This is a genomic window from Pseudobutyrivibrio sp. LB2011, assembly GCF_000701765.1.
GTDB lineage: Bacteria > Bacillota > Clostridia > Lachnospirales > Lachnospiraceae > Pseudobutyrivibrio > Pseudobutyrivibrio ruminis.
The window spans coordinates 1-57,671 of record NZ_JNJS01000008.1 but is presented as its reverse complement, the minus strand read 5'-3'; the positions used below and the strand labels follow the sequence as shown (position 1 = coordinate 57,671).

Here is a 57,671-nt window from a genome sequence, read left to right as displayed (position 1 = left end):
TCTTGGCACAGTCCTCGGCTTATATATTGGAGGCTATTGGCTATTTGTTCGGCCAGTTTATTGGCTAGTTACAGGTTTTACTGGTGGTACCCTTACAGCCGGCAATTTAATAATAAACGTTATCATATTGCATCCACCATTGGAGGAGGTATTTGGTGTGTATGTGATATTATTGCAGGGCATTTTAGGGACGATCCTAGAGATGATTGATTTTTGGGGATTATTGCAGCGCTAGCTGTTGATAATAAATCATGAAACTTAAATGATTGGGGGTAAAATGTAATGACTGGAAACGTAATTGTGGGACAATCAGGCGGACCGACCGCCGCAATCAACTCTTCATTAGCAGGAGTGTTCAGAACAGCAAAAGACCGTGGTGCTGGCAAAGTATACGGCATGCTCCACGGAATCAAAGGTCTGATGGAAGAGGATTATATCGATCTTTCTGATTTCATCAAAAACGATTTGGATGTTGAGCTCTTAAAGCGAACTCCAGCTGCGTATCTTGGTTCATGTCGCTTCAAACTTCCTGAAATTCACAAAGACATGGCAACCTATGAAAAAATATTTTCAATTCTTAACAAGCTCGAAATTGAGGCGTTAATTTACATTGGTGGTAATGATTCTATGGATACCATCAAGAAGCTCTCTGATTACGCCATTCTTACAGGTTCCGAAATTAGATTTATAGGATGTCCTAAGACTATCGATAATGATTTAGCACTTACTGACCATACACCTGGATTTGGTAGTGCTGCTAAATATATTGGTACATCAGTTAAAGAGATTATCCGCGATGGCCACTGCCTTGAATATGACAAGGGTCTTGTTACAATTGTGGAAATCATGGGACGTAATGCTGGCTGGCTTACAGGCGCATCTATTCTTGCAAAAGGAGAGGATTGCGAGGGACCAGATTTAATTTATTTACCAGAAGTACCTTTTGACCTTAATAAGTTTAAGGAAAGAGTTGTAAAACTTCTTAAAACACAGTCATCAGTAGTTGTATGTATTTCAGAGGGTATTCATACAAAAGAAGGTAAATATGTATGTGAGCTAGGTGATAATGTTGAATTCGTAGATGCATTTAATCACAAACAGCTTACAGGAACAGCTGCTTATCTTTGCAATTTTATTGGAAGGGAGCTTGGCTGCAAGACTAGAGCTATTGAGCTTTCTACACTTCAGAGAGCTGGCTCACATTTAGCTTCACGTGTAGATATTCTTGAAGCATATCAGGTTGGTGGTGCTGCCGTTCTTGCTGCAGATGAGGGGGACACAGGCAAGATGGTTACACTTACTCGCCATTCAGATGATCCTTATCAGTGTGGTACAGAGGTTAAGGATGTTCACAAGATTGCTAATGACGAAAAGCTTGTACCTAGAAATTGGATTACACATGATGGCACATATGTAACAGAAGCCTTTATTACATATGTTAGACCACTGATACAAGGAGATGTATCACCTATCATGGTAGATGGTATTCCAAGACATATTTACAGACCGGTTAAAAAATAGTTAATGAGGGGTATGGAGGAGAAAAATGCAGGTATTTCATGGAACAATAATCACTTGTGATGAAAACAATACAATTGCTAATTACTTGGTTGAAAGGGAAGGACGTATTGCTTATATTGGCAATACATTACCAACTCAGTATGAGGTGGTTCCTCCTATCGAGTTAGGCAAAAATGTTGCTTTGCCTGCATTTGTAGATACCCATACACATTATTCTGGCTTTTCTGTATTGCATAAGATGTTTCCAATAAATGATACTGATTCCAATGCGAAGATATTGGAGCAGTTGGAGAAATATGCAAAAGAATCAAGAGAAAGTATTATCGTAGGCTTTGGTGCAACAGAGTTTTCTGTTTCAGAAGGATATTTAATTCTTAGAGAACAGATGGATACGGCTTGTCCTGAAAAGGCCGCATTTATCATAAAACATGATGCCCATTCAGGTGTTGCTAATAGTCTTTTTATTGAGGCTGTTAAGTCTAGGGCAGAAAATCTTAGAGGATTCAATCCTGTTACAGGAGAATTGAAACAGGAAGCTTTTGCTGCCGCCTGCGAATTTATAACTCATGGCCTATCTACTAAAAAAGTCATTGATTCTATGATGGAGACAGCAGATTTCCTTGCAAGCAGAGGCGTTGGATTGATTTGCTCAGCTAGTGGATTAGGATTTATACGTGACTATGATTTTGATATGGAGCGTTCAGTAGCAAAGGGTCTTGATAATGGTATGCAATTGCGCATTGCACATCAGTGTTCAAATGTGGATAAGATTACTAAAAAAGATGTGAATCGTGTAGTATTTGCAGATTTGGATGGTACTTTCGCTAATCTAGATGCAGCCTTAATGGATGACTATGCTACTGTAAAAAATAAAGGCGTTTCATATTATGACGATGTGGATGTTCAAAAATTCTGTATTAATGCCAACAGAGCAGGCTACCAAATAGCTTTACATGCGGTTGGTGATGCTGCCTTTGAGCAGGCGGTAAATGCCATTGCATTGGCGCTGGAGGATTATCCACGATACGACCACAGACACATAATTTTACATGGTTCACTTCCAACAGAGCGTGCCTTAAAGACCTGCAAGAGATACAACATTATGATTTCAGCTAGGCCTTCTATGTTGTCGCATATCTCTGGAGTTGATGAATTTGTTAAAGAGATGCTGTCGGATGAGAGATTTTCAAGAATTAATCCGCTTAAGACAATCAATGACTTGGGAATAAAGGTGTGCTTCAATTCAGATGCACCAGCATCTGATCCAAATCCAATTATGTGGATTCATGATGCTTGTAACAACAGAAATCCAGAAGAGTCTGTGTCTGTTTTTGATGCCCTTAGAATGGCTACATATAATGGTGCCTACTCTTTATTTGATGAGAAAGAGAGAGGGTCATTGGAGATGGGCAAAAGCTGTGATATAGTTATTCTTGATTCAAATCCATACGAGGTTCCAGTGGAAGAATTAAAGAATATTAGTGTTGCAGAATTATATTTGAAGGGAAAGCCATACCAGAGATCTAGAATGGGATCTATGGCAACCATGCTGCGTGGTATGTTCCCTCAATAATCACTAGGAGTAATAATGTCATTATCATTAATAATTGGTAACTCGGGTAGTGGTAAATCCACTACCCTTTATAAAAGAATAATAAAAGAAGCTATGGCAAATAAAGACAAGAATTTTCTTGTTATAGTTCCAGAGCAGTACACTATGTCCACCCAAAGACTTCTTGTTTCTATGCACCCTAACAAGTGCATTATGAACATCGATGTTTTATCCTTTAATCGATTGGCATACCGAGTGTTTGAAGAGCTTGGGGCTGGCGTAAACGCTGTTTTGGATGATACAGGAAAATCTCTTGTAATTCGCAAGCTGATAAACTCAAATATCAATGACATAAAGACTTTAAGGAATAATATAACAAGAATCAGTTATATTACTCAGGTAAAGTCTTTGATTTCAGAGCTTACTCAGTACAATATCACTCCAGATAAGCTTAAGGAGATGATTGATACACCTGCAATGTCAGAAAGCTTCAAAAGAAAAGCCTCGGATTTGTTAGTATTGTACGAGGCTTTTTTAGATTTTATAAATGGTAAATACGTTACCACTGAGTCTATTTTATCTACGTTAAATGATATGTTGGATAGCTCAGAAATAGTAAACGGTTCAACAGTTGTATTAGATGGATTTACGGGCTTCACCCCAATCCAGTATCAGCTTGTGGAACATATGCTTGCAATATGCGATGAGGTAGCAGTTACAATTACAGCAGACGAAGATACACCTCTTTTAGAAAACCTTGCAGATGATGAGTTGTTTTCAATGTCATCTGAATTTGCAATAAGAATGAACAAAATCGCCAAGAGAGCTGGCGTAACAATAAATAAACCTACCTATATTTCCAGGGAAAATGGCTGGCTTTCAGACAATGAGATACTCAGCCATCTTGAAAAGAATATTTTCAGGGCGAAGCCACAGAAATACGCAGGTAAGGAACAGCCAAACAGTAATATAGTACTGACTAGTCTCAGAAGTCAGCGTGATGAACTACAGTATGTTGCTATAGAAATTAATAAACTAATCCGAGAGGGAATGCATTACAAGGATATTGCAGTTGTTGCACCTAACCTGGAGGAATATAGATATTTAGTTTCGGGGATATGGAACAATTATGATATCCCTTACTTTGTTGATGCCAAAACAGAAATCTTATTCCATCCGATGACAGAAGCAATAGATGCGTTGTTTGATATTTTCGATAATGACTTCAGAAGAGAAGATGTATTTAGATTCTTAAGAACCAATCTTACAGATTTAACATTTGAGGAAATGGATTACCTGGAGAACTATCTTATTTCTACAGGAATCCGTGGCAAGAAAAAGTATTTTCATCCTTTTGCAATTCGTTCTAATTCATATTCCAAGGATGAGGATTTACTTAGGGTAAATGAAATTAGAGAAAAGTTTATTGCCCCTTTCAAGGCATTTGATAATCAAATTTCCCAAAAATGTTCAGTAAGAACAATTGCTACTGCTTTATACGAGATTATTTGCTACTTCGATTTTGAAGGACAAATTAAAACAAGAGAAAAATTATACGAAGATGGCAATCAGCCAGTTAAGGCGAAAGAGTATAGCCAGATTTATCCGGTTATAATGGATATCCTTGATAAGTTGGTGGGAATTCTTGGGGATGAAGAAATGGATTTGGAAGAATTCCATGATATTTTTGAAGCGGGCCTATCGGCAGCCTCAATTGGTGTAATTCCTCCTGCCAATGATAGCGTGATTTTAGGAGATATTGAGCGTACACGTTTGTCAAATATCAAGGTGTTGTTTTGTATTGGAGCATCTGATGATGCTATTCCAAAGAAGGTGGAGAATGGAGGTATCCTTTCTCAGCTAGAAAGAGAACAGCTTCTAGCCCAAGGTTTTGAGCTGGCTCCATCAGATAGGCAAAAGTCATTTAGACAGCGATTCTATCTATATCTGATGCTTACAAAGCCAAATGAGAAGCTTTATATTACAATGCCAAGAGTAGATTCTGCTGGTAAAGCTGTAAATCCATCTTATCTAATGGATTTATTAAGAAATATGTTCGAAGATCTGTCCTTAAAGGAGATAGAGAGCTTTGGTATAGAGGATAGACTGCTATCAAAGAAAAGCTCATTGGAGTACATGATTGAGCTTGTAAATAAAGCTGCTACCTTTGGTTTAGAGGTGCTGACTAATCAGGAGAAAGCTGTATTAGAAGAGCTTTTAAACTGGGCAAAGGAAGATAGTTCAGATGAACTGGATATTCTCTTAAACGGAGCCTTTTTCCAACATAAGCGAGAAGACTTTTCCGATGATATTATGTTAGCTGTCAATGAGGCTTTAAATTCAGACGAGACCATTAAAGGTTCAGTATCCAGATTTGAGTTATACAATGAATGCAGCTATAAATATTTCCTGACATACATTATGAAGCTTCAGGAGAGAGAGAAGTTTGAATTATCCAGCATTGATATGGGTAACTTTTATCATGAAGCGATTCAAAGATATTCTGATAGCTTAAAGGCAGATAATAAAACCTTTAAGGGAGTAACAGAGGAAGAACGAGAAGCATATATTGAGACAGCTATTTCCCAAACCTTCCAGTCTATGGCAAAGGTTGCAACTCTGGAGGATTCTACTCAAAGATACATAGTAGAATCCATGAAAGCGACTCTAAGACACGTGGTAGAGATAATTACAACACAGGTATCAAGAGGAGAATTTGAGCCTGAGCTTTTCGAGGAAAAGATTCAATCTGAAATAATTAATCCTGTCAGTGGCGAAGTTGTTGCAAACTTAAATGGTAAGGTCGACAGAATCGATATGACAGATGGTGACGACAGAGCGGTAAGAATTATCGATTATAAATCAAGCGGTCATAAGCTTGATTTGGATGAGTGCTATTATGGCCTATCAATGCAGCTGCCTATTTATATGGGAGTTGTTTTAGATAAGCTTAAGGACAAATATCCAAATTCTACTATGCATCCATCAGCTATGCTCTATTATGAAATGGCTAATAAATTCCTGGAGCTTAGCAGTAGTGGAGAAAACTTTAAAGAAAAACAGTTAAAGCTTAGCAGAATGGAAGGCATCCTTTCATCCGAGCCAGAGGATTTGGCTGCAAATGATAGCACAGTTGGAATAGAGGATTGGCAGACAAAAGAATCATCTATTGTTCCATTCGGTGTAAAAAAGGACGGCGAGCTTTTAGCTTCTGCTAATGCAATCAGCCGAGATGATATGAGAACAGTTATAGATTATGCAGCTTTATCGGCAGCAAAGACTGCTGAGGGTATAATCAATGGCCAGTTTGAACCATCACCTGCAAAGCTTGGAACACAGATAGATGCTTGTAGATACTGTGGCTTCAAGAGTGTATGTCATTTTGATGAAAACGAGCCAGGATATCAGGCTAGAAATTTGGAAAAGCGAAAAAGCAAGTCTGATGTATTGGAGTTAATGAAGGAAGAATTAGGAGACAAGGATAGTGGCACTAACTAAAGAACAGCTATTAGTGAAGGATACGAGAGGCAAGAACATGCTTGTTAGCGCTGCCGCAGGTAGTGGAAAAACCTTCGTATTAGTTGAACGAATAATATCTGAAATTCTTGATGAAAAAAATGGAATAGATGTGGATGAAATTCTGGTTGTTACATTCACTACTGCAGCTGCTGCGGAAATGAAAGATAGAATCCGACGTGCCATTGATAAAGCCATTGCAAATAATGGTGCGGACGCTAGAATCAGGGCACAGGCCACACTTATACATAACGCCCATATTAGAACCATAGATAGCTTCTGTAGCTGGGTTGTAAAAAACTATTTCTATGAAATCGATATGGATCCAGCCTTTAGAATAGGAACATCGGGAGAGCTCAAAATGCTTTGCGATGAGGTGTTCAGTGATCTTTTGTCAAAGTATTTGGAAGCGGATGATGAAGATTTTAAACTTTTGGCAGACGCTTATATTTCGGGCAGAAGAACAGACACTCTAAAGGAAATGGTCTTTGCAATACATGATAAAGCAACTAGCTTTGCATGGGTAGATGAATGGTATGACAATGCGTTAAATCTTTACAATATTGGTAGCGTAGAAGAATTAGAAAATTCCCAGTTGATAAAACAGATTATCGCATATACGGATTTGTATGTAAGTGGACTAATAGATTCAGTTGCAAAGCTTTTGGATTTATATGATTCCGATTGTGATTCTAAGGATAAACACATCTTCTCAAATGAGTTGGCTCAGCTTAGAGGTATAGCTGAAGCTTCCACTTTCAAAGACAAATATAGTGCTGTTATGGGTGCTGATTTTTCAGAAAGATTTGGAAGCAAAGGCACATCTTTAAATGAGGATGATTTAGCTAGAGCGAAAGCGCTTAGAGCAAAATACAAAGATGTGGTAGGCGAATTAAAGGAATCATACTATTCATCCAGCTTGGAAGATATGTTTTCTGATTTGATGTATGTGAAAAAACAGGCATCAGCATTAATCAGATTTACAAAAGAATACACGAAAAGCTTAAACAAAATAAAAGCAAAGAAAAATATATACGACTTTAATGATATTGAACACATGGCTCTTGAAATCCTTAGAAATAAGGACTCTAAAGAACATGAAAAAAGACCTGTAGCAGTTGAGCTGTCACAGCATTTCAAAGAGGTCATGGTAGATGAGTATCAGGATTCCAACGAGTTACAGGAACAGATTCTTACTGCTATCAGCAATGGAAGCAACTATTTCACAGTAGGTGATGTTAAGCAGTCTATCTATGCTTTTAGACAAGCTAGCCCACAGTTGTTTATTGATAAGCTTTACACTTATCCAACTGATGATACTGGCAATGATATCCGAATTGATTTGGATAACAACTTTAGAAGTAGATGGCAAGTTCTTGATTTTTGTAATCAGGTATTTGAGCCTCTTATGCAGATGGACGTTGGCGGGGTTGCCTATGATGAGAAGGCGGCTTTAAAGCTTGGAGATAAAAGCTTTCCTGGTGAAGGAAAGGATTATGAATCAGAGATTATAATTGCAACTCAGAATTCTGATTCAATGCAAGAGCTCAATATCGAAAATGGAGATGAGCTTGAGGCACTTGTTGTAGCAAAGCGCATTAAAGAGTTGATGGCATCAGGCTTCCAGGTCAGCGGTAAAAACGATGAGGGACGATATCTTAGAGATATGCGTTTATCAGATGTTGTTATTCTCATGAGAGGTACAAAAGGCCATGCTGACAAATACATTTCCACATTAAAAGATTATGGCATACCAGCATATGTTGCTGAGGAGACTGGATTTTTTGATAGAGAGGAAATTGAGACAGTATTATCAATGCTTACTATTATCGATAATCCTTTTAATGATATTCCTCTTGCGGCAGTATTACATTCTCAGATGTTTGGTTTTTCTTCTGAAAGACTTGCCCAAATTAGAACAATTAACACTGAGGAATCTTTATATGGATGCCTTCTTGAGTGGAACAAGACAAAGTCCACAAAGGATGTTTCTGAGTTCCTTGATACATTAAACTATTTCAGAGAGCAGGCTATAGATACACCTATACATGAAATAATAGAAAACATCCTGGAATATACCAAATATGGAATGTACTGCAAGGCACTTCCTAACGGCAAGATGGCTTCTGCAAACCTGGATAAACTAGTGGATGAAGCTGTCAATTTTGAGAGTACTAGCTTCAAAGGTTTGTCTCGATTTGTAAGCTATATTGAAAGCCTTAGAACATATGATGAGGATCTAGGACTTGCTAAGACAGTTGGTGAAAATGATGAGGCTGTCAAAATAATGACTATTCACAAAAGTAAGGGTTTGGAATTCCCTGTAGTATTTGTTTGTGGATGTGGCCGTGGATTTAGAAGTGACACAAGCAATTTTTCATATGATGCAACACTTGGTGTGGCATTGAATTATCGAAATCCTGAAACAAGGATTACCTACAAGACACCATTTTTTAATCTGATTCATGCAAAAGCTGCAGCTGAGGAAAGAGGAGAATACTTACGAATTCTCTACGTAGCACTTACTAGAGCTGTTGACAAACTGATTATTACTGGTGCAATAAAACCATCAAAAGATAAAAGCGTTGTTGATAAGTTAGAAGAGTTTAGTGGGGATGGAAGTAAGCTCAGCTTCCCTACTAAGATAGGAGCATCCACAAGTATAGAACTGATAATTCGTGCTTTGAATGCATCTGGAAGAGATTACAACAGACGTATTATAGATTGTCAGGAATTGTTCATTGATCAGGTTGAAAAGGGAATTGTAAAGGAACAGGTAAAGAAAGCCATTGAAAGCATTGTCCAGTCAGGCAGTACTGCGGATAACACTATCGCAAATACGTTATCATTTAAATACAATGGCCTTGCAGATAGCAAATATAAAAGCAAGTATTCTGTTTCTGAAATCAAACATCAGGCAATGGAAAATACCTTCAAGTTCAATGAAGATGCAGCACCTGCATTTATTCAAAATGAAGAGGAAAGCTACATACCTCAGTTCATGCGTACCGCTACGGAAGGAAATGACAAAGAAAGCAAGGTTCCTTCAGGTGCTTTATATGGAACTGCCATGCATAGATTTATGGAATGCTTTGATTTTGCTAGAGACGATTACCAGTCAAGCTTTGATGAGCAACTGAAATATATGGAGGCGACTAAGAGCTTATCAGATGATGAATTTGCAAGAATCAATCATAGAAAGCTTCAGGTATTCTTAAACGACAACTTGTCTAATCGTATGTCAAAGGCAGCTATGAATGGAAAGCTTTACAAAGAAAAGCCTTTTGTTTTTGGAAGCGATGCAAAGGAATTGTTTGACGATGAAGATGTTACGGATGAGATGATTTTAGTGCAGGGAATTATTGATGTCTTCTTTGAAGAGGATGATGGAATAATTCTTATGGACTATAAGACTGATAAGGTGGACGAAGACAAGGACTTAGTGCTAAGATATGAAAAGCAATTAAAGCTATACAAAGATGCAATAGAGCATGCTTACGATGTTCCTGTTAAGGAAGTGCTCATTTATTCATTTGCACTTGAAAGGAGTATAAATATATGTACGACAAATTAGTAGTTGAAACATTTTTGGAGAAACAGTTACAGTTATTTCCTGAAAAGGTAGCTGAGTCTTACGATGAGGCAGTAGAGTTTTTAGAGGACGTATGTGCCACAGTCTGCAAGAATAAAAAAGAGGTACTTGAATATCTTGAAGACGAAATGGATATTACAGGCATGAGTGAAGAAGAAATCTTATCAGCCGAAGAAGTATTTTCTATTTCTGATGGAAGATATCTTGTTGTAGAGGGTTAATATGAAGTTTTATAAGAAGTTATTACCTATCGCATTTGCGATATGTCTAGCGGTTAATTTTACTGGTTGTACAGTAGGAGACAAAGTAGTTTATTTCGATACATCTAGTGGATACAACACTGTATTTAAAATCGGAGATTTTAAATGCTCCAAAAAAGAAGCTCTTGTTTATCTATTAAACGAGAAAAACATTTACGGATCTGTAGATGGGGTAAATCTTTGGTCAGAGGATTATGATACTGATACAATGACAAGCTCAATAAAAGATTTAACAATGGAGCATTTAACAAGGGTATACATTCTAAATGTATATGCAAGTGAGCAGGAAATCGAGCTTACAGAATCAGAAAAGAAGGCTTGCTCTGACGCAGCAGAAGAGTACTACAAATCATTAAATTCAACAGAAAAAAGTTTTACAAAAGCAAAGAAAAAAGATATCGAAAAAATGTATATGCGATATACTTTAGCTTCTAAAGTATACGAGGAATTAATGAACTCTGTTGATGAGGAAGTATCCGAAGATGAGGCCCGCGTTATGGAAGCTTTTGTACTGTATGTTTCAGATGAATCTACAGCAGAGACTATCCAGGGAATGATAGATTACGGTTACACATTTGAGAGACTTGCATCAACATACACAGAACTTGATTCTTATCAGGTTACCTTCGCAAGAGGAGAGTATCCAGAGGAAGTTGATGATGTAGTTTTCAATCTTGATACAGATGAAGTTTCTTCAGCAATTGCTGCTGATGGTGGTTACTATTTCTTCCAGTGTTTGGACAAGTATAACGAAGAGTTATCAGAAGAAAACAAAACTGTAATCATCGAGAACCGCCGTAAGCAAGTGCTTGAAGACATCGTTTCTGATTTAGAAGATAGATATTTCTCTGACATGAATACAAAGCTTTGGGAGTCTATAGATTTTCCAGAGGATTCTTCGGAATTAACAAGTGATAGTTTTTTTAAAACATTAAATGACCATTTTTAGACAATTCAAAATATAATCAACTTTCTATATATAATTGCAATTTGTACTAAAAAGAATTGATAATTTTTATTTTATTAGTGATTTGGTAGAAAATTAATTGAATGTACTAGTAATTGCGTGAGTAAATGACTATAATATAGGGCATATAAAAAATAATAATTGTTTGCTCATATAGGAGGGTGAAAAAATGGTAACAAATGCAAAGGTTACAGTTGATGATGTAAAGAAGTCAGCTGCATCTGCTGCTACAACTGTAAAGACTGCAGCAGCAAGCGCTAGTGAAGCAACTAAGAAAGCAGTTGCAGAAGTAAAGAAGGAAGCTACAGCAGCTAAAAAGACAGCTACAAAAGCTAAGGCAACAGCAACAAAGAAAGCTACAGCAGCTAAGAAGACAGCTACAAAGACTGTTAAGAAAGCAACAGCTAAGGCTAAGAAGGCAGTAGTAACAACAGCTGTTGTTCAGTATCAGGATCGTGAATTTACAGAAGCTGAGTGCATCAAGAAGGCACAGGCTCAGTTCAAGAAGGATTACAAGAAAGAGACTCTTGAAGAGCTCAACATCTACATCAAGCCAGAGGAGCGCAAGATTTATTATGTAGCAAACAAGGATCGCGTTGGTTCAGTAGATCTTTAATCCTTAATATTTTTTATGTCGTAGCACAAAGCTGTATCGTATATACGATGCAGCTTTTTTATGGTTATGCTACGTGGAGGAATGATGAAAAAAAGTTTATTTGCAGTGGCCTATTGGGTATTAATAGATATCCTTTTTCTGGCCATTATAGGAGTGTTTACTACACATCCTATTAATTGGTTTATCGCCATTTTAATTGTGGGGCTATGCAGTGTTTTTAGCATTGTAAAATCTATTAAAGATACAGGCTATATAAAACAGACCCTTGCACTGCCAGAAAACAATCATAAACCGGTGTATGATTACATTCGTGCTCTTGCGGTATTATTTATTATGTTTGTTCATGTGCTGGCTATGGATTGGCCATATGCATCAGGCATGGCAGGAACACCTTTATATGAGGTTTTAAATCTGATTAGATGTATTTCCGGGGTAGGAGGCAACTGCCTATTTTTAATGATATCAGGTGCATTACTTTTAAGGTTTAAGGATGAAAATCTTCTTACATTTTATGGAAGGAGATTTACCAAGATAATAGTGCCACTTGTAATTTATTACTTTTATTATCTGTGGGAGTATAATGCGCAGCGCTATACATCATTTACAACTGCAATTTATAAAATAATTACTGCAGATTATTCTAAGGCAAATGTACATCATTTTTGGCTTATATATGTAATCATCTCTTTATATGTGTTGGTACCGTTTTTACGATACATGCTTAAAGAGATGCCATACAAAAAAATGACAGCATTGATAATGGTTTTATACATATATTTTGTTCTTACAAAATTTATTATCAATGAAAATGCCATGCCTATGAATTTTACATTCTGGCTTTTGATTTTCTTGATAGGGTATTGGTATAGCTTGGATGAGTCACGTAAATACGATAGCATTGCAATGATTGCTGGTGTGGTTGCACTTATATTATTTGAAGTGGCAATTCATTTGAATCCACCTATGTCAGATGATTTAGCGGCTCATTATCCATATATGATAGTTGTATCTGTAGGCATAATGGCTTTCTTCTTTAAATTAGGAGATAAGCTAAAAAATGTATATCTGATAAGATTGATTAGCCAGTATAGCTATGGCATTATTTTAGGACACATGTTGGTGCTGGTTTTTGCAGTAAGAAAGTATTGTTATACATTTACAAGCTCACTAATGCATAAGGGAATGGGATTCTTGTTTCTTTCACTGGCTACATTAATAGGTTCTGTTATAATTGCCTACTTCATAGACAACATTACGGTTAAACCTATATCAGCAATTTTTGATATTAAAAAGAGAAAATAGTTAACATAATGGCTTTGACATATATCACACGTTTGACATATGTCAAAGCTTTTTTTATGCCTGATTTAGGTGAATAATGCACAAAAATAATTCTAACAATTTGATGTATTTTTACAAAATGAACACCTTTGGCCTTAAATTGTATGTCAACCGATTGACATAGTATATGTTGAATGCTAATATCCAATTTGTAAACAACACACGAACCTATTTGAAGGAGGGTTAATTTTAATGAAGAAGAGGTTATTGTCACTTATGGTGGTAGCTGCAATGTCAGCTTCACTAGTTGCTTGTGGTAGCTCAGAGGGTGGTTCATCTGACGGTGCTTCAGGCTCAGGCGTATCAATCACAGTACTTAATTCAAAGACTGAGATTCAGACACAGTTCGAAGAAATGGCTGAAGCTTATGAGGAAGCTACTGGCGTACACGTAGAGGTATACAACGCTGATACTGATACAACAGTTGCATCTCAGGTAGCAACAAAGTATGCATCAAACGATCCATACACACTTACAATGGTTGATGCAAAAGATATTTATTCACTTGCTGATGATTATGCTTATGATCTTTCAAATGAAGATTGGGCTAGTCACACAACACTTGGTATTACAGTAAACGACAAGCTTGCTGGTTTCCCAGTTTGTGTAGAGGCTAGAGGTATTATTTACAACGCAGATGCAATTGAGGCAATCACAGGCGAGACATTTGATCCATCATCAGTTGCAACACTTGATGATTTCCAGGCTCTTTTAGATGAGCTTAAGGCTGGCGGAATGGAGACTCCAGTTGGTGTCCTTTCTGAGTACTGGTCACTTGGCGCACATTACTTCGCAGAAGTATATGAGCAGCAGGAAGATCCAGATGCATTCGTTAACTCATTATTAGCTGGCGAAGCTGATCTTGGAAGCAACGAAAAGTTCAACGAGCTTATGGATACATTCGATACATTAATTGCTTACAACTATGCTAAGGGTTCAGCAGCAAACGCTGACCGTGAAGAGTCATCTATGATGCTCGCACAGGGCGACATCGCATTCATGTTTGGTGGTAACTGGGATTGGTCAGTAATCAACCAGTACGATTACACAGAGAACATGGGAATCATGCCAGTACCTGAGAACACATCTGATGACACAAATACAAAGCTTGTTGGTGGTGGTTCTAAGTACTTCTTCGTAGATAGCTCAGATGCTACAAGCGATGAGCAGAGACAGGCAGCACTTGACTTCCTTAACTGGTTAGTAAGTGATCCTGAAGGAAATGCATTCCTTACAGAGCAGTGTGCACTTGTTCCAGCATTCGACAACATCGATGCTTCAGCACTTGACCCACTTTCATTATCAGTTAAGTCTTATGCAGATGCAGGAAAGCTTATTCCTAACTACAACTACTTACCAGATGATCACATGACAGTAGTTGGTCAGGAAATCATGCAGAAGTATTTGGATGAGGCTATGACAAGAGACGAATTGGTTACAGCAGTAGAAGAGTACTTCAAGACAGCAACACCAATCGAACATTAAAATCATATTGATTGTTAATAAGGGGCCTTGGACTCCAAGGTCCCACTTTTTTTGAAAGGGATAGAATTATGAAAACAAATACAATGAGCTATAAAATAAAGCAGTATTTGCTTTTTGCAGGTATATCAACAGTTATATTTGCCTGCGTGGTAATCATACCTTTCATTTATGGTTTATACTTAACACTTACCAGCTGGGATGGTGTTTCTCGTAACAAACCATTTGTGGGTATTCAAAATTACGTTAACGCATTTGCGGATTCAGGTTATTGGGTTTCATTAGGACGCACATTTATTTATTCAGCAATTGCAGTTATTCTTGTAAATGCTGTAGCTTTTATCATTGCCTATATGGTAACAAGCGGAATTAAAGGGCAGAATTTTTTCAGAGCAGGTTTCTTCGTACCAAACTTGATTGGTGGTATCGTACTTGGTTACGTTTGGAAATTTGTTTTCAATAAAGCTTTTGTAGCATTGGGAAGCTTTATTTCATCAGGCAATGCTAAGTCACTCCTTGCAACAGAAAATGGGGCGATAGCAGCACTTATTATAGTTTCTGTATGGCAATATGCAGGTTATATGATGCTTATCTATGTTGCAGGTTTTATGAGTGTTTCAGAAGATGTTATTGAGGCGGCTAAAATTGATGGCTGTACAGGAACACAGTCAATCATTCACATATCTATTCCACTTATGACAGCGTCATTTGTACAGTGTCTGTTCCTTACAATCACCAGATGTTTCATGGTTTATGATGTAAACCTTTCATTGACAAACGGTGATCCATACGGTAGCTCAGCTCTTGCAGCTATGCACGTATACAACCAGGCATTCGTTAACAAAAACTATGGTACAGGCCAGGCTGAGGCTTTGATCTTGTTTGTTATCTGTGCAGTAATTGGTGGAATTCAAGTTTACGTTGGTAAGAAAGGGGAGGTGCAGGCATAATGGAAAATGAAGTAGCAGCTCGTAATAAAAAAATCAAACATGCCATTATGATTATCGTACTTACGTTATTATTTATTGCATTCGTATTCCCTTTCATAATGGTTATCATGAACGTTTTCAAGGTTAAGGCTGATATTACAGCAAATCCACTTGCTCTTATTGGTAAGCATGGATTTACACTTGAGAACTTCCCAAATGCTATCAAGAAAATGAATTTCTTCAAAGTATTTGGAAACTCATTGTTCGTAACAATTCTTTCTACAATAGGAACTATCATTCTTTCATCTATGACTGCTTATCTTATTGTTAGAAATAATTGGAAGGCTAACAAGATTTTATTTGTACTTATGATTGCATCAATGGTTATTCCTTTCCAGGTGCTCATGGTACCTCTTGTTTCCCTATATGGTGGAATTTTTGGTATTTTAAATCATAGAGTTACATTAATTTTTATGCATATTGGTTTTTCACTTTCAATGGCAACATTTATGTTCCATGGAAGTATTCACACAAATGTACCTATTTCGTTGGAAGAAGCAGCTACAATTGATGGATGTAACAAGTGGCAGATTTTCTCACAAATCGTATTTCCGATATTGAAGCCAACAATTGCAACAGTAGCAATCATTGATGCGATGGCATTCTGGAACGATTATTTGCTTCCATCACTTGTACTTGGTAGAAAGGAATTATATACTATTCCTATCGCTACGAAGGTATTCTATGGGCAGTTTTCTACAGACACAGGATTAATTATGGCGGCACTTTTGCTTGCTATGTTACCTATCCTTATTCTTTATATTTTCTTACAGAGATATATTGTTGAGGGAATAACAGCGGGGGCTGTGAAGTAGGCAACTATAATGCTGCGCTTTCCCGTAGAAGTATAAGGGGGTTACAATGGCAACATTAAAAGATGTGGCAGCAGAATGCGGACTGACTGTCACCACGGTATCGAGAGTATTAAACAACAGAGGTTATATTAGCGACGAAACTCGAAAAAAGGTTTATGAAGCTATGGCTAAGCTTAACTATAGACCGAATGAGGTAGCAAGATCTCTATCAAAAAAAACAACTAATACTATCGGGGTCATTGTTCCTCATATTAGACATCCATACTTTGCAGAGATGATAAGTAACATCGAAAATGCTGCTAGTAAGCATGGTTACAAGATTATTTTGTGCAACTCCAAGGGGAGAAACAATAAGGAAAAAGAGTATTTGGATATGTGCACGAGCAATAGGGTTGCAGGAATCATTCTTTTCTCTGGAAGTGTGGCAGTACAGGAATTTACGGACAGCAATATAGCACTTGTTACAGTTGAGCGTTTTGTTGAAAATGGAACAGCAGCTGTAGAGTGCGACAATAAACAAGGGGGAGAACTTGCAGCTCAGCATTTAATTGACTGCGGTTGCAAGAGACTTCTACACGTCAGTGGTATTTTGAATAATTCCATGCCAGCTGATGACAGAGCCCTAGGGTTCATAGAAGTCTGTGAAAAGAACGGAGTATTTTATAAGGTTGTTGCTACGAATATGGGGCAATACAACAGCCTTGATTATCATGATATGCTGGAAGGTGCATTGGAATACGACGAAGAAATCGATGGAGTCTTTGCCAGTTCAGATTTGATTGCTTCTCAGATTTTGCAGGTCTGTTCCAAGCTTGGCAAGCGTGTACCAGAGGATATCAAAATAGTTGGATTTGATGATGTAATGATTTCTCAAATCACAAATCCACCAATCTCTACCATTCACCAGCCAATAAAAGAAATGGCTGAGGCGGCTGTTGATATGGTAATTACAGCGTCTGAAGGCAAGACTGTTCCTAAGCGAACATTGCTTCCAGTTACGCTTGTAAAGAGAGAAAGTACATAATATTTCAGCTCACATCAGGGTTTGATGTGGGCTGTTTTTTTGTTTTAAATATTTTATAATATCTCTAGTTAATTGAAAGGAAGTTATATTATGAGTGAAGAATTAATGGAGATGTTAGCAGAATCTCTTAATGCTAATGAATTTGTAAAATATAATCATATCGTTATGGACGATATTGAGTTGACAGGTGCCACTGCACATATTGATATTGTTCCAGAAACACTTAATGTTCTTGGAATTGCCCATGGCGGAGCACATTTCACATTGGCAGATACTTGCGCAGGTTACACTGCAAGAGCAGATGGACGTCAGTATGTCACACAGCAGTCCAACTATTATTTCCTTAAAGGCGCCAAATCTGGACGTATTACAGCCAAAGGAAAGGTTGTAAAGCGTACTCGTAAGTTCTGCATTATTGATGTAGAAGTGACAGATGACAATGGAGAATTAGTTAGCAAAGGAACCTTTGATTATTACTGTGTTGCAGATCACCAGTAATGGGGTTAACGAGGAATTATATGAAAGAGATTACATTTGAAGAGCTTACAAAGCTTGATAAAGATAAATACATGCTGGTTGATACCAGAAATGAAGGAAGCCTCAAGTATGGTATGATTCCTGATGCTATCAGTATCACCCATGAATTATTTGAAGTTGATTTAGATAGCGTGGTAAATCAGCTAGATAAGTCAAAGCAAATAATTTTGTACTGCACTAGAGGACAGGTTTCTATTGAGGATGCAGAAGTTTTAGCAGAGCAGGGCTTTGATGCTGTCAGCCTTAAGGGTGGATATAACAGCTACCTTTCATACATGATGGATAAGCAAAACTCTGAGGCAGACGACGAGCTTAATGAGCAGAGAGCAGAAATCGAAAAAAGCATTAGAAAGAAGTTCCACAAGAGCTTATTCTCCCCATTTGCCAGAGCTTGCAAGGAATATGAGCTTATAAAAGAAGGAGACCATATCGCTGTTTGTATTTCAGGCGGTAAGGATTCCATGCTGATGGCAAAGCTTTTCCAGGAAATCCAAAGGCATCAAAAGGTCAACTTTGATCTGACTTTTCTTGTAATGGATCCTGGATACAGCGAGGTAAATCGTCGCCTCATTGAGAGCAACGCAAAGCTTATGGGAATACCAATCGTTATTTACGAAAGCGATATTTTCGATGCCGTAGATACTGTTGAAAAGAATCCATGCTACTTGTGCGCTAGAATGCGCCGAGGTCACTTATATTCAAAGGCAAAGGAATTAGGCTGCAACAAAATCGCCCTTGGCCATCACTACGACGATGTTATCGAAACAATTCTTATGGGAATGCTTTACGGAGCTCAGATTCAGACAATGATGCCAAAGCTTCATTCCACAAACTTTGAAGGCATGGAATTGATTCGTCCTCTTTATCTTGTTAGACAGGATGATATTATTGCATGGCAAAGATACAATGGATTGCATTTCCTTCAGTGTGCATGTCATTTCACAGAGACATGTGACAGCTGTTCAGTAGATGGTACAAGCGCTTCAAAGCGTCTTGAAACAAGAAATCTTATTGCAGAGCTAAAGAAGGTTAATCCTTATGTAGAGTCAAATATCTTCAGAAGTGTTGAGAATGTTAATCTTGCTACTGTAATAGCTTACAAGCAGGATGGAGTAAAGCATCACTTCTTAGATGACTATGATAATTGCCTATAACGACTATAAAAATGATAATAAATTATACTATTAGCACTCATTGTATATGAGTGCTAATTTTTTATTGACTTTGATTTTTCCCCGTATTATCATACTCATTAGTGAATAAGTGCAGTAACTAACAAGCTATAATATTTCTTAAGCGAAGCATTCTTCTGCTGAGCGTAGAAATCATTATGCTTGTTAGTGTAACTGCACGTAGGTTAACAAAGGAGTGATTAAAATGGGTAACAAAAAAGGTAGTTTATCAATTACAAGTGAAAATATTTTTCCAGTGATCAAAAAGTGGCTATACTCAGATCACGACATTTTTTATAGAGAGCTTATTTCAAACGGATGTGATGCTATCACAAAGCTTAAAAAGCTTGATATGATGGGTGAGTACTCACTTCCTCTTGATTATAAGGCAAAGATTCAGGTTATCGTAAGCCCTGAGGACAAGACACTTACATTCATCGATAATGGTCTTGGTATGACAGCTGATGAAGTAGATGAGTATATCAATCAAATTGCTTTCTCTGGCGCTACAGATTTCCTTGAGAAATATAAGGACAAGGCTGATTCAGATCAGATTATTGGTCACTTTGGTCTTGGATTCTATTCTGCATTTATGGTAGCAGATGAAGTACACATCGATACACTTTCATACAAGGATGGTGCTACAGCAGTTCATTGGGAATGCGATGGCGGCACAGAATTCGAAATGGGCGATGGTGATTGGGACCAGGTAGGTACTAAAATCACATTATTCTTAAACGAAGATTGCCTCGAGTTTGCTAATGAATACAGAGCTCGCGAAGTCATCGAAAAGTACTGTTCATTCATGCCTACAGAGATTTTCCTTTCAAAGAAGGATGCTCCAGAAGAGTACGAGACAATCGATGCAGCTGACAAGCTCGATACAGATAAAGTTATTGAAGAAATCCATGAGGATGCTAAGTTCGAAGAAAAAGAAAATGAAAATGGAGAAAAAGAACAGGTAGAGGTTTCACCTGCAAAGGATAAGCTTAAAATCGTTAAGCGTCCAGTAGCATTAAATGAGACTCAGCCACTTTGGACCAAGTCTCCATCAGAGTGCACAGAAGAAGAGTATAAGGCATTCTATCGTGATGTATTCCACGACTACAAGGAGCCACTTTTCTGGATTCACCTCAACATGGATTATCCATTTAACCTTAAGGGTATTTTATACTTCCCTAAGATTAACACTGAGTATGATTCAATCGAAGGTACAATCAAGCTCTACAACAATCAGGTATTCATCGCTGATAACATCAAAGAAGTTATTCCTGAGTTCTTAATGCTTTTAAAGGGTGTTATTGATTGTCCAGACCTTCCACTTAATGTATCACGTTCTGCACTTCAGAATGATGGATTCGTTACAAAGATTTCTGAGTACATTACTAAAAAGGTTGCTGATAAGCTTACTGGTATGTGCAAAACAGAAAAAGAATCTTATGAGAAATATTGGGATGATATTGCTCCATTCATCAAGTTTGGCTGCTTAAAGGACAATAAGTTCTGCGATAAGATGAACGACTACATCCTCTTCAAGGATATCAATGATAAATACATCACTCTTCCAGAGCTACTTGTTAAGGAAGAGGAAAAAGCCACTGATGAAAATGGCGAAAAGGTAGAAGCAGAAGTTGTTGATGAAACAAAGGATGCTGATGATAATAAAGAGCCAGAGGATACAAGAAAGACTGTTTACTATGTAACAGATGTTGCTCAGCAGGGCCAGTACATCAACATGTTCAAAGAGCAGGGCATGAATGCTGTAATCCTTGATCATGCAATTGATACTTCATTTATTACTCAGCTTGAACAGAGAAATGAGAACTACAAGTTCTGCAGAATCGATGCTGATGTTACAGATTCTATGGTTGAGGAAACATCTGAAGACGAGCTTAAGTCTGAAACAGAGACACTTACAGATGTATTTAGAAAAGCTCTTAACAACGAAGGTCTTGAAGTTAAGGTAGAAAAGTTCAAGAATAAAGATCTTTCTTCTATGATTACAGTATCAGAAGAGAGCCGTCGTATGCAGGATATGATGAAGATGTATGCTATGGGCGGCATGGATATGAGTATGTTTGGCTCAGCTTCTGAGACACTTGTACTTAATGCAAACAATGACTTAGTTAAGTATATCCTTAATAACAAGGATTCAGAGAATGTACCTACATTTGCAGCTCAGCTTTACGATTTAGCAAAGATTGCAAATGCACCACTTTCACCAGAAGCTATGACAGAGTTTGTTGCTAGATCAAATAAGATCATGATGTTATTAACAAAGTAGTAGATGCAAAACTTGCATATATTTATAACGGTAGGCGTATAAGCCTGCCGTTTTTTTAATATTACAAAATATATCTAGAATTATCACGCAACTTATCTTTATTTGTGTGTAAATTGTGAATAAAACATTGAAATAATGTGTCATTTTAGTTATTATTAATCTATCACATATTGCTATGGGGGAAGGGTTATGGCAGCAGCTGGTACAAAAAAATGGTGGAAAAACGCTATAGTTTATCAAATTTATCCACGATCGTTTTGTGATAGTAATGGTGATGGAATAGGGGATATTCCAGGTATAATTTCAAAATTACATTATCTAAAAGAACTGGGAGTAGATGCCATTTGGCTTAGTCCAGTTTATCAAAGCCCTGGTTATGACAATGGTTATGATATTTCTGATTATAAGGGCATCAATCCTGAATATGGCACCATGGAAGACATGGAGAAGCTTATAAGTAAAGCCAAAAGGCTTGGAATAAAGATAATAATGGATTTGGTTATTAATCATACTTCAGATGAGCATAGCTGGTTTAAAAAAGCTCTCGCTGGTGATGAAAAATATCGAAATTATTATTATTTCAGAGAAGGAAATGGTCGCAGTTATCCAAATAACTGGGGTTCATTCTTTGGCGGTCGCGCATGGTCAAAAACTGAAAAGGGTGATTATTACTTACATCTTTTTAGTAAAAAACAACCTGATTTAAATTGGCAAAATCCTGATGTATTTGATGAAATAACAGATATCATGAGATTTTGGTTGGATAAGGGTGTTGCTGGATTCAGATGTGACGTAATTAATATCATTTATAAACAATCACTGGAAAATGGAAAAAAGCGTTTAGCATTGACAGGTAGGGAACACTATCTGAACACAGAAGGATGCCATGAATTATTAAAGCGCTTCAACGAGGAAGTGTGGAGCAAATACAAGACATTCATAGTTGGTGAAACTGTTTTTGTAACTCCGGATGATGCAAAGCTTCTTAGTGATGAAAATCGTAAAGAGCTTGATGCTGTGTTCTTCTTTGAGCACATGGATGTTGATAATTACGGAATAAAATGGTTTAAAAAGGGATTTAATCCAAGTAAGCTTATTAAAGTGTTGGATAAATGGCAGAATGCTTTAGATGTTCCAGCGAATTATTTGGAGAACCATGATCAGATTCGCTCCGTTAATCACTTTGGAAATGTTGGCAAATACTGGGAGAAAAGTGCAAAGCTTTTATGTGGTTTAAATCTTAGCCTTCGAGGAGTTCCTTTTATATATGAGGGTGAGGAAATTGGCATGACAAATGGCGATTTTAAAGGCCTTAAGGAACTAAAAGACGTAGAATCATATAACATTAATCAATCATTGAAAAAGATGTTATTGGTCCACTCTATTCGACGCAAATTAATTCTTCAGACCACAAGAGACAATGCAAGAACTCCCGTGCAATGGGATGCAAGCGATAATGCAGGCTTTACTACAGGTACACCTTGGCTAAAAATCAATGCTAATAAATCATTTATTAATGTTGAGACAGAGCTTAGAGATGAGAATAGCATCTTAAACTTCTATAAGAGTATGATTGAATTCCGAAAGAATTCAGAGGCACTTCAGGATGGAAATTATAGAAGAGTAGCCTCACCAAGTGATGTTTTTATCTTTACCAGAGAATCTACTCATGAAAGACTTTACATTTACTGCAATCTTTCTAGCTTCAACAAGGCTGTAGAATTTTATGGTGACAATATCATCTTTAGTAATTACGAGGAAGCAGAAAGAGAAAACTTCTTCTTAAAGCCATATGAATTTAGAATAGTGGTGGCAAATATATAGAAATTTCAGAGAAATAATAGGATTTAGCGGTCAATTGATATTTTGACCGTTGAATCCTTTTTTTATTATGTTATAATTACTGACGTTTTTGAAAGGGAGAAAATGTTAATATGAAAAAAATGAAGAAAATAAATGCGAAGAAACTGTTAATCATTATTGGTGTAGTTGCACTTTTGTTAGTAATAATAGCAGGAATAATATTCTTTTATTACTATAACAAAAGCAAAAAGGCATTAGAAACTATTGCAAACCAAAATACTGAGACAACCACATATGGTATATACGTATTGAAAGATTCTAGCTATGAAACAGCCAATGCGCTAAAGGGCAAACCAGTAGCTGTGGCAAAGGACAATTTATATAATGATGTATTGAATATTATTGATGAATATGAATACAAAATTGTTGATTGTGATGACTACTTTTCTCTTATAGATAGCCTTTATAATGGCGAGGTTCAGGGAATAGTATTAAATACCGGATATTTAAGTTTGCTTGAAGAAGAGGAGCTGGAAGAAGCTTTTGAAGACAAAACTCGTCTTTTAACTACATTTGATATCGAGAAAGAAGTGGAAGCGCCAAAGGAGATTGAGACCGTATCTCCGTTTATAGTTTATATAAGTGGAAAAGATACTTGGGGACATATTTCAGTTACAAGTCGTTCTGATGTAAATATAATTGCGGTTGTAAATCCAGAAAAAAAGCATATTCTCCTTGTTTCTACTCCACGTGACTATTACGTACCATTAGGAATCGCAGGTGGAGCTATGGATAAGCTGACACATGCAGGTGTATATGGAACCGAGGTTTCAGAAGATACATTAGAAAGCCTTTATGACATAGAAATAGATCGATATTTTAAATTGAACTTTAGTGGTTTTGAAGGTTTAATAAATGCTATGGGCGGTATAACTGTCTGGTCAGATTATGATTTTGATGTAGAAAATATAGGCCATTTTTCTAAAGGAGAAAATCAGCTGAATGGTTTGCAGGCATTAGCCTTTGTTAGAGAGAGACATTCATTTGCTACAGGTGATGTGCAACGAGGGGACAACCAGATGAATGTAATACAGTCTGTAGTTCAAAAGATGTGTTCAAAGAGCACACTTTTAAACTATTCGGATATATTAAAAGAATGTGACGGAACCTTCGCAACAGATTTATCTACGGATGAGATAGCAGAGTTGGTATCATTTCAAATATCTAATCCAGGTGATTGGAATATTGAAAAAATGAGCGTTAGTGGCTCAGGAGCTCATGAGTATGTGTACTCATTAAAAAATAAGGCATATGTTATGATTCCAAATGAAGATGATATAGAAAATGCTAAACAAAAAATACAAGAAGTTTTAAATGAGAATTAATTAACAAAACAAAGGATCTTGCGTTATAAAACGCAGGGTCTTTTTATTTTGTTAACAAACTGTAAATTATTCTTAAAACAAGTGTGAACTTCACAAAATAGTCTGAATTCGTTTGATACACTAATACAAATCAAACAAGAATTTCTTTTATAACAAAAAAGAGAGGGACTATTTATGAAAAAGAGGGTATTAGTGTTAGCAGCCTATATGCTAGCTATATTTACAGTTTTATCAGGCAAATCATCCATTGAAGTAACGTCAGTTGAAGTGGTACCAGATTCTGAGGAGCAGATTAAGATTTCTGATGAAGCGGTTCCATTATATACAATTAAAGAAAACACAATTACTTTTGATAGCAATTTGTCAGGTGTATACAAATACTGTCCTACAAGCATAGAGGGTAATGTATTGTATTGTTCTAATGCAGAAACTCCAGGAGAAGTGAAGGATGGTATTTATTTAGAAGGCAAAAAGGTACTTGGTACAACAAAGGGAGCATGGGATTCTGTTCAAGTGTGTGATCCTAGTGTTGTAGCAGGTGATTTTTCATACAAAAATGAATCCTATAAATATTTAATGGCATATTTGGGATGTGCTACATATGATTGCACAGCAAATGAAGTTGGATTTGCAGTTTCTAATGATTTGAAAAATTGGAAAAAAACAGGAAGAGTTATTTCGGCGGTAAGAGATGGATGCTGGGGTGTTGGACAACCATCACTTTTAAATTATAATGGGACGATTTATTTATTTTACACTAGCGGAACATCAGCTGAAACTACTACATATGTAGAAAGTCTTGATTGTTCGGATTTGGAGAGTGTGCAACATCTAGGAAAGACAAAAATTACATGTAGTTACGATTTTATCAGCAATGCAGATTTTGCATATTCAAACGGGTATTTATATATGACATGCGACACACATCCATTTCCTTCAGGAGCACTAGACTTTATATCATCCGTTCAGTCTGTATATAATGCTCCATGGGATGGAAGTATAGATTCGCTTGGAAGAATGAATTGGGAAAAGATTGGTAGTATCGGACAATCAACTACAGGTCATGAAAGAAATCATAATGGATGTTTTTTCAGAGACGAATATGGTGGATTAGAGTCTGAAATGTTGTATGTTACTACGGCTGATTCTGTTGGAAGTTGGAGTGAAAATCTTTATACATATAGGTTTGTAGCTGTTACATTTTAAGAGCCTTCGGGCTCTTAATTTTTTGCTATAAAAATGAATCACATCTAGGTAAAAAAATGTGTATTGAAAAAGAAAAAAAACTGTGATAGAGTGTTAAGGAAAATGTGACGAAATTGTGAATTTGCTCGTTACAGTTTTAAGGGAATAATGTGAGAAAATATGTTATTTCGGGCTTCTTTCTATAAGCTTAAAGTGGTTGATGCCACACATATTATCCAAAAGTAATACTAATTTAATAGTTTATTTATTTTGTACCAATGGCGATGAATATCGCTCCTTTCGTGTGCAAAAAATTGGAAGAGAAACTTATGAATAACATATTAAATGGAAAAGACAACGTATTTAAGCACTGCTAGAAAATATCCAGATTCTAAATGTTTCTAAAAAATAATATCTATGAGCAGGTTCGGAATAAGAGAATGATGGGATATGAAAAAGATTTTATTTGTAACTGTAATTAGTGGCTTCCTTCCACAGTTTGAAATTAACGATGTAAAGCTGCTAAAAAAGATGGGATGTGAAATACATTACGCATCTAATTTTAATAATCCTATATACACTTTTGATAAAAAAGCGTTGATGGATTTGGGGATAATATTACATCAAATCGATATTGAAAAAAATCCTGCTAATTTATCCAATCTAAAAGCAATTAAGCAAATTAAAAATTTAATAGATGATTATGAAATTGATGCTATTAGTTGTCATAACCCTATGGGCGGCGTAGCCGGCAGAGTTGCAGCCACACTTAGTAAAAGAAAGCCTTATGTTATATATACGGCTCATGGTTTTCATTTTTATGATGGGGCGCCTACACTTAACTGGCTATTGTACTACACAGCAGAAAAATTTCTTGCTAGGTACACAGATGAACTCATAACTATTAATGAAGAAGACTATAGACGTGCTCTTACTTTCAAATTAAAAAAAGGTGGACATGTAGATAAAATTCATGGAGTTGGAGTTGATGACATAAAATTTGTTCCAAACAAAGAAACTGGAATTGAATTAAGGAAGCAATTAGGAATAAGCGATAAAGCATTTGTTATGCTTACAGCTGCAGAACTTCGTGAAAATAAAAATCATATAGTTGTATTCAAGGCTATTAAAAAGTTAATCAGTGAAATGCATATAAAGGAAGGACAAATATATTATCTCTTATGTGGCAAAGGACCTAATCAGCAAGATCTTGAAAAATATGTTGAGGAAAATGGCCTTAGTAATATAGTTAAGTTCCTTGGCTTTAGAACAGATATGCCTAATATGCTTCAAGTAGCAGATTGTTTTGTTTTTCCTTCTATAAGAGAGGGATTGGGCATTGCAGCTGTGGAGGCTTTGCTTTGTGGAGTGCCACTTGTAGTTGCGGATAATAGAGGCACTAAGGAATATGCCATAGACGGGGTTAACAGTTTTGTGTGTGATGCTTTTTCAGCCACTGATTTCGAGCGTTCCATTATAAAACTGATTAAAGATAAAGAACAGAAAAAGTATATGGCAGAGCACTGTCGTGAGTCTGCGCAGATTTTTACTGTTCATGAAGTACAAAAAACAATGAAGAAGGTATATGAGGGATGGATAAGCCATTAGTTTCTGTCATCATGGGGGTTTACAACCAAATGGATGACGAAATGCTAAAAGATGCAGTTAATTCCATATTGAATCAAACCTATACAAATTTGGAGTTTCTCATATGGGATGATGGATCATGCAAGAATGCAGCTAGCAGAGTAAAAAGCCTGGAACAGTTAGATGAACGAATTCATGTCATGTGCTGCGACACAAATAATGGGCTGGCCTATTCTTTGAATGAATGCATTCTTCGTGCTAAAGGAAAATACATAGCTCGAATGGATGCAGATGATTATTCTGTAAATACTAGAATAGCAAAACAGGTGGCTTTTTTAGAGTCTCATCCTGAATATGCCTGGTGTGGTACTAACACAGAGCTGTTTGACGAAAATGGAATTTGGGGTAGAAGACCTTATCCAGATGAGCCTACATTAAAGGATTACTATAAGTTTTCTCCCTTTGTACATCCATCTGTTGTTTTTAGAGCAGATATATTTGACGAAGATAGGGGTTATCTTGCTACAGAAGAAACGCTGCGTTGTGAAGACTATGAGATTTTTATGCATTTAATGCAAAGAGGACTAAAAGGATATAACATCCAGGAATACTTATTCAGATATAGAGAAACGAGAGAGTCTTATCGTAAACGAAAAGTAAAGTATCGTATAAACGAAGCAAAAACAAGATACAGTTTATATAAAGATATGGGAATATTATTCCCATTCGGTTGGATGTTTGTTTTACGACCAATAGTGGCATGCTTAGTTCCTGCATCATTACTTGCATTCATAAAACGTTCAGAGGGAATAATTAACAAAGAATATGATGAAAAAACGACTGAAGCTTTACAAATCAATATTGAGTCAAAGCCGGTACCATTCTCAGGGCTTAGCGCTATGTCAGAGTCGTACAGACAATCAAGCTAATGCATTTGACGACTATGATGAAATATATCTGCATGTTTATGCACCTGTTATAGTTGAGTACACTAAATGGGTTTTGAATTCAGCAGTAAAAAACAATATTAAAAGGCTTTATTTTCTGGCCAGAGACAGTTGGTTGCCTTATAAATGTGCACTCTATATTAATGACAGATTAGGTCTGGGATTAGATATTAGATATATTTACGTTTCACGCTACACTCTGAGGAATGCTCAATATTCTTTCATTGGAGAAGAAGCATTAGAAACGATTTGTGTGGGTGGCATAGATATCACCCTTAGAAAGATTTTACAAAGAGCAAATCTTACTGATGAAGAAATTACAACAGTAGCGGATAGCATAAATTTTAAAGGTAGGGAAGATGAGATTCTTTCTTACACGCAAGTACAGGATGTAAAAAACAGATTGTATCAATCTATCAAAGTATTCAAATATATCAGAGTTCATTCGCAAATGTTTTATCATCGGCTAAAAGAATACCTTATTCAGGAAGGACTTTGTGAGGATGTTAGTTACGCCATTGTTGACAGCGGTTGGCTTGGTACAACGCAGGAGAGTATGCAACAGGTTTTAGAACATATAACTGGTAAATCAGTGCAATTGACAGGATTTTATTTTGGCTTATATCAGCTTCCTGCTCATGCTGATTCAAAGCATTATCATAGTTTTTATTTACGACCTAATAAAGATATTAAAAGAAAAACCAGGTTTTCCATTTGCTTATACGAAACCATTATATCTGAACCTTGCGGCATGACCTTGGGGTACAGAAAATCAAATGATAAGATGACTCCGGTACTGAGTAATAAGGGAAATCCAAATACTGATAAGATAAAAAGTGGTTTTAGGATATTAAATGAATACCTAAATAATATGAAAATAGATTCTGATTTTTTAAAAACAGATGAAAGAAAAGTGATAGAAAAACTTTTAATGCTTTCCATGGGGAAACCAACAGCTACAGAAGCAAAGGTGATGGGAGCATTACTTTTTTGTGATGATGTGTTGGAATCTGGCATGCAAGATGTGGCCAGAAGATGGAATAAGAGAGAGTTATTTAAACAAAGTTTTTTGTTAAAAATCTTTTTTAAATTTACTAATAGCAAGGTTAAGCTACATGAAAGTGGCTGGCCTGAGGGAAGTATTGTAAATCTTTGTGGAGAAGGGGTTACAAGTAAAATAGCTTTGATAAATGAGCGCGGATACAAATGGGGAATGTATCTTAGAAAAGCAATAAGCGCTTAAGTATAGAAATGGCAGTAGAGAGTAATGTTTAAGAGGATTAGAGAAAAGTATTTTTTGGTTGGAATGCTAATCAGTGTTTTAATATCTGTTTGCATTCCTTTAAGAAATGTAAAGGCTGATGAAGCAAATGTTCATTTTGGCTCAGCCAGTTATAGTACAACCGAAGGGGAATCCTTTAACGTAGGTGTGTATGTATCAACTGAACAAGGAGTAGGCCCTTATGTTGTCACAGTACAATATGACCCAACAGTCCTTGAGTATGTGGGTGGAGCAGATACGGTCGATTTAGGTAATGGCTTGCTTGGTTTCTCTGGAAACAGTGGAGGACCAGAAGTTAAGTATATGGTTAATTTCAATGTTATAGGAGACGCTGATACAGTTTTAGGCTTTAATTCTGCAGTTGTGTATCCTACCGAAGGAATAGAAGCATTATCTACTTCAGTAGCAGGAAGAGTACAGGTATCTGTCGATCCTTCAGAGGAAGAAGAGGATGAGGAAGAGGTCGTTGAAGAAGAGGAAACTGCAGAACCATTAAAGGAAACAGATATAGTAGCGACTTCTAATGTGGTGGATACTGCAGAGTCTCAGGCTGCTTCAGAGACACAAGCAGATTCCGTCGAAAAAGAACTGTTTTTAGGCGAAGACTATGTGCTGATTTTGGGTATTACAATTGCAATATTGGCATTTACAGGACTTGTTTCTATTCTTATTCGACTAGCTTTATTAAAGAAAAAAAGTAAAAAGCTTTTAGAAGCTAAAAATTCTAAACACAGTCTAGATTCAGATATGGATTTAATAGATTTGGATAGTGATTTAGATGAGTATGATGAAGATGATTGGGATGAAGTTGAAGAAGAGGTTCCAGAGGCTGAAGACGATGTGGTGATTGACGTTCAGGACGTCACCATGGAGTTCAAGGTTGCCAGCACTCAGACAAATGGTATCAAGGATTATATCATTCATCTTTTGAAGCGTCAGATTTCATATAGGAAGTTTTATGCACTTAACCACGTCAGCTTCTCAGTAAAGAAGGGCGAGGTAGTAGGTATTATCGGAACAAACGGTTCTGGTAAATCTACTATATTAAAAATCGTTTCTGGTGCGCTTCATCCTACAAGCGGTCATGTGGAAGTAGACAGACGTAAGGTTCAATTACTTACTTTGGGTACCGGATTTGATATGGAGCTTACTGGTCGTGAGAATGTTTACTTGAACGGAGCAATCATCGGCTACTCAAAGAAATTCTTAGACGAGCACTATGATGAAATCGTAGAGTTTGCAGAGCTTCAGGATTTCATGGATGAAAAGGTAAAGAACTACTCAAGTGGTATGGTCAGCCGTTTGGGATTTGCCATCGCCACAGCTGGTGATGCAGCAGAAATCCTTATCCTTGATGAAGTACTTTCAGTAGGTGATGAATTCTTTAGAAAGAAATCACTCAAGCGTGTTAAGGAAATGATCCACGGCGGAAGTACAGTACTGTTAGTATCCCATGGCATGGGCACTATCCGTGAAAACTGCTCAAAGGTAGTTTGGATTGAAAAAGGTGAGTTGAGAATGGTCGGAGAGCCTGATGTGGTATGCAAAGCTTATCAGCACATGCAAGAAGCTGGCGTCCCAGAACCAATAAAAGCAGTGAGTGAGGTGTCGTAATGCAATATGGTATAAAACAATACATTTTTGTTATACGTGAGCTCACGGCTAGGGAGATTAAGAGAAAGTACTCTAGAAGTGTGCTGGGAATAGTTTGGAGTGTGTTGAATCCGCTGTTATTCATGGTAGTAATGAGCATAGTGTTTAGCAATTTTTTCAATAGTGCCTCCTCATACCCAGTGTACTATATTATTAGCTATACTTTTTGGACTATGTTCAGTACAGGTTCGGCATCAGCTATGAGTGCATTAGAAGATAATAAGACTCTGTTTCAAAAAACAAAGTTGCCACGATCGATATTTGTTTTATCTAGGGTGTATACGGCTTTAGTAAATCTAGGTTTTTCATGTATTGCAATGATATTAGTACTTTTGATTTTTAAAGTAGAAATATCCATATATGCTATTTTTTTTGTCGTAGCCGTCTCTTTTGAATTGCTGTTTACAATTGGGATATCTTATATCTTGGCTGTAATCTATGTTTTTTATAAAGATATTAGATTTTTGTGGCAAAATGTTTTAATACTATTAGTTCATATGGTGGCAATATTTATTCCTATAGAGAGATATCCAAAAGAACTATACGTTTTAACTGCAAATAATCCACTCTTTATTTTTCCAGACATTGCTAGACAAGCAATTATGTACCAAGAAATGAATTATATTGAGTTACAAAAGATGATTATTTGGGGGATGTGTACATTCTTAATGGGAATACTTGTTTTTAAAATATCAGAAAATAATTTGGTGAAGAAGATATAGATATGAAAAAAATTTACTATTATGTAGAACAATATTTGTTTGTAGTAAATCAAATTAGTTCTAAGGATTCTAAGCATAGGTTTAGTGAAATGAAGATAGGTAGATTTTGGAAGATATTAGATCCATTAATCTATATGATAGTACTATCTACTTATTATTCTAAAATTATAGTTCATGATATTGATAATTTCCCAGTTTTTGTTTTTATAGGAATAATTGTAATGAATTATTATAGAAATTCGACTACTGGGGCAATGGGAACATTAGTTAAGAATAAGCAATTGTTGGTTAAAACTAAAATTCCAATCAGTATATTTATTTATGAAAAGATATTTTCAGCATTTAAGGAATTATTGTTTTCTTCATGTGCATTAGGGCTAGTTATGCTTTTTTTTAAGATAAAAATAACTGCTAGATTCTTTACCGTTATTCCCATTCTTATATTGACAACGGTTATTATAATTGGTGTTAGTAAAACTTTGTCAGTATTATCTGTTTTTTTCGGAGATATTGACTATTTGTATTCGCTTTTTATGACGATGATTTTTTTTGTTTCAGGTATCTTTGTTCCTGTTGATCATATGCCTGAAAAGTATTGGCCAATATTAACTTCAAATCCTATATTCTTATCTATATATATGACTCGAAATAGTTTGATGTATAATTTGCCTTCACACTATAGCGCTTGGATTAAGCTGATTATTTGGGCTATAGTTACGGCTATTATTGGGAATATAGTTTATATAAAAAATAAAAATATAGTAATAAGTAAGCTATAGAAAGAGGGAAAAATGAAAACAATATCTATTATTATTCCGGCTTATAATGTTGAGGATTATATTGCTAGATGTTTGGAATCGATTATTAAGCAAACATATAAGAATCTTGAGATTATTGTTGTTAATGATTGTTCTACCGATGGTACTAAAGAGATAATTGAAAAGTATATTAATATAGATGAAAGAATTAAAGTTGTTAATCATGCTGTAAATTCGGGTTTGTTTAGAGCGAGAGTTACAGGTGTCCAGCATAGTAGTGGTGATTATATAGGTTTTGTTGATTCTGATGATTATATTTCTGAGGATTATTATGGTGAACTGATAGAAAAGGCCGAAGAAAGCAATGCTGATATTGTTGTAGGAAACTTGGTTCAGGAAGATGAACAAGGTTATAGGTGGATTCAAAACCTATATAATGATTATGATTTTGGCACACTTGAAAAAGAAGACTTATGGAATGCATATTGGGAACAAGAAGGACAATTGTTTATATGGCATACTATATGGAACAAGCTTTATTCGAGGGATATTTGGGAAAAAGCGCTTCCAATACTTGATAAACAACAAAAGCATTTAATAATGTGTGAAGATTTTGTATTCTCATCAGTATTATTTTATTTCGCAAATAAGTTATCATCCGTAAAATATGGGAAGTATTATTACTATAGAAATCAAAATGCGTCAACAGCATTGAATGGCGGCATCAAGAAATATAAAAAGAACATAGATGACTTAGTATTGTCATTTAAATTTGTGCAATCATTCTTGGAGGAAAAAGGACTGTCAGATCTCAATTGGAATCATTATCATCGTTGGGAAGCCTTATATAAGTACTTTTGGACAAATAATGTAACCCAAAGTGACTTAGCTGATGAGGATAAGACTGCTTTACTCAAAATTTTAGCCCAGAATCTAATAGGTAACGATATACCAAGTCATCCTAATTACTTTTATTCTGTTAGTACGGAATATGATTCTAGATATGATGAAATTGTAAAGCTGATTTGTTCTGATGAAATTGAAGTTGTTAGTTTTGATATTTTCGATACTGCTCTTTTGCGCCCATTTTATAAGCCAACAGATGTATTTGAACTAATGAATGATAAATTCAAAGAACTGTGTGGATATGATTGTAACTTCGCAGCAATTAGAATTGAGGCGGAGAAGATTGTAAGGCAAAAATATATTTACGAAGCTGTACAACCAAAGGAAGATATATCTATTGCAGATATTTATTGCGAGATAAAAGAAATTTTAGGGTTAACAGATGAACAGATTAGTCAATTAATGGTTTATGAAATTGAGATAGAGGGAAACTATCTATATAGAAGAAATAGTATTTATCATTTATATAAAATTGCTAAGAGTATTGGGAAAAAAGTATCATTTACATCAGATATGTACTTAGGAAAAGATGTATTATCAAATATCTTGCATAAGAATGGATATACTGATTATGATGAATTACTAATATCTTGTGATTGTAATGCTTCTAAGCGAACAGGAAGTTTATATAATGTCCTAATTGACCGCTTTGGTGTGAATAGCTACTCTATTTTGCATATAGGTGACAATTGGGATTCTGATGTTTGTAAAGCTATTGATAATAACATTAGAACAGCCTTTTATGCACGTCCGTTAGATTGTTTATTGTATAATATTTCAGATATTAAAACATCACATTCCTTAGGTGGTGTAAAAGGCAGAATTAATAGCTGGATTAATTATGAGAAAATAACTGAATACTTTGGAAACAGATGCGCATTAGCTGTGGTTGCAAATGAATTATACGATATGCCGTTTGTTTCGTATAATGAATGGTCAGAAAGTAATGCTTCACCACAATTCTTTGGCTATTATTATTTAGGTATTCATTTACTTGGCTTTGTGAAGTGGCTTTCAGATAATGCAAAAAATAATAATTTGAATAAAATGGTATTCATTGCGCGCGATGGATACTTACCTATGATGGCTTTTGACATACTAAAAAAGTATGGGATTAATTCAAAGATTAAATCAGATTATTTTTATACTTCAAGAAAAGCGGCTATTCCTTGTGGCATAAAACGTAAAGAAGACTTATTAAATTTATATTCATATTATGCTAATAGAAATCTATGCGGGACAGATATTATAGATGATTTGGTAGATTTGTTAAATCTATCAAATGTAGAAGTTGTAGATAGTGCTGCTAAAAGAAAAATTAATTCTTTTGAAAGCTTTGTTTCATTTACAAAAGACATATTATATGTGTTGTTTGATGAAAAAAAAGCTGAAAACTATAATCGAAAATGCGAAAACTATATTTCTAAAGTTTTCAATGACAATTGTGCATTAGTTGATATCGGATACAGCGGTAGAACACAAGAGATGATTTACAAGGTTACTGGAAAATCTATTGACGGATATTATGTGCATTCAAATTCTGATGATTTAGACAAAAGAGAGAAGAATTACAATTTTAATGTAAAATTATTCTATGATTTTTCACCAGCAATAACAGGCTCACAGAGGGAATTGTTATTTTCGAAATTGGCACCATCATGTATTAAATATAAAACTGATGATGAATTTAATATTTGTTTTGAACAATATGAAATTGAATATCCACATTTTTATTTGATTTCTGAGATTCAAAAAAACGCATTAAAATTTGTAGATATGTTCTATGAAAAGTTTGCGGGTATTTCGGATAATATGTATATGAGAAATGTTGATATTTCAATGCCATTTGAGCATATTCTAGCATATATAGAAGACACAGATTTACGTATGTTTGATTGCATTACATTTGAGGATGATTTATGGGCAGGGGGAAAAGTGAAGCTATCTAATCAATGGAGAGATTTTGCTAATTATCATAAATTACGCCCATCGTTTAAAAATAATGTGGAGTATAAAACAGAATATGTTAAAGAATATATAAAAGTAGAGGATGATAATCCTGCTTGGACGCTATATAATAAAAATGGATTTGAAGAAAGAAATATAATAAAAAAAGCTATTTTTTGGTTTATTTGTGACAGGGACTTTTTTAAAAAGCGTCTTGTGGATAAACTTAGCAAAAGCAATACGGTTAAAAACTAAAGGAGTAAGCATAATATGAAAGTGGGTATGTTTTATCCCGATTTGAATAACTTTGAAGGAGTTAATAATAAAGTAGAGTATTTGGGCAATAATACTGGAAATATAGCCTTTTGGACTTCATTAACTAGACTAATTGATATTGAGAGAATTCCTTATGATTACAAGGAAAAAGGAATATCTTTAAACGATTATGATAAAATAATCACTACAGATTTGATTTGGATAAGACAGGGAGATTATAATGAATTTCTAGAACGGCTATTAGAGGAGACTGATACAGCAATAATCCCAATTAGTGTTGGCTTGCAGGCTAATGATTTTTGTATTGATTTTAAGCTATCTGATCGTATGGTGAAGTTATTAATGTCAATATCAGAAAGAGCAACTATTGGTGTTAGAGGTGAGTATACTGCTTATATTTTGTCTAAGCATGGAATAAACAATTATGAAATAATTGGATGCCCTTCGCTGTATTATTGGAATAATAAGGATTTAAGAATTGTTGACAATGTATTATATCCAAATAATGTAGTAGCAAATTTTAAGACTTTTTATGGAAGAATGACTCAAAAAGAAAAGCAATTCATGGCATATTTGGCTGATTTTGATGCGTCATTTATTGAGCAAACCAGTTTGATAATGACAAATGACCATACATGTGATAACGAATATTATAAGTATGTGAATAATTGGCTTCTCAAGAATAGTCATTTATATTATTCTGTCAATGACTGGAAGAAAGAAACAGCTTTGTATGATTTTTCTATGGGAGCTAGGTTCCATGGAAATGTAATAAGTTTATGGAATAATATTAAATCACTTTTTATAATAACTGACTCTAGAACAAGAGAATTAACAGCTCATTTTAATTTGCCATCAATAGATATGGAAAAATTTGATAGATCAAAAGATTTGAAGTATTACTATGAGTTGGCAAATTATGATAATTTTAATAGCATGTATGCTTTGAGATATTTTGAGTTTGTTAACTTTTTAAACAAAAATGGCTTGTCCATATCTGAAAAAGCAGAGCCTAAACAATTTGCACAATCTAATAACGAAAAGATGCATTATATAGCAAGTCTTTATTGCTAGCATCAAATGTGTAATTCACTTGTGATTCCTGACATTTGTTGCAACAATAAGAGATAATATCTCATGTATAAGAGGTATGCTTATGGCAAAGTCCATTTGTTTTTTAGTTGGGATTTGAAGAATTTTCTCCTGCCAGATTCACAAGTAAAAATGAAGTGTTAAACAGATAGAGGAACTTTTAAATATAAAATGGTGGGATTATGGACCAGATATTTTGAATGGTATATATTTAGGAGATATTGATCTGGCAATTACGATGCTTAAAGAGCGGATAATGCTAGGATTTCGTGCTGAAGATTATTCTTATTATTCTATTAACACAATAGATGGAACTTTAGTAAAGTATGAGGGGTGTTAGTTTAGCTCAATGAATTGTATTTAAATAGTATAAAGGGGGTTATAGAGAACTAGACAAATTGTTTTTTGAACTATTGCTCTTTACAAAAAGCATAGATATGTTCACTAGAATCTAGTTACATTTAAGATTTGCAAACATTTTGGACCTGAAATATTATTGTGGTATGTTTGAGTATGTCATGTATACTTCAAGTTGGCTGCAAAATTATGGTGATAAATAAACATCTCCCTTCATGAATGGGAGATGTTTATTTTTAAGGGAGAAATATGAAATTAAAGATATATAATTTTTTTGTAAACAAACACACTGGTATAAGGCAGAGGTATCATGGTTTACATGATAATTCATCAGGTATTATAAAAATCATTTCATGGCTATATTTAATATGGCTTAACTTTGCATACTACATTCTTTTCCAAAGGTGGCTGGGAAAAGGAAAAGATATAGAAATATATGAGACAAAAAGATTAAGAACAGATAAGCCGGAAAGTGCGTCATGCCCATTAGGAACACCAGCGCAGTTTGTTGAAAAACTTCGTAAATACGATGTCATTTCATTTGATATTTTTGATACCTTGATTATTAGACCATTTTCGGCACCGACTGATTTATTTTATATCATGGGGCAGAAGCTTGGTTACATGGATTTTAAACGTATCCGTATCGAGGCCGAGCATAAAGCGAGAGTGGCTCAGTATAAGCAGACAAAATCTTACGAAGTCACATTAAAAGACATTTGGAATGTGCTTAGCGAGGCAACAGGTATAGATTTAGAAGAGGGCATGAGACTCGAAATAGATACTGAGCTTGAATTGTGCTACGCAAATCCATATATGCTACAGGTGTTTAAGGCCTTAGTGGAAGCTGGAAAGCACATAGTAATTACATCTGATATGTATTTGCCTAAATCAGTACTTGCAGAAATGCTTTGTTCAAATGGCTTTACTGGTTTCGAAGAATTATATGTGTCTTGCGAGTATGATCTGTCAAAAGCTAAAGGCCAGTTGTTTGATTATGTAAAGAAACAGTGCACTGATAAATATGGAAAGGATATTACATTTGCCCATATTGGGGACAATGATGTAAGCGACGTCAAAAATGCTGCTGTGCATGGTTTTGTGCCATATCAATATCCTAATGTAAATAAGAATACATTGTTGTATAGAGCTTTTGATATGTCTCCGATAGTAGGTGGGGCATATCGAGGTATTGTAAATAATCGTATTTACGGTGGAATCGACACTATGAATCTTAATCAGGAGTATGGTTATATCTACGGGGGATTGTTTATCCTAGGATATTGTAAATACATTCATGATTATGTAAAACATAATGGTATAGAAAAGGTCTTATTCCTTTCCCGTGATGGTGAAATTGTAAAACGTGTATACGATAATCTATATCCGGATGACGATACAGCTTACGTATATATATCACGTCTGGCTGCGGCTAAGCTCACAGCAGGATATATGAAATATGATTTCTTGAGGAAGATGGTATATCACAAGGTTGGGCTTGAAAAGACAATTAATCAGGTGCTTGATGCGATGGAATTACCAGATTTCAAGCAACATCGTTTTGACTGTAAACTAACTCCAGACAATGTAGACACTTTAATCGAATACCTCAATGCCAACTGGCACACAGTCCTTTCTACCTACAAGCCACAGCGTGATGCTGCAGGCAAATGGTACCGCGATATCATCAGCGATGCCAAATCAGCAGTAGCGGTAGATATTGGTTGGGCAGGTAGTGGATTCTTAGCCATTAAGAATCTTTTCGAAAAGGAATGGAATATTGACTGTAAGCTTACAGGTATTGTGGCAGGAACAAATACAGCTCACAATGCAGAGCCAGACATGAGTGAGACAATGCTTTTGGATGGCACACTGTCGTCTTACTTATATTCGTCTATGGACAATCGCGATTTATATAAAAAGCATGACCCTGCTAAGGATTATAACCTTTTCTTTGAGCTTATCACATCATCACCTAGTCCATCATTCAAAGGATTCTACTTTGATGCAAATGGCCAGGTAGAGCTAAGATTCTCCAAACCGGAGGACAATCCAGAAGGTATCAAGGATATCTGGTACGGAATAGAGCAGTTTGTAGAAGATTATGTAGCGCATTTCAAAGACTATGATTACATGTTTAATATCTCTGGCCGAGATGCTTACGCGCCTATGCTTTTGGCAGCCAGTCATAAAGAAAAATATTTAAAATCGGTATACAAAAACTTTAATCTAAAAGTAACAGTAGAATAACTAAAAGCCAGCTCTGCGGAGCTGGCTTTTGCTATATTACTCAGCCTTGGCTAAGTTTTTGTTTGCTGTAGAGAGCATGAGCTTAATACGGTTGAGCTGGTTAACTTCAGATGCACCTGGATCGTAGTCGATGGCAACGATATTTGCCTCTGGGTGCTCATGACGGATACGCTTGATAACACCCTTACCAACTACGTGGTTTGGTAAACATCCAAATGGTTGGATACATACGATATTGCTTGCACCTGTTTCAATAAGCTCAAGCATTTCTCCTGTAAGGAACCATCCCTCACCAGTCTGGTTACCGATTGATACGATTTCTTTAGCGTTTGCTGCAGTATCTGTAATGTATGCTGGAGCAGTAAATCTCTTAGACTTGTTAAATTCATCTCTGGCAGCACTTCTGAGCCACTCAAAGAACTTGATTCCCATGTTGCAATAGAACTTTGTCTTGCGACTTGCACCAAGGTTTTCTTCCTTAAAGTTTGCATTGTAGAAACTGTAAAGAAGGAAGTCTGTAAGATCTGGAACAACAGCTTCGGCACCTTCCTGCTCAAGTAATTCAGCAAGCTGATTGTTAGCTGCTGGAAGGAACTTAACAAGGATTTCTCCTACGATACCAACACGTGGCTTCTTAAGACCTTCGATAATAGGAAGGTTATCGAAATCACGAATCATTTCACGGCACATTCTCTTAAACTTGCCATGAGAGAGTATCTTTGTGTTAGATACAAACTCTACAACCTTCTTTCTCCACTTATCGTGAAGCTCGTTTGTTGAGCCAGGAACTGCTTCATAAGGACGTACTCTATAAACACAGCGAAGTAAGATATCGCCAAAAGTAAGAGCGTAAAGTCCGTGCTGGATAAGGCTTGGTGTAAGCTTGAATCCAGGGTTTGGCTCGAATCCATTAAGGTTCAATGAAATAACTGGTACATCAGGATATCCTGCCTTTGCAAGAGCTCTACGAATGAATCCGATGTAGTTTGATGCACGGCATCCACCACCTGTCTGAGAGATGAGAAGAGCTGTACGGCTCATATCAAACTCACCTGTATCAATAGCAGCCATAAGCTGACCGATTACCATAAGTGAAGGATAGCAAGCATCGTTGTTTACGTATTTAAGACCTACATCAACACATGTACGTGTTGGGATGTTTGGAATTACAAGATTATATCCAGCTGCATTGAATGCGGGCTCAATCAAATCAAAGTGGATTGGCGACATCTGTGGGCAGAGGATTGTGTAATTCTTCTTCATTTCCTCCGTAAATACGATACGGTTATAGTTTGCAGGTACGATTTCACGCTCCTGTTTCTTCTTTTTCTTAACACGAAGTGCAGCAAGAAGAGAACGAACTCTGATACGTGCAGCACCAAGGTTGTTAACCTCATCAATCTTGAGGCATGTGTAAATCTTGCCAGACTGAGTAAGAATATCAGCTACCTGATCAGTTGTAACGGCATCAAGACCACAACCAAATGAGTTGAGCTGGATTAAATCAAGGTTGTCATGCTTTTTAACATAGTTGGCAGCTGAGTACATACGTGAGTGGAACATCCACTGGTCCATAACGATAAGAGGACGCTCAACCTCACCAAGGTTTGAAATAGAATCCTCAGTAAGTACTGCAATGCCATAGCTGTTGATAAGCTCTGGAATACCGTGGTTAATCTCTGGGTCTACGTGGTATGGACGTCCTGCAAGAACGATACCATGCTTTCCTGTCTCTTCTAGATACTTAAGAACTTCCTGTCCCTTTGCATACATATCATTTCTGAAATGCTCCTGCTCAAGCCATGCAGCATGGGCAGCGGCCTTAACTTCGCTAGCTGAGATATCAAACTCTTCCTTGAATACCTTTTCAAGCTGAGTTGTAAGAATCTCTTCTGAAGAGAATGCCATAAATGGATTTAAGAAACGAACCTTTCCGGTTGTGATTTCATCCACGTTGTTCTTAATATTTTCAGCGTAAGATGTAACGATAGGGCAGTTGTAGTGGTTGTTAGAATCAGGGAACTCATTTCTCTCGTATGGAATACAAGGATAGTAAATGAAGTCCACATTGCCTTCGTTGATAAGCCACTGAACATGACCATGTGCCATCTTTGCTGGGTAGCACTCTGACTCTGATGGGATTGACTCGATACCCATTTCGTAAACCTTACGATTTGAACGAGGAGAGAGAACTACTCTGAATTTCAGAGCCTTGAAGAATGTAGCCCAGAATGGGTAATTCTCGTAGAGGTTAAGGACACGTGGAATACCAACTGTACCTCGAGTTGCCTCTTCCTCTGAAAGTGGCTCATAATCAAATAATCTGTTGTATTTGTATTCGTAAAGGTTAGGGATGTTCTCTTTATTCTTAACACCGCCTGCACCCTTTTCACATCTATTACCTGTGATGAATGAACGTCCGCCTGAGAATCTATTGATTGTAAGTAAGCAGTGGTTCACACAACCCTGGCAACGAGTAAGCTTTGTATCAAATGTAAGATTGTTAATCTCATCAATGCCAAGTGTAGTTGTAGTAGGATTTTCCTCGTAACGCTCCTTAGCGATAAGAGCACAACCGAATGCACCCATGATACCTGCAATATCAGGACGAACTACATTTACACCTGCAACCTTTTCAAGGGAACGAAGAACAGCATCATTGTAGAATGTACCACCCTGAACAACGATGTTCTTGCCGAGCTCTGAAGCATCAGAAAGCTTGATAACCTTGAAGAGTGCGTTCTTTATAACTGAGTAAGCAAGACCTGAAGAAATATCTGCAACCGAAGCGCCTTCCTTCTGTGCCTGCTTTACCTTTGAATTCATAAATACGGTACAACGTGTACCAAGGTCGATTGGGTTGAGAGCAAAGAGCGCTTCCTCAGCAAAATCCTGAACTGTGAAATCAAGTGATTTTGCAAAAGTCTCGATGAAAGAACCACAACCAGAAGAACATGCCTCGTTAAGCTGTACGCTATCAACTACGCCATTTTTGATACGGATGCATTTCATATCCTGTCCACCAATATCAAGGATGCAGTCTACCTCTGGATTGAAGAAGGCAGCAGCATAGTAGTGGGCAATTGTCTCTACTTCGCCATCATCAAGCTGTAAAGCAGCCTTGAGTAATGCTTCACCATAACCCGTAGAGCATGAGTGCACGATATGTGTATCCTCAGGCATGATAGAGTAAATCTCTTTTAAAGCTTTAAGTGAAGTAGCAAGTGGGCTACCGTTATTGCTTGAGTAGAATGAGTAAAGAAGAGTGCCGTCATCACCTACAACAGCAAGCTTTGTAGTAGTAGAACCAGCATCAATACCAAGGTAAACATTACCGTGATAGTTAGCTAAATCACCCTTCTTAACCTCAGCCTTTGCATGTCTGTCCTTGAAGGCTCTGAAATCGTCCTCGCCCTCGAATAAAGGCTCAAGTCTGGCAACTTCGAAGTCCATCTTGATTCCCTGTGAAAGCTTATCGATAAGCTCGTCCATAGGTACGTTCTGATCTTCCTTTGAGTTAAGTGCAGAACCAATAGCTGCAAAAAGATGAGAGTTATCAAGCAAGATAGCATGCTCATCATCTAATTTAAGTGTACGAATAAATGCTTCTCTAAGCTGGTCCAAAAAGTGAAGAGGACCACCGAGGAATGCAACGTGGCCGCGAATTGGCTTGCCACATGCAAGACCTGAAATAGTCTGGTTAACTACTGCCTGAAAAATAGAAGCAGATAAGTCTTCCTTTGAAGCACCTTCATTGATAAGTGGCTGAATATCTGTCTTTGCAAATACACCGCAACGTGCAGCGATTGGATAGATAGCTTTGTAGTCCTTAGCATATGTATTAAGGCCTGTAGCATCTGTCTGAAGCAAAGAAGCCATCTGATCGATGAAAGAACCTGTACCACCAGCACAGATACCGTTCATACGCTGCTCGACATTACCATTTTCGAAATAAATGATTTTAGCATCCTCGCCACCAAGCTCGATTGCTACATCTGTCTGTGGAGCATAGTGAGTGAGGGAAGTAGAAACAGCTATAACTTCCTGTACAAATTCAACACCAAGGTGCTTAGCAAGAGTAAGTCCGCCTGAGCCAGTAATCATTGGACGAACTTGAATCTGACCAAGCTTAGACTTGGCTTGAGTTAATAAATCAGTGAGAGTTTGCTGAATGTTAGCAAAGTGTCTCTGATAATCAGAAAATAAAAGATTGTTATCATCGTCAAGCACCGCAATTTTAACTGTTGTGGAGCCTATATCGATGCCTAATTTAAATAATTTGTTTTCCATATAATAATAATTCTTTCTTATTAATATAATATTTTTGCAACAGTACGTATTATAAATGTAGAAGGGTAAATATACAATAAACAAAATATTAAAAATGTTATTCGCTGAAAGAACGATTATATTTTATGCAATCTAAAATTTTATAAAATTTCTTCTTTACAAATGAATAATGCTGTTGTAATATTTCAGAGTAATTGAGCGTATTTTTTTTAGGAAAGATTTTTCCAAAAAAAAAACGCTTTTTTTATTTTGGAGGGAGCATGTCAAATCTATCAGTAGAAGATATCATCGATTTCGTTGAAGAAAACGACGTAAAATTTATACGTCTAGCCTTTTGTGACCTATACGGTACACAAAAAAACATATCTATAATGCCACAGGAGTTGAGACACGCCTTTGAAGAAGGCGTGAATTTCGACTCCTTTCTTATTTTAGGCTACCATGATGGGGATAGTCAGGATTTATTCCTTAAGCCAGATCCTGATACACTTCATATCTTACCTTGGCGTCCACAATCAGGACGAGTTGTTCGTATGTATTGTGATGTAGTGCTTGCAGATGGCACACCATTTACTTACGATTATCGCAATTTCTTAAAAGAAACCCTTAATGAATGTGAGAAAGCAGGATTTAGTACTCGTATGGGTCTTAAATCTGAGTTTTATCTATTTAAAACAGATGAAGATGGAAATCCAACTAAAGAACCATTTGATAATGGTGGATATCTTGATGTTGCGCCAAGTGATAAAGGGGAAAACATTCGAAGAGAAATTTGTCTTACCTTGGAAGAAATGGGAATCATTCCACAGACTTCTCATCATGAGAGGGGACCAGGTCAAAATGAGATAGATTTCATGTCTGCTGATGTGCTTACAACAGCTGACAATCTTGTGACTTATAAAAATGTAGTTGAAAACATAGCTGCCAGAAATGGTGTTTATGCATCATTTGATCCACTTCCATTGGAAGATGCACCTGGTAATGGTTTACATATCAAGATGGCAAATTACAAAGGGAATGTAAATCTCCAAACATCTGATGAGGATTTCTCAGAAAGCTTTATGGCAGGTATTCTTAATAGAATGAGGGATATTACTTTATTCCTTAACTGTAGAAGAGATTCCTATAACAGATTTGGAATGGCTGAGGCGCCTAAGTATATTACATGGTCTTCGCAAAACAACTCTAGATTATTCAGAGTTCCTGAAATTAATGGCAAGAGAGATCATTTTATACTTCGTTCTCCAGATTCTTGTATCAATCCATATTTAGCAAGTGCAATTATTTTACAGGCCGGTCTTGCAGGAATCAAAAATAAGGAAAAGCTTCCACCTGCATTAGAAGTCAATTCTAGATTTTTAACCGAAGATAGATCTGCTTATTTGGAAATGCTACCACTTTCCATTGAGGAAGCTATCGAGTGCGCTGAGAATAGTGAGTTTATCACTAAGTCATCTTTCAGTGATGTAGCTCAGCGATATATTGATATCATAAAATCTTATATTTAATTTGGAGAGGTTTTATGGAAAGGGCATTGATTGTCTGCAACAACGAAAAAGGAACTCTGTTTTACAAATCCTTTCTTAAAGAGAATGGAATTGTAGATGTGGTTGCAACTGACAATGGACCTCGGGCAAAAAGAGCTATTTTGGACTACGATTTTGATATATGTATTATCAATGGTCCTATAGATAATAGTTCTGGTGAAGACTTAGCAATTGATATTGCTGAAAAAAATAATTGCCAGGTTATATTGTTTGTTAAAGCAGAATTTATTGATGAAGTTGCAGAACACGTTGAAGATTATGGAATTATAACAGTTTCAAAGCCTATAAATAAGCAATTATTTTGGCAGGCATTGAAACTTGCCAGAGTTGCGCAGAGACGTATTAGCATGGCTCATAAGGAAAGTGCAAAACTGGAACAAAAGTTAGAGGATATGAAAATCATATCTAGGGCGAAGCTGCTTCTGATTGTTAATAGTGACGTTTCTGAAGAGGAAGCCCATAAAATTATAGAGAAACAGGCAATGGACATGAGAAAATCTCGCGTCGAAATTGCTAAAGATATTATAAAGAAATACGAAGGAGTTTAAGATGACAAAGCATGTATTTGTTACAGGTGGTGTAGTATCAGGTTTAGGAAAAGGTATTACAGCAGCGTCATTAGGACGTTTATTAAAAATGAGAGGCTATAAGGTTGCTTCACAAAAACTTGATCCTTATATGAATGTTGATCCAGGTACAATGAGTCCATATCAGCATGGTGAGGTTTTCGTTACAGATGATGGAGCGGAGACAGATCTTGATCTTGGACATTACGAGCGCTTTATTGATGAAAGCCTTAACAAATATTCAAATCTTACTTCAGGAAAAGTATATTGGAATGTTCTTAATCGCGAGCGTAAAGGTGAGTATTTAGGCCAGACTGTTCAGGTTATTCCACACATTACTGAGGAAATTAAGAGATTTATCTACATGGGCGCAGAAACATCTGATTGTGATGTTTTGATTACAGAAATTGGTGGAACAACAGGCGATATAGAGTCACAGCCTTTCCTTGAGGCTATTCGCCAGGTATCTCTTGAAAAAGGACGTGAAAACTGCTTATTTATTCATGTAACTTTAGTTCCATGGCTTTCTGGCTCAGAAGAACATAAATCAAAGCCAACACAGCATTCAGTTAAGGAGCTACAGTCTCTTGGGATTTCACCAAATATTATTGTTTGCCGTGTTGATCATCCACTTGAGCAGTCTATTAAGGATAAGATTTCTCTATTCTGTAATGTAAAAAAGGACTGCGTAATTGAGAATGATACCCTTGATTGCTTATATGAAGCACCTCTTATGATGCACAAGTATGGCCTTGATGATGTGGTATGTCGTGAACTTGGTTTAGAAAATCCTTCTCCAGAGATTGAAGAATGGGAAAAAATGGTAGATAATATAAAAGGCTTGAAGAAGGTGACAAAAATTGCTATTGTTGGTAAGTACGTTGCACTTCATGATGCTTATTTATCAGTTCGCGAAGCATTATACCACGGCGGATATGCAAACAGTGCTCACGTTGAAATCGAATGGGTTGATTCTGAAACAATCACAAAAGACAATGTAAAAGATGTTTTAGGTGGTGTTGATGGAATTCTTGTACCAGGAGGATTTGGCGATAGAGGAGTAGAAGGAAAGATAGCTGCTTGCCAGTTCGCACGTGAAAATGATATTCCTTATCTTGGCATTTGCTTAGGTATGCAGGTTGCTGCAATTGAGTTTGCAAGAAATGTTTGCGGTCTTGAGGATGCCAATTCTCGTGAGTTTAATAGCACAGGAAAGAATTGCGTAATCGACCTTATGGAAGAGCAGATGGCTGTTCTTAGAAAGGGCGGAACAATGCGCCTTGGAGCATATCCTTGTGCAGTTCAAAAAAATACTAAATTATATGAAGCATATGGTTCAGAAAATATTTCTGAGCGCCATAGACATAGATTCGAGTTTAATAATCAATACCGTGAGCTTATGACAGAAAAAGGTCTCACAATTTCAGGTACTTCACCTAATGATGAAGTTGTTGAAGCAATTGAAGTTTCAGCAAACAAATTCCATGTAGGTGTACAATTCCATCCTGAGTTTAAGAGCCGCCCAAATAAGCCACATCCATTGTTTGCTGCGTTTATCAAAGCAAGCTTGAAGTAGTTCCCTATAAATTTTTTATATAAAGGAGAAAAAAATGTTAGAGAAAAGATTTAAACTCAAAGAGAACAACACTTCTGTAAGGACAGAAATCATCGCTGGTCTCACCACATTCATGACAATGGCTTATATCATTGCCTTGAATCCAAACCTTCTTACTGGTTACGGTGCAGGCGGTCAGGCACTTTGGAATGGTGTATTCCTTGCCACATGTATTTCATCAGCGGTCGCTATGTTTGTTATGGCTTTCCTTGCAAATAAGCCTTTCTGTCTTGCTCCAGGTATGGGACTTAACTCATTCATGGCTATTGTAATCGGCAACCTTGTTGCTATGACTGGTATGGGATATGTAGAGTCATTCCAGGCAATGCTTTGCATCATTCTTATCGAAGGTATTGTATTCTTTATCCTTTCACTTCTCAATATTCGTGAAAAGATTGTAGATGCAATTCCACTTGGCATTCGTCTTGGTATTTCACCAGCTATTGGACTTATGCTTCTTAACATTGGTTTTGGTTCAAATGTTTACATTGCAGATTCAAACTTCAATCAGTATTTTGCAATGAAAGATTTCTTCGGAGCTCTTACAGCTTCATACGCTAAGCAGACAATGACAGATGCTTACCCAGTAATGGTTCTTTCTGTTATTACAATGTTTGTTGGTTTATTTATTATTGTAGTTCTTGCATCAAAGGGCGTTAAGGCTTCAGTTATTATTGGTATGCTTGCTGCATCAGTAATTTACTGGATTGGCGATTTCTTCGTACTTGGCCAGAATCCTTTTGCATCACTTGCAACAGCATCATTTGTTCCTGCATTTGGTGATATGGCTACAACAACACTCTTTAAGTTTAATTTTGCTGGTCTAACTCAGATGGGGTGGTTTACAGCAGTAACACTTGTTATCACATTCTGTATCATTGATATGTTCGATACAATTGGAACATTAGTAGGTACAGCTTCTCGTGCAGGTATGGTTGATAGAGAAGGCAATATGCCAAACATGAAGGAAGCTCTTCTTTCAGATTCTATCGGAACACTTTTCGGTGCTTGCACAGGTACATCAACAGTTACAACATTTATTGAGTCAGCTTCAGGTGTTGAGGCAGGAGGACGTACAGGTCTTACAGCACTTACATGCGGTATTGCATTCCTTCTTTGCATTTTCCTTGCACCTATCGCAGCAATCATTCCAGCAGCTGCAACATCAGCAGCACTCATCTATGTTGGTGTTCTTATGATGACAGGTCTTAAGAAGGTAAACTTTGATGACCTTTCAGTATGTGTACCAGTTACTATCATGCTTATTGCTATGCCTATTTCAGGTTCAATTGGACATGGTATTGGTCTTGCAATGATTTCTTACACAGTAATCAAGGTATTCACAGGCAAGGCAAAGGAAGTATCTGCTCTTACATATGTAATCTCAGTACTTTTCCTTATCAAGTTCTTCTTAGCAGTATAAGAATAATATAGACATTCAAAAGCTAGCTCTAATTACAGAGCTAGCTTTTTTTATTGAAAGTGAATATCTGAGTTTCTATTGACTAACTATAGGGAATGTGGAGTATTATGTAAATAGATTTTGCACAATTGAAAGGAGAGGACTAATGGCAAATATATTTGGGGATAATACTAAGAAACTCGGTTTTGGTTTAATGCGTTTACCAAGATTAGATCCAAATAAAGAGGATTCAATTGATGTAGAGACTCTTAAAAAGATGGTTGATACCTTTATTGAAAGAGGATTTACATATTTTGATACTGCTTGGATGTATTGCGGATTTAAGTCTGAAAATGCCACAAAAGAAGCATTGGTAGATAGATATCCTAGAGATAAATTTACTCTTGCTGACAAACTTCATGCTGGATTCTTCAATAAGGCAGAAGAGATGGATGAAATTTTTAACAAGCAATTGGAAAAGACTGGTGTTTCATATTTTGATTATTATCTTATCCACGATGTAGGAGAGGGACATTATAAAAAATACACAGAGCTTGGCAGTTTTGAATGGCTAGCTAAGAAAAAAGAAGCGGGCCTTGTTAAGCATATGGGCTTTTCTTATCACGATAGAGCTGAGCTCTTAGATAGGATTCTCACAGAGCATCCAGAAGTTGAATTTGTCCAGCTTCAGATAAATTACCTTGATTGGGAAAGCGAAGCTATTCAATCAAGAAAATGCTACGAGGTTTGTGTAAAGCATAATAAGCCAGTAGTTGTTATGGAGCCGGTCAAAGGCGGTACTTTGGCAAATGTACCTGATGCAGTAACGGATTTGTTTAAAAATTACGATGCAAATGCTTCAATTCCATCATGGGCTATTCGTTTCGCAGCGTCTCTTCCAAATGTAAAGATGGTTCTTTCTGGAATGGGAAGTGAGCAGATGCTTCTTGATAACACAGGCTATATGGCTGATTTCAAGCCTCTTACAGAGGAAGAGCAGAAGCTTGTGTTTATGGCAAGAGATATTATTAACGGTGCTATTGCAATTCCATGTACAGCATGTGCTTATTGCGTAGACGGTTGCCCTATGAACATCCCTATCCCAAAGTATTTCTCATTGTATAATGCTGAAAAACAGGAATCAAAGGATAAAGGATTTACTATTCAACGTGAATACTATGAGCGTTTAAATGCAAATTTTGGTAAGGCTAGTGATTGCATTAAATGCGGTAAATGTGAGAATATTTGTCCACAACATCTTCCTATTAGAAAGAATCTAGAACTAGTAGCTGAAATGTTTGAAAGCTAGAAGTCCATAAATATGTACATACCTTCTGATATTATCTTATACATAAGATGATTCAGGAGGTATTTTTTATGAAAAAGAAACTTGATAAAGAATTAATTGTATCGCTGGCAGCTATTTCGTTTATTGTTGCAGTTGGCATTATTTTCTTCTTATTATTTATATTTGATATCCACATTTCTAGTAGTAATGCAGGCGGAGTAATAGGCTCATTCTCAGGGCTTTCTAGCTCAATATGGCTCTTTTTACTTTGCAGAAATTGTTGACTATGTATTGGGGGTTACCTATAATTAAAGTATCTATATATAGTGTATTTATATTAGCGAAAAAGGCTTTTTCACCGATATGATGTACACTGGGTTTTTAAGGAAGGTAATTGATTATGAATAAATTGTTTAAAAGAGCAGTTAGCTTTGCAGCTATAGCTGTAATGGTTTTTGCGTTTAATATTGTTGCAATGGCACAGGGAACTACCACTATTAATGTTTCTAAAAGTTCTGCATCAGTTGGCGATTCTATTACAGTTTCTATAACCGCCACAGAAAGCGGCACAATCACTGTTAAATACACAGCTAGCATGCTTTCTCTTTCTAGCTGCAGTGTTTCAGGTTACACATCAGAGGGCAATGCAGTTTCTTTCTCTGGCAAGCAGGGCGATATCGTATTTTCTGCAGCGGCAGAAGGAACAGCTTCTATCATAGTTTCTTCATCTGCAAATTCAGGTAGCAGTACAACACTTACTATCGGAGGCTCATCAAGCTCTTCATCTACAAGCACAGCAAGTGAATCTACTACAGAAGAAACAACTACAACAGAAGAGACAGTAGAAGAGAATACTGAGACTACAGAAGAAACTACAGAGGAAACTACAGCAACTACTACATCTACAAGTGGAGTAGGTAATCTTAACTCCGATGGTGGATTTGATATCGATGGTGTTGCATATGTTGTTTCAGAGAGATTTTCTGATTCTGATATGCCAGCAGGCTTTTCAAAGACAACTGTTACAATTGGTTCAAGCACATATAGCGAGCCAACAAATGGTAGTCTTACATTGCTTTACTTAAAGCCAGCTGATAACACATCAGGTTCAGGTGTTTTCTATCTTTATAATGCAGAAGCAGGTACTGTTTCACCTTTCTTAATGCTTGGTACAGCAGATAGCTACGTTATTGTTAGTGACAATGGTTCAGCACCTACATCTGCTTTTACAGCAACTACACTTGATGTAAATGGTGGCACAGCTACTGCATACACAATCGATGGAGCAGAGTTTTTCTATGTTTACGGTACAAACCAGGATGGTGCTTCTGGTTGGTTTGTATACGACAGCACATATAAGACTGTTTCAAGAGTTGATGAATCAGCTCTTTCTACTTCAGCATCTACTGATACTACCGAAGAGGTAGAGGAAACAGAAACATCTACCGACAATAATTTATATGTAGAAAAACTCAACTTATATCGCAAAATCATCATGGGGCTTATAGTCCTTTGTGTTGTACTATTATTTATTATTATTAACAAAGCTATTAGAGGTCATGGTGACGACGATGATTTTGATGGCGATGTATTTGCTAAGGCGCCTACTAGATCTTCTCGCAGATTACCTCGTTCTATTGTTTTTGGCGGAAAAGATCGTGACGAAGAAGATGACGAGTACGACGAAGAAGAGTACGAAGAAGAAGAGTACGATGACGATGATGAAGAAGAGTACGATGATTATGATGAAGATGACGAAGATGACGACAGAGATTTCTCTAAGTCAAGATTTGAGTCAGAGTCATACGAGGCTCGTAGAGCATCTAGTCTTAATATGATGGATTTAAATGACCTATAAAAGGAGCAAAAATATGGAATATTCAAGACAAGCAAAACGTGCAATTACAGGGGCATCAAAGCTTTCAAAGTCATTGCAGCATAGCTATGTTGGTACTGAGCATCTCCTTATTTCTATTATTGAGCAGGAGAACTCACTTGCTGCCAAGGTTTTGAATTCTAATGGTGTAGATAAAGCAGCGTTACTTAAGCTTGTGGAGGAGCTTATTTCTCCAGGTGGTGAGATTGCCATTCAAGAAAGAGATGGCTACACACCTAAAATGGAACAATTATTGGAACATGCTAGTGAAGAAGCAGCTAAATGCAATTCTAAGACTATAGGAACAGAGCATCTTTTATTGGCGATGATTCGTATGCAGGATTGCTCTGGTGCACGTCTGCTTAATTCGCTGGATATCAACCCTCACAAACTATTCTCCGAATTAGTAGCCGGTATGGGCGCAGAGGGGGTTGTATACAAAGAAGAGATGCAGGCTATTAACAGCGGTCGCTCTCGCAAAAACGAAGCATCTTACTTGGATCAGTTTTCTAGAGATTTAACAGAGCTTGCTGAAGAAGGAGAACTGGATCCTATAGTTGGTAGAGATTCAGAAATTCAGCGTGTAATTCAAATACTATCTAGACGAGGAAAGAATAATCCTTGTCTTATTGGTGAGCCTGGTGTTGGTAAAACTGCCATTGTTGAAGGCTTAGCAGAAAGAATTGTTGACGGTAATGTTCCTGATTCTGTAAAGGATTTAAGGGTACTTTCCCTTGATTTGTCAGGAATGGTTGCTGGTTCAAAATACCGTGGCGAATTCGAAGAGAGAATAAAAAAGGTTATTGCGGAAGTTATTGAAGAGGGCAATATCCTTTTATTCATAGACGAGATTCATACATTAATAGGTGCTGGTGGAGCTGAAGGAGCTATCGATGCATCTAATATTTTAAAGCCAGCTATGGCTCGTGGCGAGATTCAAATTCTTGGAGCTACTACTATTAATGAATATCGTAAATACGTAGAGAAAGATGCTGCATTAGAAAGACGTTTCCAACCTGTTATGGTAGAAGAGCCTTCTACAGAGGAAACAATTGACATTCTTAAAGGTGTAAGACACTTATATGAAGAGCACCACGGGATTACAATTCCGGACGAAGCTGTTGAGGCGTGCGTACACCTTTCAGAACGCTATATAGCAGATAGATTCTTGCCAGATAAAGCCATTGATTTGATGGATGAAGCAGCTGCTGCTATTAAGCTTAATGACGTAAAGAAAATTACAAAAGATGACAGTTTAGATAAACAAATTGAACAGCTTTCTGAAGACATGGAGAACGCTATTATTAATGGCGATATTGCTCTTGCTAGTTCAATTAAAAAAGAAAAAGATGAGCTTATCTTAAAGAAGGAAGCGGAGCAAAAGAAGCTTAACAGGCGCTCTAAGTCAAAGCCTGTTGTTCTTACAGAAAATGATGTCGCAAAGGTTGTGGCATTATGGACAAAGATTCCTGTTTCTAAATTAACAGAACAGGAGTCAGTTCGACTTCGTAAAATCGAAAGCATTTTACATAAGCGTGTCGTAGGTCAAGAAGAGGCCGTTTCTGCAGTTGCTAGAGCAGTTCGTAGAGGTAGAGTGGGTCTTAAAGAAAAGGGCAGACCAATTGGTTCGTTCTTATTCCTTGGCCCAACAGGTGTTGGTAAAACAGAAATTTCAAAAGCCTTGGCAGAGGCTGTATTTGGCAACGAATCATCAATGATTAGAGTTGATATGAGTGAATATATGGAGAAGCATTCAGTCTCAAAGATGATTGGATCACCTCCAGGATATGTTGGCTATGAGGAAGGCGGCCAGCTATCAGAAAAGGTTCGTCGCAATCCATATTCAGTAATCCTTTTTGATGAGATTGAAAAGGCACATCCTGATGTATTCAATGTTCTTTTACAGATTTTGGATGATGGTCATGTTACAGATTCTCAGGGACGAAAGGTAGACTTTAAGAATACTATTATTATCATGACAAGTAATGCTGGCGCACAGGCAATTATAGAGCCTAAAAAGCTTGGTTTTGCATCAAAAGAGGATGCTAGCAAAGACTACGAGTTTATGAAGAATGGCGTAATGGAAGAGGTAAAGAGAATCTTTAAGCCGGAATTCTTAAACCGTATTGATGAAACAATCGTATTTAGAGCCCTTACAAAGGATGATATGAAAGAAATTGCTGGTTTGCAGGTTAAACAATTTATTGTTAGATGCAAAGAGCAGATGGATATTACAGTTACAATTCCAGCATCAGTTAAGACTTGGATTGTAGATAAAGCATTTGATCCTAAATATGGCGCTCGTCCAATTCGTAGAAAGATACAGACGGCTCTTGAGGATGTAATGGCAGAGGATATTTTAGCAGGCAAAATAAAGCCATCTGATTCAGTAAAAGCAAAGGTTAAAAAAGACGTAGTGGTTTTTGAAAAATGCTAATAATAATTTGTGGGTCTTGTTGTTAAAATGATATTCCTTTGTTATAATCAGAATAAGACAATCTGCAGATAAGCAGTGGCTACAGGAGGAATAAAAATGGCTGTGATTAGTGAGTTGATTCGCAGTGAAGCAGACGGAACTATCAGCTTTGGGGATTATACATTAGCTGATAAGAAGAAGCTCGAAGACTACAAGCACGACGGAGATTTGTACAAGGTTAAGACATTTTCAGATATCACTAAGTTAGAACGTAATGGGATGTTTGTTTATGAATCTGTACCTGGTACAGCTGTAGAAAAGTTCGATTGTACTTCTGATTCTGTTTCGTTTACAGTTGAGGGCAAAGAAGATGCAATGATTACTTTGGAGCTTGAACCAGAGACTAGCTATGATATTACTGTTAATGGCGCAAGTGCAGGTCAGATGAAGACCAATCTTGGCGGTAAGCTTAATCTTTCAGTTGAGCTTGATCCAGGAGTTGCAGTAACAGTTCAGGTTAGTAGAGTTTAATACCGTAATTTAAACTATTATCTTCCCACAAATAAATGTGGGAAGATTTTTTTATTTATAGAAGGAGATATATTATGGCAAATAAAAAGGTTTCAGTATTCTTCTGCCAGGAATGTGGGAATGAAACATCAAAGTGGGCTGGAAAATGCCCATCATGTGGTGCGTGGAATTCTTTAGTAGAAGAGGTCATAGATAAGACGTCTGTTAAAAGTAGAGCAAAAGTATCGGATGTTAAGCCAACAAAGATTATCGATGTTACTGCCTCTAATGAACAGAGAATATCTACAAATATCGAGGAGTTTAACCGCGTATTAGGCGGTGGAATTGTTCCTGGTTCTATGGTTTTAGTTGGCGGAGATCCTGGTATTGGAAAGTCGACACTTTTGCTTCAGACATGTCAAAAGCTTTGTTTGTCTGGTGTAAATGTCATGTATGTTTCTGGTGAGGAATCATTGCAGCAAATAAAAATAAGGGCAGATAGAATTGGCAAGTTTAACGATAAGCTGGATTTATTATGTGAAACAAATCTAGATACTATAAAAGCTGTAGTTGAAAGAGAGATGCCAACTGTTCTTATCATCGATTCTATTCAAACAATGTTTAATGAGTCAGTGGGTTCGGCTCCAGGCTCAGTTTCGCAGGTTAGAGAATCGACTAGTGTCTTAATGGAGATAGCAAAAGGAAAAGGAATAGCTGTCTTCATAGTTGGACATGTTACAAAAGAGGGTACTGTTGCAGGACCTAGAGTTCTTGAACATATGGTAGATACTGTTTTGTATTTTGAAGGAGATAGACACGCATCTTACAGAATACTTCGTGGAGTTAAGAATAGATTTGGGTCTACCAATGAAATAGGCGTTTTTGAAATGAGGGACACCGGCTTAGAACAGGTTAAGAATCCTTCTGCTGTTATGCTAGATGGAAGACCGGAAAATGCTACTGGTTCTATAGTTACATGCTCAATGGAGGGGACAAGACCAATTCTTGTGGAAATACAGTCATTAGTCAGCAAAACTGCTTTTGAAATTCCTAGAAGAATGGCCACAGGATGCGATTACAATAGAGTAAATCTGTTAGTTGCAGTACTTGAAAGAATGAGAGATGCTAAGGCTAACAGATCATGTGGTATATTCTTAGGAAGATCAGACGTTTATGTTAATATAGCCGGTGGAATTAGAATTAATGAACCAGCAATCGATTTAGCTATAGCACTTGCTATATATTCTAGTGAAAAGGATATACCTGTTGACGAAGGAACGATAGTATTTGGTGAGATAGGTTTGTCAGGCGAAGTTAGATCTGTGTCAATGGCAGAGCAGCGAGTTAACGAAGCTAAGAAGCTTGGATTTAAGAGGGTAATAATGCCTATGTCCAATATACATTCTGTGAAAAATATTGATGGGATTATAGTCGTTGGCGTATCAAATATAAAAGAGGCGGTTGATGCTATATCTCGATAATGAAGATGCTTATATGACCTATATATGGGCGTCAAAATAGAATTGATAAAATAATTGGTACAATTCACACAATTATGAGCGTTTGAGTTAAATAGATTTACTTTAAAAAAACACAGAAATTCTGTTGACACGCCCTATTTTAGGTGATATTATAATCGAGCACTGAGGGAAACGAAGTGCTGAATGAAATAAGGAATTGAAAGAATTGTATAAACAATTTTGATTTCCTAAATAGTTCACAAAATAAATAAAAAAGTTGTTGACAAAAAGACAGCATCGTGATAATATAAACGAGTTGCTGCTGAGGGCAACAACAAAGAGAAGATTGATAACTGAACAGTGAAACAAACCTTGAATTAATACAAGTTTTTTGGTAACAAGCAAGCTTGTTACTTACACAACTTTCACTTCGTGAAAATTGTGACTTAAACATGTATCCTTGAAATTCATTTAGTTTCTAAGACGAAACAAAACCTTTATTAAGGGGATATTAATTTCAAAACTTGATTTTGAAATTAATATTCTAGTAAGAATCTTTGATTCTTACATTTACAGTAAACAAGTCAGTTTTATACTGATTCGGAATTAAACTTTTTAACATGAGAGTTTGATCCTGGCTCAGGATGAACGCTGGCGGCGTGCTTAACACATGCAAGTCGAACGAAGCAACTTATTACGATCCCTTCGGGGTGACGATTTGTTGACTGAGTGGCGGACGGGTGAGTAACGCGTGGGTAACCTACCTTGTACAGGGGGACAACAGTTGGAAACGACTGCTAATACCGCATAAGCGCACAGCTTCGCATGGAGCAGTGTGAAAAGTTTTTCGGTACAAGATGGACCCGCGTCTGATTAGCTAGTT

At 36.6% G+C, this 57,671-nt stretch carries 39 protein-coding genes and 1 rRNA gene (1 of these 40 running past the window's edge); 39 read left to right on the top strand and 1 reads right to left on the bottom strand.

The window, feature by feature from the left end:
• The 28 genes from T375_RS10235 to T375_RS13315 all read left to right on the top strand — a co-directional run.
• A protein-coding gene (locus T375_RS10235) for a hypothetical protein (protein WP_044938068.1) crosses the window boundary here: on the top strand, window positions 1-235 show its 3' portion. 44 nt of this gene lie to the left of the window's left edge; 235 of the gene's 279 nt are visible here — the last part of the coding sequence; its start codon lies beyond the left edge, outside the window; it ends in the stop codon at window positions 233-235.
• Window positions 236-282: 47 nt separating this feature from the next.
• Window positions 283-1,521 (top strand): 6-phosphofructokinase, encoded by a 1,239-nt coding sequence (locus T375_RS10230; protein WP_044938066.1) that lies wholly within the window; start codon window positions 283-285, stop codon window positions 1,519-1,521.
• 25 nt (window positions 1,522-1,546) lie between these two features.
• Window positions 1,547-3,094, top strand: a complete 1,548-nt coding sequence (locus T375_RS10225; protein ID WP_044938064.1) for an amidohydrolase — start codon at window positions 1,547-1,549, stop codon at window positions 3,092-3,094.
• Window positions 3,095-3,109: 15 nt separating this feature from the next.
• Window positions 3,110-6,571, top strand: a complete 3,462-nt coding sequence (locus tag T375_RS10220; RefSeq protein ID WP_044938063.1) for a PD-(D/E)XK nuclease family protein — start codon at window positions 3,110-3,112, stop codon at window positions 6,569-6,571.
• Entirely contained in the window at window positions 6,558-10,163 is a 3,606-nt protein-coding gene (addA, locus tag T375_RS10215) for a helicase-exonuclease AddAB subunit AddA (protein ID WP_044938059.1), read from the top strand. Before T375_RS10220 ends, addA begins: the two co-directional genes overlap by 14 nt.
• Window positions 10,148-10,402, top strand: coding sequence for a hypothetical protein (locus tag T375_RS10210; protein WP_044938055.1), 255 nt, complete (start codon window positions 10,148-10,150; stop codon window positions 10,400-10,402). Before addA ends, T375_RS10210 begins: the two co-directional genes overlap by 16 nt.
• Before the next feature lies 1 nt (window position 10,403).
• Window positions 10,404-11,390, top strand: a complete 987-nt coding sequence (locus tag T375_RS10205; RefSeq protein WP_044938052.1) for a peptidylprolyl isomerase — start codon at window positions 10,404-10,406, stop codon at window positions 11,388-11,390.
• Between the two features lie 187 nt (window positions 11,391-11,577).
• A complete protein-coding gene (locus T375_RS13320; protein ID WP_049960400.1) occupies window positions 11,578-12,024 on the top strand; it encodes a DUF6465 family protein in 447 nt (148 codons plus the stop codon).
• Window positions 12,025-12,108: 84 nt separating this feature from the next.
• Entirely contained in the window at window positions 12,109-13,326 is a 1,218-nt protein-coding gene (locus T375_RS10195) for an acyltransferase (protein ID WP_044938049.1), read from the top strand.
• 231 nt (window positions 13,327-13,557) lie between these two features.
• Window positions 13,558-14,850 (top strand): ABC transporter substrate-binding protein, encoded by a 1,293-nt coding sequence (locus tag T375_RS10190; protein ID WP_033154441.1) that lies wholly within the window; start codon window positions 13,558-13,560, stop codon window positions 14,848-14,850.
• A gap of 68 nt (window positions 14,851-14,918) precedes the next feature.
• On the top strand, window positions 14,919-15,797 hold the full coding sequence (locus T375_RS10185) for a carbohydrate ABC transporter permease (RefSeq protein WP_044938047.1): 879 nt from the start codon (window positions 14,919-14,921) through the stop codon (window positions 15,795-15,797).
• Window positions 15,797-16,651 carry a carbohydrate ABC transporter permease gene (locus tag T375_RS10180; RefSeq protein WP_044938046.1) on the top strand — a complete coding sequence of 285 codons (855 nt, stop codon included), beginning with the start codon at window positions 15,797-15,799 and terminating at the stop codon, window positions 16,649-16,651. The genes T375_RS10185 and T375_RS10180 overlap by 1 nt, the downstream gene beginning before the upstream one ends.
• A 46-nt stretch (window positions 16,652-16,697) precedes the next feature.
• A complete protein-coding gene (locus tag T375_RS10175) occupies window positions 16,698-17,675 on the top strand; it encodes a LacI family DNA-binding transcriptional regulator (protein WP_044938045.1) in 978 nt (325 codons plus the stop codon).
• 90 nt (window positions 17,676-17,765) lie between these two features.
• The gene (locus T375_RS10170) at window positions 17,766-18,173 is read left to right on the top strand and encodes a PaaI family thioesterase (protein WP_044938042.1); all 408 of its coding nucleotides are present in this window, start codon (window positions 17,766-17,768) and stop codon (window positions 18,171-18,173) included.
• Between the two features lie 20 nt (window positions 18,174-18,193).
• Complete coding sequence (locus T375_RS10165) at window positions 18,194-19,366, top strand: PP-loop family protein (protein WP_044938039.1); 1,173 nt, start codon at window positions 18,194-18,196, stop codon at window positions 19,364-19,366.
• A 223-nt stretch (window positions 19,367-19,589) separates the two neighbouring features.
• Entirely contained in the window at window positions 19,590-21,668 is a 2,079-nt protein-coding gene (gene htpG / locus T375_RS10160) for a molecular chaperone HtpG (protein ID WP_044938037.1), read from the top strand.
• Window positions 21,669-21,857: 189 nt separating this feature from the next.
• Window positions 21,858-23,492 carry a glycoside hydrolase family 13 protein gene (locus T375_RS10155; protein WP_044938034.1) on the top strand — a complete coding sequence of 545 codons (1,635 nt, stop codon included), beginning with the start codon at window positions 21,858-21,860 and terminating at the stop codon, window positions 23,490-23,492.
• A gap of 110 nt (window positions 23,493-23,602) precedes the next feature.
• Window positions 23,603-24,856 carry an LCP family protein gene (locus T375_RS10150; RefSeq protein WP_049960399.1) on the top strand — a complete coding sequence of 418 codons (1,254 nt, stop codon included), beginning with the start codon at window positions 23,603-23,605 and terminating at the stop codon, window positions 24,854-24,856.
• Window positions 24,857-25,030: 174 nt separating this feature from the next.
• Window positions 25,031-26,062 carry a hypothetical protein gene (locus T375_RS10145; protein ID WP_044938031.1) on the top strand — a complete coding sequence of 344 codons (1,032 nt, stop codon included), beginning with the start codon at window positions 25,031-25,033 and terminating at the stop codon, window positions 26,060-26,062.
• 429 nt (window positions 26,063-26,491) lie between these two features.
• Entirely contained in the window at window positions 26,492-27,649 is a 1,158-nt protein-coding gene (locus T375_RS10140; RefSeq protein WP_049960398.1) for a glycosyltransferase, read from the top strand.
• A complete protein-coding gene (locus tag T375_RS10135; protein ID WP_044938029.1) occupies window positions 27,634-28,557 on the top strand; it encodes a glycosyltransferase family 2 protein in 924 nt (307 codons plus the stop codon). Before T375_RS10140 ends, T375_RS10135 begins: the two co-directional genes overlap by 16 nt.
• Window positions 28,558-28,630: 73 nt before the next feature.
• Window positions 28,631-29,818, top strand: coding sequence for a hypothetical protein (locus tag T375_RS10130; protein WP_155952506.1), 1,188 nt, complete (start codon window positions 28,631-28,633; stop codon window positions 29,816-29,818).
• Window positions 29,819-29,842: 24 nt separating this feature from the next.
• Window positions 29,843-31,471, top strand: a complete 1,629-nt coding sequence (locus T375_RS13875) for an ABC transporter ATP-binding protein (protein ID WP_330371751.1) — start codon at window positions 29,843-29,845, stop codon at window positions 31,469-31,471.
• Entirely contained in the window at window positions 31,471-32,232 is a 762-nt protein-coding gene (locus T375_RS10120; RefSeq protein WP_044938023.1) for an ABC transporter permease, read from the top strand. The genes T375_RS13875 and T375_RS10120 overlap by 1 nt, the downstream gene beginning before the upstream one ends.
• Window positions 32,233-32,234: 2 nt before the next feature.
• Window positions 32,235-33,011 (top strand): ABC transporter permease, encoded by a 777-nt coding sequence (locus T375_RS10115; protein ID WP_044938021.1) that lies wholly within the window; start codon window positions 32,235-32,237, stop codon window positions 33,009-33,011.
• Between the two features lie 12 nt (window positions 33,012-33,023).
• Window positions 33,024-36,098 carry a glycosyltransferase gene (locus T375_RS10110; RefSeq protein WP_044938019.1) on the top strand — a complete coding sequence of 1,025 codons (3,075 nt, stop codon included), beginning with the start codon at window positions 33,024-33,026 and terminating at the stop codon, window positions 36,096-36,098.
• A gap of 15 nt (window positions 36,099-36,113) precedes the next feature.
• The gene (locus T375_RS10105) at window positions 36,114-37,193 is read left to right on the top strand and encodes a polysaccharide pyruvyl transferase family protein (RefSeq protein WP_044938017.1); all 1,080 of its coding nucleotides are present in this window, start codon (window positions 36,114-36,116) and stop codon (window positions 37,191-37,193) included.
• Window positions 37,194-37,817: 624 nt separating this feature from the next.
• Window positions 37,818-39,818, top strand: coding sequence for an HAD family hydrolase (locus T375_RS13315; protein WP_049960397.1), 2,001 nt, complete (start codon window positions 37,818-37,820; stop codon window positions 39,816-39,818).
• Window positions 39,819-39,854: 36 nt separating this feature from the next.
• On the opposite strand, the gene T375_RS10095 is transcribed toward T375_RS13315, so the two are convergent.
• Window positions 39,855-44,108, bottom strand: a complete 4,254-nt coding sequence (locus T375_RS10095) for a 2-hydroxyacyl-CoA dehydratase (RefSeq protein WP_044938014.1) — start codon at window positions 44,106-44,108, stop codon at window positions 39,855-39,857.
• A 260-nt stretch (window positions 44,109-44,368) separates the two neighbouring features.
• Here T375_RS10095 and T375_RS10090 point away from each other — a divergent pair, with 260 nt between their 5' ends.
• From T375_RS10090 to T375_RS10040, 11 genes are all read left to right on the top strand, one after another.
• Complete coding sequence (locus T375_RS10090) at window positions 44,369-45,616, top strand: glutamine synthetase family protein (RefSeq protein ID WP_044938012.1); 1,248 nt, start codon at window positions 44,369-44,371, stop codon at window positions 45,614-45,616.
• Window positions 45,617-45,630: 14 nt separating this feature from the next.
• Window positions 45,631-46,203: an ANTAR domain-containing response regulator gene (locus T375_RS10085; RefSeq protein WP_044938010.1), complete on the top strand. Its 573-nt coding sequence runs from the start codon at window positions 45,631-45,633 to the stop codon at window positions 46,201-46,203.
• Window position 46,204: 1 nt separating this feature from the next.
• Window positions 46,205-47,797 (top strand): CTP synthase, encoded by a 1,593-nt coding sequence (locus T375_RS10080; RefSeq protein ID WP_044938007.1) that lies wholly within the window; start codon window positions 46,205-46,207, stop codon window positions 47,795-47,797.
• A gap of 34 nt (window positions 47,798-47,831) precedes the next feature.
• The gene (locus T375_RS10075; RefSeq protein WP_044938005.1) at window positions 47,832-49,259 is read left to right on the top strand and encodes an NCS2 family permease; all 1,428 of its coding nucleotides are present in this window, start codon (window positions 47,832-47,834) and stop codon (window positions 49,257-49,259) included.
• Between the two features lie 145 nt (window positions 49,260-49,404).
• Window positions 49,405-50,547 (top strand): aldo/keto reductase, encoded by a 1,143-nt coding sequence (locus tag T375_RS10070; protein ID WP_044938003.1) that lies wholly within the window; start codon window positions 49,405-49,407, stop codon window positions 50,545-50,547.
• Between the two features lie 68 nt (window positions 50,548-50,615).
• On the top strand, window positions 50,616-50,810 hold the full coding sequence (locus T375_RS10065) for a hypothetical protein (RefSeq protein WP_044938001.1): 195 nt from the start codon (window positions 50,616-50,618) through the stop codon (window positions 50,808-50,810).
• Between the two features lie 116 nt (window positions 50,811-50,926).
• Window positions 50,927-52,384 (top strand): hypothetical protein, encoded by a 1,458-nt coding sequence (locus T375_RS13740; RefSeq protein ID WP_044937999.1) that lies wholly within the window; start codon window positions 50,927-50,929, stop codon window positions 52,382-52,384.
• A 13-nt stretch (window positions 52,385-52,397) separates the two neighbouring features.
• On the top strand, window positions 52,398-54,839 hold the full coding sequence (locus T375_RS10055) for an ATP-dependent Clp protease ATP-binding subunit (protein WP_044937996.1): 2,442 nt from the start codon (window positions 52,398-52,400) through the stop codon (window positions 54,837-54,839).
• A 96-nt stretch (window positions 54,840-54,935) separates the two neighbouring features.
• A complete protein-coding gene (locus tag T375_RS10050; protein ID WP_044937992.1) occupies window positions 54,936-55,349 on the top strand; it encodes a hypothetical protein in 414 nt (137 codons plus the stop codon).
• 74 nt (window positions 55,350-55,423) lie between these two features.
• On the top strand, window positions 55,424-56,809 hold the full coding sequence (radA, locus tag T375_RS10045) for a DNA repair protein RadA (RefSeq protein WP_044937991.1): 1,386 nt from the start codon (window positions 55,424-55,426) through the stop codon (window positions 56,807-56,809).
• A 595-nt stretch (window positions 56,810-57,404) separates the two neighbouring features.
• Window positions 57,405-57,671 (top strand): 16S ribosomal RNA (locus T375_RS10040); the annotation flags it as partial.

What these genes read in the sequence shown, in the direction of transcription:
- T375_RS10065 (WP_044938001.1), top strand. Translation starts at nt 50,616, where the DNA reads ATGAAAAAGAAACTTGATAAAGAATTAATTGTATCGCTGGCAGCTATT.
- T375_RS10050 (WP_044937992.1), top strand. Translation starts at nt 54,936, where the DNA reads ATGGCTGTGATTAGTGAGTTGATTCGCAGTGAAGCAGACGGAACTATC.
- T375_RS10080 (WP_044938007.1), top strand. Translation starts at nt 46,205, where the DNA reads ATGACAAAGCATGTATTTGTTACAGGTGGTGTAGTATCAGGTTTAGGA.
- T375_RS10085 (WP_044938010.1), top strand. Translation starts at nt 45,631, where the DNA reads ATGGAAAGGGCATTGATTGTCTGCAACAACGAAAAAGGAACTCTGTTT.
- T375_RS13315 (WP_049960397.1), top strand. Translation starts at nt 37,818, where the DNA reads ATGAAATTAAAGATATATAATTTTTTTGTAAACAAACACACTGGTATA.
- T375_RS10145 (WP_044938031.1), top strand. Translation starts at nt 25,031, where the DNA reads ATGAAAAAGAGGGTATTAGTGTTAGCAGCCTATATGCTAGCTATATTT.
- T375_RS10135 (WP_044938029.1), top strand. Translation starts at nt 27,634, where the DNA reads ATGGATAAGCCATTAGTTTCTGTCATCATGGGGGTTTACAACCAAATG.
- T375_RS10090 (WP_044938012.1), top strand. Translation starts at nt 44,369, where the DNA reads ATGTCAAATCTATCAGTAGAAGATATCATCGATTTCGTTGAAGAAAAC.
- T375_RS10140 (WP_049960398.1), top strand. Translation starts at nt 26,492, where the DNA reads ATGAAAAAGATTTTATTTGTAACTGTAATTAGTGGCTTCCTTCCACAG.
- T375_RS10195 (WP_044938049.1), top strand. Translation starts at nt 12,109, where the DNA reads ATGAAAAAAAGTTTATTTGCAGTGGCCTATTGGGTATTAATAGATATC.
- T375_RS10155 (WP_044938034.1), top strand. Translation starts at nt 21,858, where the DNA reads ATGGCAGCAGCTGGTACAAAAAAATGGTGGAAAAACGCTATAGTTTAT.
- T375_RS10055 (WP_044937996.1), top strand. Translation starts at nt 52,398, where the DNA reads ATGGAATATTCAAGACAAGCAAAACGTGCAATTACAGGGGCATCAAAG.
- T375_RS10210 (WP_044938055.1), top strand. Translation starts at nt 10,148, where the DNA reads ATGTACGACAAATTAGTAGTTGAAACATTTTTGGAGAAACAGTTACAG.
- T375_RS10150 (WP_049960399.1), top strand. Translation starts at nt 23,603, where the DNA reads ATGAAAAAAATGAAGAAAATAAATGCGAAGAAACTGTTAATCATTATT.
- T375_RS10190 (WP_033154441.1), top strand. Translation starts at nt 13,558, where the DNA reads ATGAAGAAGAGGTTATTGTCACTTATGGTGGTAGCTGCAATGTCAGCT.
- T375_RS10110 (WP_044938019.1), top strand. Translation starts at nt 33,024, where the DNA reads ATGAAAACAATATCTATTATTATTCCGGCTTATAATGTTGAGGATTAT.
- T375_RS10220 (WP_044938063.1), top strand. Translation starts at nt 3,110, where the DNA reads ATGTCATTATCATTAATAATTGGTAACTCGGGTAGTGGTAAATCCACT.
- htpG (WP_044938037.1), top strand. Translation starts at nt 19,590, where the DNA reads ATGGGTAACAAAAAAGGTAGTTTATCAATTACAAGTGAAAATATTTTT.
- T375_RS13875 (WP_330371751.1), top strand. Translation starts at nt 29,843, where the DNA reads ATGTTTAAGAGGATTAGAGAAAAGTATTTTTTGGTTGGAATGCTAATC.
- T375_RS10225 (WP_044938064.1), top strand. Translation starts at nt 1,547, where the DNA reads ATGCAGGTATTTCATGGAACAATAATCACTTGTGATGAAAACAATACA.
- T375_RS10165 (WP_044938039.1), top strand. Translation starts at nt 18,194, where the DNA reads ATGAAAGAGATTACATTTGAAGAGCTTACAAAGCTTGATAAAGATAAA.
- T375_RS10170 (WP_044938042.1), top strand. Translation starts at nt 17,766, where the DNA reads ATGAGTGAAGAATTAATGGAGATGTTAGCAGAATCTCTTAATGCTAAT.
- T375_RS10230 (WP_044938066.1), top strand. Translation starts at nt 283, where the DNA reads ATGACTGGAAACGTAATTGTGGGACAATCAGGCGGACCGACCGCCGCA.
- T375_RS10180 (WP_044938046.1), top strand. Translation starts at nt 15,797, where the DNA reads ATGGAAAATGAAGTAGCAGCTCGTAATAAAAAAATCAAACATGCCATT.
- T375_RS10070 (WP_044938003.1), top strand. Translation starts at nt 49,405, where the DNA reads ATGGCAAATATATTTGGGGATAATACTAAGAAACTCGGTTTTGGTTTA.
- T375_RS10115 (WP_044938021.1), top strand. Translation starts at nt 32,235, where the DNA reads ATGAAAAAAATTTACTATTATGTAGAACAATATTTGTTTGTAGTAAAT.
- T375_RS13320 (WP_049960400.1), top strand. Translation starts at nt 11,578, where the DNA reads ATGGTAACAAATGCAAAGGTTACAGTTGATGATGTAAAGAAGTCAGCT.
- T375_RS13740 (WP_044937999.1), top strand. Translation starts at nt 50,927, where the DNA reads ATGAATAAATTGTTTAAAAGAGCAGTTAGCTTTGCAGCTATAGCTGTA.
- T375_RS10075 (WP_044938005.1), top strand. Translation starts at nt 47,832, where the DNA reads ATGTTAGAGAAAAGATTTAAACTCAAAGAGAACAACACTTCTGTAAGG.
- radA (WP_044937991.1), top strand. Translation starts at nt 55,424, where the DNA reads ATGGCAAATAAAAAGGTTTCAGTATTCTTCTGCCAGGAATGTGGGAAT.
- T375_RS10205 (WP_044938052.1), top strand. Translation starts at nt 10,404, where the DNA reads ATGAAGTTTTATAAGAAGTTATTACCTATCGCATTTGCGATATGTCTA.
- T375_RS10175 (WP_044938045.1), top strand. Translation starts at nt 16,698, where the DNA reads ATGGCAACATTAAAAGATGTGGCAGCAGAATGCGGACTGACTGTCACC.
- T375_RS10120 (WP_044938023.1), top strand. Translation starts at nt 31,471, where the DNA reads ATGCAATATGGTATAAAACAATACATTTTTGTTATACGTGAGCTCACG.
- T375_RS10095 (WP_044938014.1), bottom strand. Translation starts at nt 44,108, where the DNA reads ATGGAAAACAAATTATTTAAATTAGGCATCGATATAGGCTCCACAACA.
- T375_RS10105 (WP_044938017.1), top strand. Translation starts at nt 36,114, where the DNA reads ATGAAAGTGGGTATGTTTTATCCCGATTTGAATAACTTTGAAGGAGTT.
- T375_RS10185 (WP_044938047.1), top strand. Translation starts at nt 14,919, where the DNA reads ATGAAAACAAATACAATGAGCTATAAAATAAAGCAGTATTTGCTTTTT.